General features: G+C 47.1%; 54 protein-coding genes (2 of these 54 cut by a window edge). 20 read left to right on the forward strand and 34 right to left on the reverse strand.

The window, feature by feature from the left end; genetic code table 11:
- Both GXP69_RS12800 and GXP69_RS12805 read left to right on the forward strand, forming a co-directional pair.
- Positions 1-77, forward strand: the 3' portion of a protein-coding gene (locus GXP69_RS12800) for a TonB family protein (RefSeq protein ID WP_163915464.1). Its footprint begins 1201 nt before the window's first position; 77 of the gene's 1278 nt are visible here — the last part of the coding sequence; its start codon lies off the left edge, out of view; the stop codon is at positions 75-77.
- A 29-nt stretch (positions 78-106) separates the two neighbouring features.
- Positions 107-583: a hypothetical protein gene (locus tag GXP69_RS12805; RefSeq protein WP_163915465.1), complete on the forward strand. Its 477-nt coding sequence runs from the start codon at positions 107-109 to the stop codon at positions 581-583.
- Positions 584-640: 57 nt separating this feature from the next.
- Here the strand turns inward: GXP69_RS12805 and surE are convergent, their stop codons facing one another.
- Positions 641-1414 (reverse strand): 5'/3'-nucleotidase SurE, encoded by a 774-nt coding sequence (gene surE / locus GXP69_RS12810; RefSeq protein WP_163915466.1) that lies wholly within the window; start codon positions 1412-1414, stop codon positions 641-643.
- Positions 1415-1539: 125 nt separating this feature from the next.
- Between surE and GXP69_RS12815 the strand changes: the two genes are divergently transcribed.
- The 6 genes from GXP69_RS12815 to GXP69_RS12840 all read left to right on the forward strand — a co-directional run bounded on the left by GXP69_RS12815 (position 1540) and on the right by GXP69_RS12840 (position 6583).
- Positions 1540-2157 carry a mechanosensitive ion channel protein MscS gene (locus GXP69_RS12815; protein ID WP_163915467.1) on the forward strand — a complete coding sequence of 206 codons (618 nt, stop codon included), beginning with the start codon at positions 1540-1542 and terminating at the stop codon, positions 2155-2157.
- A 39-nt stretch (positions 2158-2196) separates the two neighbouring features.
- Positions 2197-2637 carry a DoxX family protein gene (locus GXP69_RS12820; protein WP_163915468.1) on the forward strand — a complete coding sequence of 147 codons (441 nt, stop codon included), beginning with the start codon at positions 2197-2199 and terminating at the stop codon, positions 2635-2637.
- A 145-nt stretch (positions 2638-2782) separates the two neighbouring features.
- The gene (locus GXP69_RS12825; RefSeq protein ID WP_163915469.1) at positions 2783-4534 is read left to right on the forward strand and encodes a M14 family metallopeptidase; all 1752 of its coding nucleotides are present in this window, start codon (positions 2783-2785) and stop codon (positions 4532-4534) included.
- A 211-nt stretch (positions 4535-4745) separates the two neighbouring features.
- A complete protein-coding gene (locus GXP69_RS12830) occupies positions 4746-5378 on the forward strand; it encodes a nitroreductase family protein (RefSeq protein WP_204282019.1) in 633 nt (210 codons plus the stop codon).
- 236 nt (positions 5379-5614) lie between these two features.
- Positions 5615-6118, forward strand: a complete 504-nt coding sequence (locus GXP69_RS12835) for a hypothetical protein (protein WP_163915470.1) — start codon at positions 5615-5617, stop codon at positions 6116-6118.
- Between the two features lie 12 nt (positions 6119-6130).
- Entirely contained in the window at positions 6131-6583 is a 453-nt protein-coding gene (locus GXP69_RS12840; RefSeq protein ID WP_163915471.1) for a DUF421 domain-containing protein, read from the forward strand.
- A gap of 81 nt (positions 6584-6664) precedes the next feature.
- Here the strand turns inward: GXP69_RS12840 and GXP69_RS12845 are convergent, their stop codons facing one another.
- The 5 genes from GXP69_RS12845 to GXP69_RS12865 all read right to left on the reverse strand — a co-directional run bounded on the left by GXP69_RS12845 (position 6665) and on the right by GXP69_RS12865 (position 11920).
- Complete coding sequence (locus tag GXP69_RS12845) at positions 6665-7981, reverse strand: DUF885 domain-containing protein (RefSeq protein WP_163915472.1); 1317 nt, start codon at positions 7979-7981, stop codon at positions 6665-6667.
- A 216-nt stretch (positions 7982-8197) separates the two neighbouring features.
- Positions 8198-8986: a PhzF family phenazine biosynthesis protein gene (locus GXP69_RS12850; protein ID WP_163915473.1), complete on the reverse strand. Its 789-nt coding sequence runs from the start codon at positions 8984-8986 to the stop codon at positions 8198-8200.
- An 18-nt stretch (positions 8987-9004) separates the two neighbouring features.
- Complete coding sequence (locus GXP69_RS12855; protein ID WP_163915474.1) at positions 9005-9706, reverse strand: tetratricopeptide repeat protein; 702 nt, start codon at positions 9704-9706, stop codon at positions 9005-9007.
- A gap of 38 nt (positions 9707-9744) precedes the next feature.
- Positions 9745-11226, reverse strand: coding sequence for a S10 family peptidase (locus GXP69_RS12860; protein ID WP_163915475.1), 1482 nt, complete (start codon positions 11224-11226; stop codon positions 9745-9747).
- Positions 11227-11329: 103 nt separating this feature from the next.
- Positions 11330-11920: a DUF3267 domain-containing protein gene (locus tag GXP69_RS12865; RefSeq protein WP_163915476.1), complete on the reverse strand. Its 591-nt coding sequence runs from the start codon at positions 11918-11920 to the stop codon at positions 11330-11332.
- A gap of 159 nt (positions 11921-12079) precedes the next feature.
- Between GXP69_RS12865 and GXP69_RS12870 the strand changes: the two genes are divergently transcribed.
- A complete protein-coding gene (locus tag GXP69_RS12870; protein ID WP_163915477.1) occupies positions 12080-12970 on the forward strand; it encodes an ABC transporter ATP-binding protein in 891 nt (296 codons plus the stop codon).
- Between the two features lie 8 nt (positions 12971-12978).
- Positions 12979-13749, forward strand: a complete 771-nt coding sequence (locus GXP69_RS12875) for an ABC transporter permease (protein WP_163915478.1) — start codon at positions 12979-12981, stop codon at positions 13747-13749.
- Here the strand turns inward: GXP69_RS12875 and GXP69_RS12880 are convergent.
- From GXP69_RS12880 to GXP69_RS12900, 5 genes are all read right to left on the reverse strand, one after another.
- Entirely contained in the window at positions 13744-14424 is a 681-nt protein-coding gene (locus GXP69_RS12880) for a hypothetical protein (RefSeq protein WP_163915479.1), read from the reverse strand. The genes GXP69_RS12875 and GXP69_RS12880 overlap by 6 nt on opposite strands.
- A gap of 220 nt (positions 14425-14644) precedes the next feature.
- A complete protein-coding gene (locus GXP69_RS12885; RefSeq protein WP_163915480.1) occupies positions 14645-15889 on the reverse strand; it encodes a bifunctional 3,4-dihydroxy-2-butanone-4-phosphate synthase/GTP cyclohydrolase II in 1245 nt (414 codons plus the stop codon).
- 229 nt (positions 15890-16118) lie between these two features.
- Positions 16119-18029 (reverse strand): DNA primase, encoded by a 1911-nt coding sequence (gene dnaG / locus GXP69_RS12890; RefSeq protein ID WP_163915481.1) that lies wholly within the window; start codon positions 18027-18029, stop codon positions 16119-16121.
- A gap of 177 nt (positions 18030-18206) precedes the next feature.
- Positions 18207-18782 carry an O-acetyl-ADP-ribose deacetylase gene (locus tag GXP69_RS12895; protein WP_317164593.1) on the reverse strand — a complete coding sequence of 192 codons (576 nt, stop codon included), beginning with the start codon at positions 18780-18782 and terminating at the stop codon, positions 18207-18209.
- On the reverse strand, positions 18775-19272 hold the full coding sequence (locus GXP69_RS12900) for an META domain-containing protein (RefSeq protein WP_163915482.1): 498 nt from the start codon (positions 19270-19272) through the stop codon (positions 18775-18777). The genes GXP69_RS12895 and GXP69_RS12900 overlap by 8 nt, the downstream gene beginning before the upstream one ends.
- A gap of 199 nt (positions 19273-19471) precedes the next feature.
- Here GXP69_RS12900 and GXP69_RS12905 point away from each other — a divergent pair, with 199 nt between their 5' ends.
- The 4 genes from GXP69_RS12905 (at position 19472) to GXP69_RS12920 (ending at position 24226) form a co-directional block, all read left to right on the forward strand.
- Positions 19472-20575, forward strand: coding sequence for an Mrp/NBP35 family ATP-binding protein (locus tag GXP69_RS12905; RefSeq protein WP_163915483.1), 1104 nt, complete (start codon positions 19472-19474; stop codon positions 20573-20575).
- Between the two features lie 6 nt (positions 20576-20581).
- Positions 20582-20851, forward strand: a complete 270-nt coding sequence (locus GXP69_RS12910) for a NifU family protein (RefSeq protein ID WP_163915484.1) — start codon at positions 20582-20584, stop codon at positions 20849-20851.
- Between the two features lie 888 nt (positions 20852-21739).
- Positions 21740-23011: a fumarylacetoacetase gene (fahA, locus tag GXP69_RS12915; protein ID WP_204282020.1), complete on the forward strand. Its 1272-nt coding sequence runs from the start codon at positions 21740-21742 to the stop codon at positions 23009-23011.
- A 315-nt stretch (positions 23012-23326) separates the two neighbouring features.
- On the forward strand, positions 23327-24226 hold the full coding sequence (locus GXP69_RS12920; protein WP_163915608.1) for a flavin reductase family protein: 900 nt from the start codon (positions 23327-23329) through the stop codon (positions 24224-24226).
- A gap of 137 nt (positions 24227-24363) precedes the next feature.
- On the opposite strand, the gene GXP69_RS12925 is transcribed toward GXP69_RS12920, so the two are convergent.
- The 3 genes from GXP69_RS12925 to porX are packed head-to-tail and all read right to left on the reverse strand — an operon-like array spanning position 24364 to position 27596.
- A complete protein-coding gene (locus tag GXP69_RS12925) occupies positions 24364-25593 on the reverse strand; it encodes an alanine dehydrogenase (RefSeq protein ID WP_163915485.1) in 1230 nt (409 codons plus the stop codon).
- Position 25594: 1 nt separating this feature from the next.
- Positions 25595-26041, reverse strand: coding sequence for a tRNA (adenosine(37)-N6)-threonylcarbamoyltransferase complex ATPase subunit type 1 TsaE (gene tsaE, locus GXP69_RS12930; RefSeq protein ID WP_235925708.1), 447 nt, complete (start codon positions 26039-26041; stop codon positions 25595-25597).
- Positions 26034-27596, reverse strand: coding sequence for a T9SS response regulator signal transducer PorX (gene porX, locus GXP69_RS12935; RefSeq protein WP_163915486.1), 1563 nt, complete (start codon positions 27594-27596; stop codon positions 26034-26036). Before porX ends, tsaE begins: the two co-directional genes overlap by 8 nt.
- A 273-nt stretch (positions 27597-27869) precedes the next feature.
- Between porX and GXP69_RS12940 the strand changes: the two genes are divergently transcribed.
- On the forward strand, positions 27870-29099 hold the full coding sequence (locus GXP69_RS12940) for an HD domain-containing protein (protein ID WP_163915487.1): 1230 nt from the start codon (positions 27870-27872) through the stop codon (positions 29097-29099).
- A 759-nt stretch (positions 29100-29858) separates the two neighbouring features.
- Here the strand turns inward: GXP69_RS12940 and GXP69_RS12945 are convergent.
- The 4 genes from GXP69_RS12945 to GXP69_RS12960 form a co-directional block, all read right to left on the reverse strand.
- The gene (locus GXP69_RS12945) at positions 29859-30452 is read right to left on the reverse strand and encodes a hypothetical protein (RefSeq protein ID WP_163915488.1); all 594 of its coding nucleotides are present in this window, start codon (positions 30450-30452) and stop codon (positions 29859-29861) included.
- 48 nt (positions 30453-30500) lie between these two features.
- The gene (locus GXP69_RS12950) at positions 30501-31016 is read right to left on the reverse strand and encodes a hypothetical protein (RefSeq protein ID WP_163915489.1); all 516 of its coding nucleotides are present in this window, start codon (positions 31014-31016) and stop codon (positions 30501-30503) included.
- Between the two features lie 178 nt (positions 31017-31194).
- Positions 31195-32553, reverse strand: coding sequence for a dihydrolipoamide acetyltransferase family protein (locus GXP69_RS12955; protein WP_163915490.1), 1359 nt, complete (start codon positions 32551-32553; stop codon positions 31195-31197).
- 151 nt (positions 32554-32704) lie between these two features.
- Positions 32705-33964: a competence/damage-inducible protein A gene (locus GXP69_RS12960; RefSeq protein ID WP_163915491.1), complete on the reverse strand. Its 1260-nt coding sequence runs from the start codon at positions 33962-33964 to the stop codon at positions 32705-32707.
- A gap of 66 nt (positions 33965-34030) precedes the next feature.
- On the opposite strand from GXP69_RS12960, the gene GXP69_RS12965 reads away from it, so the two are divergent.
- Together GXP69_RS12965 and GXP69_RS12970 are read left to right on the forward strand one after the other, a co-directional pair.
- Entirely contained in the window at positions 34031-34765 is a 735-nt protein-coding gene (locus GXP69_RS12965) for a DUF4197 domain-containing protein (protein ID WP_163915492.1), read from the forward strand.
- Between the two features lie 142 nt (positions 34766-34907).
- Positions 34908-36191 carry an erythromycin esterase family protein gene (locus tag GXP69_RS12970; RefSeq protein ID WP_163915493.1) on the forward strand — a complete coding sequence of 428 codons (1284 nt, stop codon included), beginning with the start codon at positions 34908-34910 and terminating at the stop codon, positions 36189-36191.
- Positions 36192-36657: 466 nt separating this feature from the next.
- On the opposite strand, the gene GXP69_RS12975 is transcribed toward GXP69_RS12970, so the two are convergent.
- The 8 genes from GXP69_RS12975 to GXP69_RS13010 all read right to left on the reverse strand — a co-directional run bounded on the left by GXP69_RS12975 (position 36658) and on the right by GXP69_RS13010 (position 46500).
- The gene (locus GXP69_RS12975) at positions 36658-37365 is read right to left on the reverse strand and encodes a YebC/PmpR family DNA-binding transcriptional regulator (protein WP_163915494.1); all 708 of its coding nucleotides are present in this window, start codon (positions 37363-37365) and stop codon (positions 36658-36660) included.
- A gap of 75 nt (positions 37366-37440) precedes the next feature.
- The gene (locus tag GXP69_RS12980) at positions 37441-38082 is read right to left on the reverse strand and encodes an ABC transporter ATP-binding protein (RefSeq protein ID WP_163915495.1); all 642 of its coding nucleotides are present in this window, start codon (positions 38080-38082) and stop codon (positions 37441-37443) included.
- Complete coding sequence (gene lpxA / locus GXP69_RS12985; RefSeq protein WP_163915496.1) at positions 38072-38863, reverse strand: acyl-ACP--UDP-N-acetylglucosamine O-acyltransferase; 792 nt, start codon at positions 38861-38863, stop codon at positions 38072-38074. Before lpxA ends, GXP69_RS12980 begins: the two co-directional genes overlap by 11 nt.
- On the reverse strand, positions 38860-40254 hold the full coding sequence (locus GXP69_RS12990) for a bifunctional UDP-3-O-[3-hydroxymyristoyl] N-acetylglucosamine deacetylase/3-hydroxyacyl-ACP dehydratase (protein ID WP_163915497.1): 1395 nt from the start codon (positions 40252-40254) through the stop codon (positions 38860-38862). Before GXP69_RS12990 ends, lpxA begins: the two co-directional genes overlap by 4 nt.
- A 148-nt stretch (positions 40255-40402) precedes the next feature.
- Positions 40403-41425, reverse strand: coding sequence for a UDP-3-O-(3-hydroxymyristoyl)glucosamine N-acyltransferase (gene lpxD / locus GXP69_RS12995; protein ID WP_163915498.1), 1023 nt, complete (start codon positions 41423-41425; stop codon positions 40403-40405).
- 1126 nt (positions 41426-42551) lie between these two features.
- Entirely contained in the window at positions 42552-45182 is a 2631-nt protein-coding gene (locus GXP69_RS13000) for a valine--tRNA ligase (protein WP_163915499.1), read from the reverse strand.
- Between the two features lie 313 nt (positions 45183-45495).
- A complete protein-coding gene (locus GXP69_RS13005; protein WP_163915500.1) occupies positions 45496-46068 on the reverse strand; it encodes a pentapeptide repeat-containing protein in 573 nt (190 codons plus the stop codon).
- A gap of 81 nt (positions 46069-46149) precedes the next feature.
- A complete protein-coding gene (locus GXP69_RS13010) occupies positions 46150-46500 on the reverse strand; it encodes a 4Fe-4S dicluster domain-containing protein (RefSeq protein ID WP_163915501.1) in 351 nt (116 codons plus the stop codon).
- A gap of 113 nt (positions 46501-46613) precedes the next feature.
- Here GXP69_RS13010 and GXP69_RS13015 point away from each other — a divergent pair, with 113 nt between their 5' ends.
- Positions 46614-47624 (forward strand): acyl-CoA reductase, encoded by a 1011-nt coding sequence (locus GXP69_RS13015; RefSeq protein WP_163915502.1) that lies wholly within the window; start codon positions 46614-46616, stop codon positions 47622-47624.
- A 3-nt stretch (positions 47625-47627) separates the two neighbouring features.
- Positions 47628-48416 carry a polysaccharide deacetylase family protein gene (locus tag GXP69_RS13020; protein ID WP_163915503.1) on the forward strand — a complete coding sequence of 263 codons (789 nt, stop codon included), beginning with the start codon at positions 47628-47630 and terminating at the stop codon, positions 48414-48416.
- 796 nt (positions 48417-49212) lie between these two features.
- On the opposite strand, the gene GXP69_RS13025 is transcribed toward GXP69_RS13020, so the two are convergent.
- Positions 49213-50070 (reverse strand): nucleoside phosphorylase, encoded by an 858-nt coding sequence (locus GXP69_RS13025; protein WP_163915504.1) that lies wholly within the window; start codon positions 50068-50070, stop codon positions 49213-49215.
- A gap of 256 nt (positions 50071-50326) precedes the next feature.
- Between GXP69_RS13025 and GXP69_RS13030 the strand changes: the two genes are divergently transcribed.
- Positions 50327-51160: an aminotransferase class IV gene (locus GXP69_RS13030; RefSeq protein WP_163915505.1), complete on the forward strand. Its 834-nt coding sequence runs from the start codon at positions 50327-50329 to the stop codon at positions 51158-51160.
- Positions 51161-51236: 76 nt separating this feature from the next.
- Here GXP69_RS13030 and trhO read toward each other — a convergent pair whose 3' ends face one another.
- From trhO to GXP69_RS13065, 7 genes are all read right to left on the reverse strand, one after another.
- Positions 51237-52205 carry an oxygen-dependent tRNA uridine(34) hydroxylase TrhO gene (gene trhO / locus GXP69_RS13035; protein ID WP_163915506.1) on the reverse strand — a complete coding sequence of 323 codons (969 nt, stop codon included), beginning with the start codon at positions 52203-52205 and terminating at the stop codon, positions 51237-51239.
- 192 nt (positions 52206-52397) lie between these two features.
- Positions 52398-53033, reverse strand: coding sequence for an acetyltransferase (locus GXP69_RS13040; RefSeq protein WP_163915507.1), 636 nt, complete (start codon positions 53031-53033; stop codon positions 52398-52400).
- Between the two features lie 311 nt (positions 53034-53344).
- Entirely contained in the window at positions 53345-54625 is a 1281-nt protein-coding gene (locus GXP69_RS13045; protein WP_163915508.1) for a hypothetical protein, read from the reverse strand.
- On the reverse strand, positions 54625-55914 hold the full coding sequence (locus tag GXP69_RS13050) for a DUF2851 family protein (protein ID WP_163915509.1): 1290 nt from the start codon (positions 55912-55914) through the stop codon (positions 54625-54627). The genes GXP69_RS13045 and GXP69_RS13050 overlap by 1 nt, the downstream gene beginning before the upstream one ends.
- A gap of 56 nt (positions 55915-55970) precedes the next feature.
- On the reverse strand, positions 55971-56570 hold the full coding sequence (locus tag GXP69_RS13055; RefSeq protein WP_163915510.1) for a carboxypeptidase-like regulatory domain-containing protein: 600 nt from the start codon (positions 56568-56570) through the stop codon (positions 55971-55973).
- Positions 56571-56576: 6 nt separating this feature from the next.
- Positions 56577-57401 (reverse strand): carboxypeptidase-like regulatory domain-containing protein, encoded by an 825-nt coding sequence (locus tag GXP69_RS13060; RefSeq protein ID WP_163915511.1) that lies wholly within the window; start codon positions 57399-57401, stop codon positions 56577-56579.
- Positions 57402-57533: 132 nt separating this feature from the next.
- Positions 57534-57671, reverse strand: partial view of a DUF5996 family protein gene (locus GXP69_RS13065; RefSeq protein WP_163915512.1) — the end only. 765 nt of this gene lie beyond the right edge of the window; the window shows 138 of its 903 coding nt (coding positions 766-903); its start codon lies beyond the right edge, outside the window — the gene reads right to left on this strand; it ends in the stop codon at positions 57534-57536.

Below are 57671 nucleotides of genomic sequence, written 5' to 3' on the forward strand. Positions count from 1 at the left end.
TAACCGACAAGAGCAGCAAAAAAACTACAGATACTGCTGCAACAAAGCCGGATGTTATAGTTACCAGGTTTAAGTAAAACTATATATGCCTCTTAAAACTATAGGAATGAAGAAGCTATTGCTAACTATAACTTTTGCCGCTCTAACTATAGTTAGCGTACTTGGCCAGAGCAGGGCGCTTACCTTTCAGGAAGCTGAAAAACAGGGTATCCCCTTCCAGAAGCTGGACAGCCTGTATAAAAGTGCCATCCATTCTGATGCTACTTTAGCTGTGTTCAAAACACCGGACCAGCAAACTGAGCTGCAGCATGCCTACGTTAAACTTTTGCAGGACCTGGGCACTTACCTGAGAGATAACAATTTTAAATGGGAAACACAGGTCCGCGGTGCGAACAGAATCTACATGCAGCCGGATGGCCGGATAGATTACTTCCTGTTTCACTTTCCGGAAGGGCAGCTTACACCGGAAAAGGAGCAGCAATTCACACAACTGCTGAACCGTTTTATCCGCAACTATAGGTTTGCCATTACCGCCCCGGAAAAGTTTGCCCAATGCAGCGCCGTGCGCTATTCAGATAATTAAATAAAAAGCCCGCAGCTAAACTATAGTTGCGGGCTTTTTAAACTATAAAACTATAGTTTACATATCCCACTCATTCAGGCTCGACATGGCGTGGTAAGCCGTCATATCAAACTGGCAGGGCACTACCGAAATATAGTTGTTCACGATCGCCCATTCATCTGTATCTTCGCCTTTATCATGGTTTACAAAGCTGCCGGTCATCCAGAAATAACGGCGGTTACGTGGGTCCAGGCGCTCGTCAAACTCTTCCTGCCAGCGGGCGTGTGCCTGTCTGCAGATCTTTACTCCTTTTATAGGCTCTTCACTTTTCTTCGGGAAGTTCACGTTCAGGGCAGTATTCTCCGGAATGCGGTGTTTTAACGCCTGGCGAATAATTTGCTCCACATAAGGCGCTGTATGCGAGAAATCCGCTTCGTGGCCATAGTCGCAAAGTGAGAAGCCAATAGCAGGAAGTCCTTCAATAGCCGCCTCTATTGCCGCCGACATGGTGCCGGAATACAATACGCTGATGCTGGAGTTAGAGCCATGGTTTATGCCGCTTACTACCAGGTCAGGGTTGCGGTCTTTCAGCACATGGTGCTTCGCCAGTTTTACGCAGTCGGCTGGTGTGCCGGAGCATTCGTAGGCTTCTATCCCAAGATCATCAAATGCAATGGATTTATCGAGGCGTAGTGTGTTGCCTATCGTAATAGCATGTCCCATACCAGACTGTGGTCCGTCGGGCGCTACTACTACCACGTCTCCTACTTTCATGGCTACTTCAACAAGTGTTCGTATGCCCGGTGCAGTAATACCGTCGTCGTTCGAGATCAGGATCAGAGGTTTAGCCATTTCAATATTTTTAGTTGCTGTATAATAAAATAAACGAATTTCTTTTTCGTGCTAATATACAACAACCAGATGCTGTGCATCAAGGTTTAATAATTATTATATTTAGCTATAAGAACCTCACCTGAATGCTCAAAAATATATTTTACGCGATCCTGCTGGGAATAGGTATGGCAGCCTGCCTCTCTCAGAACGACACAAGCGGCGACGATGAAACCTCCAATGCCGCTATCGAAGAAACGATAGCCGACCAGCCCGAACAACCTGTAACGCCCTCAGCCGAGCAATTGCAGATTGCGCCCGGCCGTGTAGGATTTATATCAGTTGGTGAAGCCATAGAACCCATGCGCCAGAACATACCGGCTGCCTTTGGAATTACCGATACCACCCTGCAGCAGGAAGGCATGGAATCTACAGCCTATATCATCAGGCCAAACGGACAGAACAAAGGCTTTATAGTTGAGCAGGAATGCGCTCCCGATTGCAAAGTATGGCGCCTAAATGTACAGTCAGAAGCATTTACAACAGCTAAGGGCATACGGGTTGGGTCTAACTATAGCCAGTTGCAACAAACGCACCCGGTTAGCACGGTTACGCTTGCCGATGGTGGCCTGGTAGCCGTGGCTGCTGAGGGCGGTTTAAGCTTTGTACTGGATGCTACGCAGGTACCTGCAAATCAGCGTGCAAGGCTCACACCGGAGACCGTGCCGGCAAACACACTTGTCAAAGCCATTCTTGTATATTAGAGATTTGCAATATTTCGCTCTAATTTGTATTATTGCTCCATGGCTTTCATTAACTACCGCTACAATTACAAAGATTTTGGTCTGCTGCTCTTACGTCTCGGCATTGGCTTTATGTTCATACTGCACGGATGGCCCAAACTAACGGGTGGCCAGGAGAAATGGATACAGATCGGGCAAACTATGGAATTGCTGGGCATCAGCTTCGCGCCGGTGTTCTGGGGCTTTATGGCTGGCTTTGCTGAAGTAGTGGGCGGAGCGCTTATTATGCTGGGTTTGTTCTGGCGTATCTCGTGCCTGCTGTTGGTTGTTACCATGCTGGTTGCCACTCTCCGACACGTAACTGCCGGCGATGGCTTTGGTGGTTACTCTCACTCCCTGGAGGCTGGTATCCTGTTCTTTGCCCTGCTGTTTATCGGCCCTGGCAAGTATAGTTTCGATAAAGCCTTTTTCACAAGCAAAAGAGACCGCAGGTTATACTAAATCTGCAAGCTATAGCAACACCGCTCCTGCCACGCAAACTATAGCTTGGCAGGAGTTTTTGTTTACACCGCTTACCGCTTTTCAGGTAGATTTCTCACCTGAAAAAACTTAACTTACCACCTCAATTCTCAACTTAGATTTGCTTATGCTGACCACCCTACTTTTAGCTGCCCTGCTCACAACAGGCTCTCCCGATAAAACTGATCTGAAAACGCCCTACGAAAAAGGGAACGGCAACATAACCGCCACTTACGAAGAGGCCATTGAATGGTATAAAACCCTTGATAAGGCCTATGACGAAGTAAAGATGGTACCTTATGGGTATACTGATTCCGGCAGATTGCTGCACCTGGTTATAGTTTCTACTGACAAAGATTTTGATCCGGCCTCAGTTAAACAAAAGAACAAGCGCGTGCTGCTGATACAGAACGGCATACACCCTGGCGAACCCGAAGGAATTGACGCTACCATGATGCTGGTGCGCGACTACCTGCAGGACAAGAAAAAAAGAAAGCAGCTGGATAATGTAATACTGGCCATTATTCCGGTTTACAACATTGGGGGAGCGCTTAACCGCAACAGCCATACCCGTACCAACCAGGAAGGCCCTGAAGTGTATGGTTTCCGGGGCAATGCACGCAACCTGGATCTGAACCGCGACTACATTAAAACAGACTCGCGTAATGCAAAACTGTTCCACCTGATCTTCCGCGACTGGGATCCGGATGTGTTTATGGACAACCATACCTCGAACGGGGCAGATTACCAGCACGTGATGACGCTGATTGCCACGCAGCACAACAAACTGAACCCAACCTTGGCCGGCTACCTGAACAGTAAAATGCTGCCAACCCTGTATAGCGGCATGAAGCAGGATAAATTCCCGATGGTGCCTTACATGAATACCATCGACGAAACTCCTGACAAGGGAATTGTAGGCTTTATGGAGTCGCCACGCTATGCAACAGGTTATACTGCTCTTTACAACACCATTGGTTTTGTGCCGGAAACACACATGCTCAAGCCTTTTAACCAGCGTGTGCAGGCAACTTATAAACTGATGGAGAACATGATCGAAACCGTTCACCGCGATGCGGACGAGATTGGCAGGCTACGCGCTCAGGCTAAAAAGGAAACGCTGCAGCAGCAAAACTTTAATCTGAACTGGCAGCTCGACACAACCAAAGTGGAGCAGATTCCTTTCCTGGGTTATGCAGCTAAGTATAAAGCCAGCGAAGTAAGCGGACTGGAGCGCCTGTACTACGACCGTAAAGCGCCTTATAGTAGAAACATCAACTACTATAACACCTTTACCCCAACCACTACAGTACAGAAACCGGTTGCCTACATCATACCTTTTGCCTGGCACGAAGTAATTGACCGCCTGAAAACCAACAAGGTAGAAATGCAGCAACTTACCAAAGACACAACTATAGCTGTAGACACTTATTACATTACCGACTATAAAACAAGCCCGCGCGCGTACGAAGGCCACTACATCCACTCCGATGTAAAGGTTGAGAACCGCACCATGAAGCGCCAGTTCCTGAAAGGAGATTACGTGGTGTTCCTGAACCAGGAAGCCAACCGTTTTCTGGTAGAGACGCTGGAACCGCAAGGTCCGGATTCTTACTTTGCCTGGAACTTCTTCGATTCTATTCTGATGCAGAAAGAGTACTTCTCGAGTTATGTGTTTGAAGACCTGGCTGCTGAGTACCTGAAAAAGAACCCAAAATTGCGCGAGCAACTGGAGGCACGTAAAAAGCAGGACCCGGAGTTTGCCAAAAACGCCCGCGCTCAGCTGGATTTTGTGTATAAGAACTCCCCGCACTACGAGTTTACACACAACATGTACCCGGTAGGTCGCCTGATGCAGGATGTGAAATTACCGCTGTAAACTATAGCACTTTAACTATAAAAATAGCTGTCCCTTCAGGCAGCTATTTTTGTTTATAATATATAGCTGTAACATAACTATTTACGCCAAATTTTCTCTCTCCCAACACTTCCGTGCCACAACTAAAACAAACTTTTCCGGAACCAAAAACTTGATTTCCGGCGTTATCTCTATAAATTGCATGTACATACATTAAATATACTTACATATAATGACACTGATTAATCATTTGAACTGGCGTTATGCAACCAAGCGTATGACCGGGGAGCAGGTACCGCAGGAGAAGATAGACTATATACTGGAAGCAACCCGTTTGTCTGCCTCCTCAATGGGGTTACAGCCTTATACTGTGCTGGTTGTTGAAGACAAGGAGCTGCGCAGCAAAATACAGAAAGTAGCCTATAACCAGCCTCAGATTGCAGAAGCATCGCACCTGCTGATCTTCGCTGCCTGGGATAAAGTAACTGAAGCAGACATAGACGCTTATATGCAGAATATTGCCCAGGTGCGCCAGGTGCCTGTAGAATCACTCGCGGATTTTAAGGGTAGCCTGATGAACTCTGTTGTGAACCGCACGCAGGAACAGCAATATGAGTGGGCCGCCCGCCAGACCTATATTGCCTTAGGCACTGCCTTGGCTGCCGCAGCCGAGCAAGGTGTGGATGCAACGCCAATGGAAGGATTTACTCCGGATGCGCTGGATGAACTCCTAAATCTGAAAGAAAAGGGACTGCGTAGTGTAACGTTGATGCCAATCGGCTATCGCAACACAGAAGCCGATTTCCTGGCAACTGCAAAGAAAGTACGCCGTGACAAAGAGCAGCTTTTTGTAAAGCTGGCTTAAGTACCAACTACCGTTTTTTATAGTTTAGAAAGCCACCCATAAAGGTGGCTTTTTTTATTGCTCCACAAAACAAACAACTATAGTTTATGCCTTACAGTAGTCCATCTGCACACTCAATTAACCCAAATGGCAAAGCTTTGCGATAAGCTAAACTGTAGTTCTATAGACTCTAATATCAGGTATTAACTATAAGCTATTTCCTACGTTTAATGCCTCTATACCACTGTGTGATTTATATGAAAAAGCATAACAATGAGCTGGAGATAGATGAAGACATGCAGCTCGAGCATCGCACCTGGGTCATACAACGGATAAGCTGGGTAATTCTATTCCTGATACTGGTTGCGGCGTTGCTGGGCTTTACAGGCCGTGGGGGCGTGAAAGGTATAAACAAAATAACAAGAAGCACCCCTTCCCAGTCGATGGAAGTGGAATATGATCGCTTTTTACGGGATGAAGTGGAAGGAGAAATGAAAATCAGCCTGAAGAACCTGAAATCTACAAGCCCAACGATCTTCTTTAGCAAGCCATTTTACGACAAGATACGAGTAGAAGAAATTGTACCGGAACCGGAGCATATAGAAATTGACCAGGAAGGCATTACATACACTTTTCGTACAGCAAAACCCGAAAGCATTATCCTGTTTTATACAAAGCCCATGCATGTTGGCAACATACAGGTAATTACCAGAGGTCCTGATAATGAGACTATTTCGATGTCACATTTTGTGTACCCTTAATGAAGCTGAACAATGGATACTATAATAAAAGGCGCAATTATTTACATCTTTCTGCTACTTATCTTCAGGTTAAGCGGCAAGAGAACCATGTACGATGTCACCGTATTTGATTTTGTGTTGTTGCTGATCATTGCTGAAACTACGCAGCAGGCACTTCTCGGCGATGATTTCTCGCTGACCAATGGTTTACTGCTCATTACAACCCTGATCGTGCTCGACATTATTATATCGCTCCTGAAGCAGAAATACAGTCCCATAGAAAAACTGGTGGACGGGGGGCCGATGATAATTATGGACAAAGGCCAACTACTGAAGGACCGCATGCAAAAAGAACGCATTGATGAATCAGACATTCTGGAATCGGCAAGAGACCTGCATGGGTTGCAACGCCTGGACCAGATCAAATACGCAATATTGGAAAAGAACGGGAATATCACGATTATTCCGCAGGAGAAAACCAGCTGAACTATAGTTACCGTTCACAACCATCATATATAACAAAAAAGCCACCTAAAACGGTGGCTTTTATAGTTTGTAGTAATGCTATTACAGCATCGAAGCTGAGTAAGGATTAGAGAGCAGCTCCCCGAATAGCTCCCAGCGCTTGGCAGGGTTATCGTCGGTTCCGCCATGCTGCTCTATATAGTTGCGAACCAGTTGCTGGCCCAGGTTATAGTTTATTACATAGCTGCGGTACTTATCCATAAAGCGGGTGCGCTGCAGGGCTTTGTCTCTTGGGTACAGGTTATAGTTTACCAGTATATCGGCAGCTTCTTCTCGCGAAATATCGCCATTCAGGTAGGCCCGGGCAGCTTCGTTACCTGCAAAATCAAGCTGGCCTATTTTATCAAGTATGGCATAGTATCGGTCCGCCTCAGAAGCATCCAGGCCGGCTAAAGGGAACAGCACTTCTTTCTCAAACTCTATTCTGTCCTGCGCCGGAAAAGCTACATCAATGCCATAGTTGGCGCTACCTTCTGCTATAAGGCTTTGCGGCGAAAACAGCGGGTAAATGGAGTATTCTTTCCAGCCTTTTTCATCAACTAAATTTTGTTCCAGCAATACATTAAATACGTGGTGGCCCGGGTAGCCTTCGTGTGCAGCCAGGTCTATAGCACGCTCAATGTAGATCGGAAAATCAGTATTAATCTGGATTAAACTATAGCCTTTGCCTTTATAGTAATTATACCCCGACCAGGCTTTATCGGTCACAAACTCCAGGGTAAAGTTCTCGTTTTCGGGCAGTTTATAGTGTGCTTTGGTACGGGTACGGGCTTCTGCAATGGCTGCTCTGAACACAGTATCCAACTTGTCTTTTGGTATCTCGAACCTGGCACGGTAAGCATCCCAACGTTCTGCTATAGTTCCGGCGCCTGGCAGCTCACGGTCAATATCGGCCAGTATGGTTTTAAAATGCGAGAGCGGATAATGCGGAGGCTCAGCATCGTATAGCAGTTTGGCCTCCTCATCAAAGCGATAGTTTTTGCCCTGCATCATTTCCACTTTGGTAATGGCAGCAATTACCTGCTTCTTAAACATAGCCAGCCGGCGCTTTTCGTCTGCAGCCAGGTTTGCTGTGTCCTGCTCATGTAGCAAGGTCTGTATACCGCCGAACTCAGCTAAAAACTCGGTAGCAGGTAACGTATCAGCAGGCTCGCCGGTTGGTTTCCATTCTTCTGGTCCGTAGTAGGCATCCACAATATCGGAGTCGTACTGGCCCAACCTGAGCAGGGTCTTTACATAGCGCTCAGCCAATTGGTCCATGGTAGCTACATTGGCCGTTTCAGGCTCAGTTTTGGTAGAAGAGCAGGCCCAGCAGCAGGAAATCAGAACCAGCCACAATCCTTTTTTGAGTGTTTGCATCTACAGGTGCTTATAATTCAGGGTTGTAATTTATAGTTGCCCGACCAGTTATTAAAAACAAATGCCGGTAACTTATACGTAACCGGCATTTATATCTATGAGGCTGAAAAATTAATCTGCAGAAATAATAAATCCCCCGGCGTGTACTGATTACGTCGCTTACCTGCCTTTATTGTCATCACCCGGCAGAAAATCAGCTCACTATGGGGCTATAGTTTAAATTTCTATTTCGCCAGTCAGGTAAGTTACTGCTTTGCCTGTAATTTTTACACGGTCGCCGATGTACTGGCAACCCAGGCTGCCTTGTCTTTTAGAGAGTTGCTTTGCAGTCATTACCTGTTTGCCCAGTCGTTTACTCCAGTATGGAATGAGTGTAGTATGCGCCGAGCCGGTTACAGGGTCTTCCACGATGCCTACCTGCGGGCAGAAAAACCGCGACACAAAGTCCACTTGCCTGCCCGGTGCCGAAACTATAACGCCGCGCGCCGCTACAGAATTTACCAGGTTCGTGTCCGGGTTAAATCCGGCTACTTCCTCCTCCGAACTATAGATCAGCAGGTAATCGGTTTTGCCTTTGTAGGTTTCCTGTGGTGCCTTCCCGAAGGCTTGTACCAACGCTTCCGGAGTTTCAGCAGCTTCACACACATCCGTGGGGAAGTCCAGGGTTAAGGTATCGCCCCTGCGTTGTACCCGCAATAATCCACTGCGCGGAGAAATCAGGTTTATAGTTTCGGATTGGTGGTTATAGTAGTTAAACAGCACATAAGCCGCTGCCAGTGTTGCATGTCCGCACAGGTCTACTTCTACCGTAGGGGTAAACCAGCGAATTTCATATCCGTCGCCAGCTTTGACTACAAAAGCGGTTTCTGCCAGGTTATTCTCGGCTCCAATGTTCTGCATGGTAGCATCATCGAGCCAGGCATCCAGCACACACACCGCCGCCGGGTTGCCACCAAATACCTTATCCGTAAAAGCGTCTATCTGGTATAGTTTAATTTTTGCCACAAGTATAGTTGTTGGTTATTAATTAATAGGTGTTAGTAAGGCTTTTACCTGCTCGTAGTGTTTCGCTTCGGCTGTATTGCCAGTTTTCTGCAGCAAGGTTATCAACGTATCATAATAGCTTGGATGCAAGGGTTGCAGGTTTACAAGTTCCATCATTGGCCTGATTGCTTCAGTAAAAGCCTGTTTATTGTACAGCTCGTTTACCTGCGCTACAAGATCACTCTCATATTTTTCATACATGCCGGTAAAAGCACCTGGCCTTCCTGCTAAGGATACAACTATCGTTTCCTGGAGATAAGCAGGTTTGTTTGTCTCAATTAAGGTGTAGCCCGACTCGTGGTAACTGAACTGAACAGGAATAACGGCATAGAAATATTTGGAGGTATCGTTGGTTGGCTGCCACTTGCCATTTGTCTTTCTAATAACGTTTTTGAAAGCCTCTGTAAAGTTATCATCTACTTTGTGCAGCGTACCCACCTCCAGAATTTCTCCATTACGGTCTGTCTTCAAAACTCCTATAACTGTAACCAGTTTACCATCCATCACAGCCTTTTGTGGGAATTTGATGTTCTTCGCCAGTAGCTTAATCAACTCATCATAGCCACCTTTATACGTTGCAGCATTGTGTAAAGTGCTGATGTCTGAGCTACTGATCTGGGCAGAGCAGGTAAGGCTAAAAATTAAAAGGAAGGTTAGCAGAGATAAGTATAGTTTAGTCATAGGTAAGGTTGTTAAAGATGAGCTATAGTTACCACCTGCTAATACATAGCAGGCTGCCCTGGTTTAGCCAGCGACGCTTTTATAAACTCACGCAGGTCGTCGTTGCTTTTTACCAGATCCTCTTTTCGCAGGTACATCATGTGCCCGCTTCGGTAGGCTTTCCAGCTCAGGCGGTTCTTCAGTTTGCCGCTTGGGTCTAATTGCCACATGCTGTACTTGGCATTAAAATAGTCGGTAGCCCCATCGTAGTAACCAGCCTGGAACATAACGTGCAGGTACGGATTCTGTGCCATGGCCTGGCGCAGGTTTTCACCGGTGCGGTCGTTGCTGCGGTTCCAGGGGTGTACCGGCCCAAACATATTGTACTTCACGTCGGTTTTAAACTTCAGTTCATCGCGCAGGTACATGTTAATGGCTGGTGTAAAAGCATGAAGCCAGGCTGTAAGTTCCGAGTTAAAGTCCGGACGGTCGCCGGCATCCTGTCGGTCAATGCCTTTGTAACGTGAGTCGAGGCGGCCAACGGTGAATCCGTCGTTGCGAAGCAACTCTTTCCAGAAAAAGTTTGTAGGCACATTCAGGTTATGTTGCTGTATACTTTGCTCTGAGATGCCTGCATAACGTGCCATCTTAGCCACTATTTCCTTCTTTTTCGCATCTTCTATAAAGCCGCCCCGCACCAGTGCAGGTACAAGTTCGTTCGTGGTAAAGGCTTCTACTTCAGGCAAAAAAGCTTCCAGGTCCTTCTGCTGCAAGTCTTGTGGTAGACGTTTATGGTACCAGGCAGTGGCTGCAAAATAAGGCAGTCGAAGCGCCGCTTCTACAGGCCCGCTGCGCTCAATACCCAGGTTAGTAGGCGACACCAGAATTACCCCGTTCAGGTACATCCAGTGTGAGTTTTGCAGCTCCAGCGCCAAGCCAGAAACGCGTGTAGTGCCATAGCTCTCCCCGATCAGGTATTTCGGTGAAGCCCAACGGCCTTTGCGCGATACAAATGTATTGATCCACTCGGCAAGGTACTTTACGTCGGCATTTACGCCGAAAAACTTCTCTTTCAGTTTTTCTTTATCCACGCCTTCGGCCATGCGAGAGTAGCCTGTATTCACCGGGTTCACATACACTATATCCGCCACATCCAGAATCGATTCAGGGTTTTCGCGGTAGCCGTAGGGCTGCACCGGGTAGCCTTCGTCGTCGATATTCAGCAAACGTGGGCCTGTGTAAGCAATGTGCATCCAAACAGATGCAGAACCGGGGCCACCGTTAAACGAAATTACCAAAGGGCGTGTGGCGCGGTCTTTTATATCAGAGCGCTCATAGTAGGTGTAAAACAAGCCCGCTATCGTTTTTCCGTTCTCGTCCCAAACAGGTTGCATGCCGGTAGTGGCATTGTACGAAATGCGTTTCCCTTTAATTGTAACCTGTTGTTTAGTTGTAACCGCAGAATCCGGGTTAATCGGGCGCTGCGCAAGCACAGCAGGTGTAACTGCTATCAGCAGCAGGAAGAGTAAAAGTTTTTTCATAATAAGTTTAAAAGGATGAATGCAAAAAAGACTGCCTATGCAGGTTCAGCAAACAATATAGTAAAAACCTTATAAACTTACCTATCAGCGCAATAAAGACAAATTATGCTTTTTTGTAAACAATGCACCCAATCAGGTCAGGATGGTCCTGTACCAGATCCTGCTTTTTGGCTTTCCGGAGCATCCAGAGAATTAGCGCATCGCCACCGGCAGCTAAAATAAACAACAGACCAAATGCAAAGAAATAGAGGTTGCCCAGCATCAGTCCAACTATAGTTGGCAGTATTCCCATTACCAGGCCCGGCATCATACCGCCAAGCATGTAGGCTTTAAGCGGAAGTACTTCCTTGCAATGGCAGTACGGGGTAAGCATTTTCCAGTGCACGCCATATTTTATAGATTTAAGTCCGTTTTTGCAGAAAACAGCCCAGGTAAGGCCATGCAATAACTCATGCACTACAGCACCGGGAATAAAAAGAAGCAAAGGGTAGTAAAATATCTTTTCTTTATGAGCTGTAAAAAAACTTCTAATGGTATGTGCCTCAAACTGCTCCGGCCACATCCAAACGTAAATCGGCACACAAACAAGCAGCAACGGAACAATAAACCCAAGAGCAAGTACATTGGCTTTTTCGGCACTCATTGTAAGTTCCTGCTTTATATAATCCTGCATCTGTAGTTCCTGCTGCTCCATAGTTGTGTAAAATAGCTATAAAAACGAAGCCAGAAAAGCAGAATTTAACACGCCTACTTTGCTTAACTATAGTTTCCTGCAAAAACAGCACTTTAACTATAAAACAAAAAAACTATATTTGTTAAGCCTGCTTTTGGGCGTACCCTAACCAGTAAATTAGTGGCTATAGTTTTAAGTATAGATAATCTCTCAAAAAAATATGGCAGCCTGAAAGCTGTAGATAACCTGAGTTTACAGGTTGAGGAAGGCAGCATTTATGGTTTACTTGGCCCTAATGGTAGTGGCAAAACTACCACACTGGGCATGGTGCTGGATGTGATACGGCCCAGCAGCGGCAGCTTTTCGTGGTTTGGAGATGGCATCAGCAAGGCTACCAAACACCGTGTGGGGGCTATACTGGAAACGCCTAATTTTTACCCTTACCTTACTGCTAAGCGCAACCTGCAGGTAATAGCCGATAACAAGGGAGCCAACCACGACAACATAGATAAAATGCTGGACCTGGTGGGTCTGGGCACACGCAGCCATACTACCTATAAGGGGTACTCGCTGGGCATGAAACAACGCCTGGCTCTTGCCGCCGCTATGCTCAACGACCCTGAAGTGCTGGTTTTGGATGAGCCAACCAATGGCCTGGACCCACAGGGCATAGCCGAAGTGCGCGACCTTATTTTACGTATTGCCAGCCAGGGCAAAACCATTATACTGGCAAGCCACCTGTTGGACGAAGTGGAAAAAGTATGCACGCACGTAGCGGTATTGCGCAGTGGCAAACTAGTAACCAATGGCCCGGTTGGCAACATTGTAGCTGCAAAAGAACAACTGATCATCAGCGCGGAAGAACTTGCACCTGTGCTGCAGTTGCTGGAGCGCCTGCCTTACATCGCCCAGTTTGCACAGGAAAAAGACTACATCATTCTTACACTGCAGGAAGGTTATAGCAGCATCGACCTGAACCGCGACATGTTTGCCCAGGGCATTGTGCTGTCACAAATAGTTACCCGCCGCAAAAGTCTCGAAAAACAATTCCTTGAAATCATCAAACCCTAACTATACTGATGGATTTACTCCGAACAGAGTTCCGCAAAATATTGCCTTACCGCACTTTCTGGTTTATAATGGGCATTTATGTCCTGCTGATGGTGCTGATACTATATACCAGCACCAGTGTAGAGATAAACGGACAGGCCTTGGGCAACGAAACCTACCAGTTTCCGGAACTATGGATGCGCCTGACTTATGTAGCGCACTTTTTTAACCTATTGCTGGGGATTTTGGTAATTGTGTTGGTTACTGACGAATATAGTTACCGCACGTTGCGGCAACAGGTAATTGATGGGCTTTCGCGCACAGAGGTGGTACTCAGCAAGTTTTATGTCGTGCTTGGGCTCGCAACCTTCAGTACCCTTTTTCTGCTGGTTCTGGGGCTTTACCTGGGTTTGGTATACAGCAAAGACACCTCCGCTACAGCCATTTTCAGTCAGATAGACTACCTGCCCTACTACTTTGTGCAGGCAATAGCTTACATGACATTAGCCGTGCTTTTTGCATTCCTGATCCGGAAAAGTGGCCTTACCATCATTGCTTTTATAGCCTACACCAAAATAGTAGAACCCATCATCCACTATAACCTTCCAGACAACATCGATAAATATTTCCCGATGAAAGCGCTGGACAGCCTCACACCTATGCCGGGCCGCGATTTGTGGGGACAAGTAGCAGGGCCGTTTGAGCAGCTGTCGCCGGCTATGGCTACATTGCCCTCTGTTGTTTTTATAGGTTTGTTTCTGTTTTTAAGCTACCTGGTTTTGAAGCTGCGCGATTTATAAAAGTGTGTTATAATAGTTAACTATAGCTGTAAAATCCATTGGCTGTTCGAAACGGAGCTTTTGCTTGCGAACAAAACTCTTAATAGTGCCAGCTCTTTTGCCGCAATACTTCAGAAAATCTTTGCGCACATTCTGAAGTTGCACTACATCGCCATCCGGCTTAAGAACATAGTAAAGTGGCTTTATCTGATCAGCAAATATAGCATCTATAGGATAACCCATCGGATCGTGTACGTGGCCCTCCTTATAATCTCCAGTATATGTTTCAATGTTTCGCTTGTAATAGCTCTCGCGCATCAGAAGCGTAGTGTTGCCATCTGTCAGTTGCTCAAAAAAAGTGGGCTTCTTAAAGTCGGTAAATTCTTTTCCCTGGTTCCAGTAAATTGATTTGAAGGTGTGGCGGCGGCTGCCGTATTCATTTTCTACTTCAAACTGCTCCACATTTACCGGTGAAAGCGAGTATAATTTTCCATTCTCATCCAACACCGATATTATTTCCTGAGCACGGTAATAGGTTACTGCGCCCTCCAGTATTTCACCGGTGCTTAAGGTAACGGTTCCGGTGGGCCATTCTTGTACATCTATCTCCTGTCTTACCTGGGCGTGGGTAGCAAATGCGGCAGAAAAGATTACTACTACAGAAAATAAGATTTTAAGGTATAAAGCGTGGTTCATAGGCTTACATTTAAAAATTGCATCAATACTTACATCACAGCCTGCTTTAGTTTAGAGAAAAAAAGTATAGTTACGCACATAGCTATACTTAATAAACTAGTATACAAGCCTTTAGTGTATGCATTTAGCAACAATTGTAGCCCGAATTTTAGGGAACACACTAAATAGAAAAGCCAGTGTAATACTACACTGGCTTAATTTAAATAGTCTATATTCGTTATTAGCGGTTAACCGCGGCAGTTTTTAGAATGTCATGGCCCAGCTTATCGCGTTTTGTGGTCAGGTACTTGGTATTGTGCGGGTTTGGTGCTACTTCAATCGGCACACGCTCCACTACTTCCAGGCCGTATCCCATCAGGCCGGTACGCTTGCGCGGGTTGTTAGAGATTAGGCGCATTTTGGTTACACCCAGGTCGCGCAGTATCTGCGCTCCAACGCCATAATCGCGCTCATCCATGCCAAAACCCAGTTCAAGGTTCGCCTCTACTGTATCGCGGCCCTGCTCCTGTAATTTGTAAGCTTTCAGTTTGTTCAGTAAGCCAATACCGCGGCCTTCCTGGTTCATGTAAACTACAACGCCTTTGCCTTCGCGCTCTATCATGCGCATCGCTTCGTGTAATTGTGGCCCGCAGTCGCAGCGGCAAGAGCCAAAAATATCGCCGGTTACGCACGAGGAGTGCACACGTACCAGTACCGGTTCATCTTCTTCCCAGGTACCTTTTACCAGGGCCAGGTGCTTGGCACCGTTGCTTCGCTGTGTAAAGGCATACAGGTCAAAGTCTCCGTAGTCGGTTGGCAGCTGCACTGCTATTTCGCGGTCAATCAGGCTTTCCTTCTTCAGACGGTAGGCAATCAGGTCTTTTATAGAAATCAGTTTCAGGTTGAAGCGCTCGGCAACTTTTACCAGGTCCGGCAGGCGGGCCATAGTACCGTCTTCGTTCATGATTTCTACCAGCACACCAGCAGGCGCAAGTCCAGCTAAGCGGGCAAGGTCTACGGCAGCCTCCGTATGGCCGGCACGACGCAACACGCCTTCTTTCTTCGCTTTAAGCGGAAAAATATGTCCTGGTTTACCCAGCGAGTGCGGATCGGTGTTAGGATCTACCAGCGCCATAATGGTTTTGGACCTATCAGAAGCTGAGATACCGGTAGTGCAACCATGTCCGATCAGGTCTACCGAAACAGTAAACGGTGTAGCGTGAAGTGCCGTGTTTCGGCCTACCATCAGTTCCAGTCCAAGTTCTTCGCAGCGCTCTTCGGTAAGCGGCGTACAGATAAGACCGCGACCGTGGGTAGCCATAAAGTTGACGATCTCCGGGGTGATCATTTCGGCGGCGCAAACAAAATCGCCTTCGTTTTCACGATCATCATCATCCACCACAATAATTATTTTACCCTGGCGGATATCTTCAATCGCATCCTCGATCGAGTCGAGCTTTATAGCAGCTGTGTTCGTATTCTCCATAATTTGACGAGCGTTTTAAGCTCATTTTATACTTTGTGCCTGATCTTATTTAACCAAAGCTTCTACTTACCATAACTATAAATTGCACATCAATGTTCAAAACCAACTATAGCGCCAGGTATGCAGTAATCCTTAAAATTGCACAAAGGTAGAAAGTTAAAGCCCTACTCTAAAGGAAAGGTGTTAATTTTTGTATAACAGAGGAGAAGAATGCAGGATCTATAGTAGCTTACCTGCTGATTACAATACCCAGCAGGTCGCCCATCTGCTTGTGTAGCATTTTGAGGTTGATGATGTTGCGCAACTGGTGATCCTGCTCCTGCGGGTCTGTTACCAGCCTCAGTTTCTGGGTTTCCTCGTCGATCAGTTTCTCCAGATACCGATATTTCAGGCGCAGCACAGCACGCTCAGAGCCATATGGCAACAGGTCTGATTCGTGGGGTACGAAAATAGAGTGCGTGGCCCAGCCCGGGCTAAGTTCATGCGGGTCAGACAGCAGATCTATAGTTGCGGTTCGTATTTCCTGATCCGGGTAATTGATGTATTCGTCGGTAGTTGGTATTCTGCCGCCGGCAAGTCCTTCTTTAATCAGCTCTATGAAACGGGCGTAAAGTGGCGTTTGTATCTCTACATCTTCCAGCTCCTCGAGCATGTATTGCACTGTTGTTAGGCCTTCGTCCAGTAGCTTATCAGGGTAGTTTAGCAGCATGCGCACAATCTCGCGCTCGTACCGCTTCAGTATATCCGCTACCGACTCTTCTTTTTCAGGCTCTGGTGCAACTGGCGGAGCAACAAGAAAGTCCTGGGCAGGGCTACCAGACTTTTGCTGTTGGCGCTCCTGCAAGTGCATTTTGTTATACTCCGAGATCAGCACCTGCTCATCTATATCAAAGATAAGGCTGGTGCTCTGGAAGAAAACAGTACGCTTAATGGAGTCCGGAATTTTGGCTATAGTTGTTACGATCTCGCGTATAGCCTCAGCTTTCTTTACCGGGTTGCCTTTTGCCTCTTCCGCATACAGGCTCGATTTGTAGGAGATGAAATCCTGGGCATGTGCATTTACATAGGCTTTAAAGGCCGTGTCGCCAACTTTTTGAATATAAGAGTCCGGGTCTTCGCCTTCCGGGAAAGTTACAACCTGCACGTTCAGCCCCTGTTCTAAGATCAGGTCGATACCGCGCAACGATGCCTTTATACCAGCCGCATCGCCATCGTACAATACCGTAATGTTATGCGTATAGCGCGCAATCAGCTTTATCTGCCCTTCCGTAAGCGAGGTACCTGATGAAGATACCACGTTCTCGATACCGCCCTGGTGCAGCGAAATCACATCGAGGTAGCCTTCCACCAGGTAGCACATATCCTGCATGCGCATGGCCTGCCTTGCCTGGTACAAACCGTAGAGCACATGGCTCTTATGGTAGATCTCAGACTCCGGCGAGTTCAGGTATTTCGGGCTTTTCTTGTCGTTGGATTTAAGCGTGCGGGCACCAAAACCCACTACCCTTCCCGACACGTTGTGGATCGGGAACATGACGCGAGCCCGGAACCTGTCGTAGCGTTTGTCTTCCTTAACTATAGTTAAACCTGTTGCCTCTAAATAATGCTGTTTGTAGCCTTCTTTCAGGGCAGCATCGGTCAGGTCGCTCCATGCATCTATACTATAGCCCAGTTCAAACTTTTTTATAGTTGCTGCACTAATGCCACGCTGCTTCAGGTAAGACTGGCCTATATTACCCTCTTCGTGACTATACAGGTTGTGCTGGTAGTGCTTGCTGGCAAAATCCGAAACTATAAACAGGCTGTCGCGTGCGCTTTGCTCCTGGGTATATTCTACCGTCTGCTCTTCTGGAATCTCGATACCATATTTTTTTGCCAGGTATTTCAGGGCCTCCGGAAAGCTGGAGCCTTCCACATCCATAATAAACTGCACCGAGTTACCTGCCTTGCCGCAACCAAAGCATTTGTAAATGCCTTTAGCCGGCGAAACCGAGAATGAAGGGGATTTTTCGTGGTGAAACGGGCAGCAGGCCCACATGTTCTGCCCCTTCTTCTTCAAAGAAACGAAATCACCTACAACCTCTACAATATCGGCCTGGGCAATGATCTGGTCAACGGTTTCTTTTGGGATTAAAGACATGGCAAAACTATAAGCGGATAGCAAAGATAGCAGTTAGTCTCAACATTGAGTATTCGATTAGAAGATTTGGAGATTTGAAGATTGTTAGTGCAATGAATTTATTAAACGCACTGAATGGGTAGTAACTGACTTAGCGATGAAAGCACCATAAAATCTCCAAACTTCCTAATTTTTATTTCACCTACTCACCAGCGTCTGGTATAGTTTGTAGTTCTCTTCGTCGAAGCATACAAAAAGTACCTGTTCTATAGTTGAGTTGGTATTTTCTTCGAAATATAGTTTAACAGCCTGCACGGCTATAGTTGCCGCTTTTGATTTTGGGTAGCCATACACGCCAGTACTGATATTCGGGAAAGCTATAGTTGAGAGTTTGTGCTCATCGGCAAGGCGTAGGCTGTTTTTGTAGCAATTGGCCAGTAGTTCAGGTTCGCCGTTATTACCACCATGCCAAACAGGACCAACCGTGTGGATTACGTATTTTGCAGGCAGATTTCCGGCTGTAGTTATCACAGCTTCGCCGGTAGGGCACTCGCCTTTTGTGGCCCGTATGGCTTTGCAGGCTTCCAGAATGGTCGGGCCGCCGGCTCTGTGAATGGCGCCATCAACCCCACCGCCACCTAGCAGGCTGCTGTTGGCCGCGTTAACTATAGCATCAGACTTAACTTTTGTGATATCACCGAGAATAACTTCCAGTCGCAGGTTGTCCATGTTGTTTTTAGCAAATGTACGCAGCGGCGGTTTAAAGTTATTCACCTACCCAGGCATACACCAGGTTCGCCTTGTCGCGGGAAGTAATGATGAGTTTGTCTTTTTCTATGCAATAAGAGCTGGCACGGGCAAGTTGCTGCAGGTAATAATCGTCGAAGTTCTTGTATCGCTCCAGCAGAATGTTTTCGGTCACGTGCAGTTCTTCCACATCCAGATTGCCTTGTTTTAACTTGCTGTTCATCTCTACAGTGCCTGTAAAATCACCTGAAAGTATGTTTCCGGTTAATACTTTATCGGCATCGTTTTGCTGAAATGTGAAATTCCCGTCCGCAAACTGAAGCTCGATCTGCACCACACTGGTAGGCGGAACCACCACCTTCATAGAATCTTCCAGATGAATAAGGCGCCATTTTCCAGTTAATACTCCTTCCGAATGCGCTTCATCGGTCCCCGATCTAAAGCAGAAAAGTGCTAGTACCACACAAAGCAGCATGCCCAGTAACTGTAAAAAAAGCAGTGTATGACTCTGTTTCATAAGCAATCAGCTCATTTACTTACACTTAGAGAGGTATAATTTAAAGAAATGGTTGCAAAACGTCAAAAAAATTATTGTCAGGCAGCAAAAACCTATCCCAGGTTTGATTGTTTAAACAAACGAGCAGGGCGCCTGCATCTCACAGATTTTGTTCGTATCTTTGCAGCAGCAATAAAGCGCAAGCTTTTCCTTAAATATTATGGCTATCACAAAAGAAGATATATTAAAAGCCCTCAGTTATGTAGAGGAGCCGGACCTGGGCAAAGACCTGGTAACGCTTAACATGATTGAGGACGTGCAGGTAGATGGCAAAAACGTGAGTTTCACAGTTATTCTTACCACTCCGGCCTGTCCCCTGAAAGATATGATCCGTAACGCCTGTATTCGTGCCATCCACATGATGGTGGATAAAGAGGCGGAAGTTACAGTGAACATGACCTCGCGCGTAACGACAGCCCGCACTGATAATGCAGCTGTAGTTGGTGGCGTAAAAAATATTATTGCAGTGGCCTCTGGTAAAGGTGGCGTAGGTAAATCTACGGTTACATCTAACCTGGCTATTGCCCTTGCTGAATCTGGTGCACGCGTTGGTCTGATAGATGCCGATATTTTTGGCCCGTCTATGCCAACCATGTTTGGTGTTGAGGACGAGCGTCCGCGCATGATACAGGGCGACCACGGCAAGAACTACATTGTGCCGGTTGAGAAGTACGGCGTTAAAATGATGTCTATCGGCTTCCTGACTCCGGCTGACGGTGCTGTTATCTGGCGTGGCCCAATGGCGAGCTCTGCCCTGAAGCAGTTTATTTCGGATGTGGACTGGGGCGACCTGGATTATCTTCTGATCGACCTGCCACCGGGAACCTCAGACATTCACTTAACAATGGTACAGGCGTTGCCGGTAACCGGTGCTGTTATTGTTACTACACCACAAAAGGTAGCCCTTGCCGATGCTATGAAAGGTCTACAGATGTTCCGTCAGCCACAGATAAATGTACCATTATTAGGTGTGGTAGAGAACATGGCATACTTTACACCAGCTGAGCTTCCTGAAAATAAATATTATATCTTTGGAGAAGGTGGCGGACAAGCCCTGGCAGATAAGTACGAACTACCGCTTCTGGGCCAGATTCCGATCGTACAGAGCATTCGTGAGTGTGGAGATAGCGGGGCTCCGGCCGTGCTACAGAACGATTCTCCGATTTCAGGTGTTTTCAAAGAGTTAGCCCAGGCTGTCGCGCAGCAGATCTCTGTTCGCAACGCCACCATGGCTAAAACACAACCCGTAGAAATTAAAAGCTAAGGACATATGGCAGTTAGTAACATAGATCAAGAGTTTCTGAACAGAATTGAAGGTGCCTTAGACCAGATCAGGCCGTACCTGGAAGCTGATGGTGGCAACGTAAAAGTGCTGGAAGTTACCGAAGACATGGTGCTTCGCCTGGAATTGCTGGGTGCCTGCGGCTCCTGCCCTATGTCTAGCATGACGCTTAAAGCGGGTGTAGAGCAATCGGTACTGAAGGCTATACCTGAAATTAAAGCCGTTGAGGCAATAAACCTGACTCCAATAAACGGATAAAAAATATTTACCCCTTTCTCAACAGCCCTGGCTTTACTATTAAGTCAGGGCTGTTTTTTGTGTGATAAGTGATTGTCTGGACCGAAGATAGATGGGGATTGAATGGATTTTTGGGACTGGGTTCTTGCTATAGTTACTGCTATAGTTTTATAGTTTGCATTTTAACCCACCCCTGCCCCTCCCAAGAGGGAAATTTATACCTCACCCCAACCCTCTCCTAAAAACAGGAGAGGGAGTTTTTCCGGTTTTGCTACAGTTGGGGTTATAGTTCTATAGTTGGAGGTTAATCATCCCCCTACCCCCTTAAAAGGGGGACTTTCTGCTACTGCTATAGTTTCAACTATTGTTCTATAGTTGCAGACCATGAACAGGCAGGCGCAGCCTGGCCCAAGGAACTATAGCCACGGAAAGGCGATGCAATGACAGCTTATCACCAAACTATAGTTGTGCTATCGAAATGGTATCAGTCTTTGGGTGGAGCGCCTTTGACTTGTTGCGGTGCCGTCAGCCAACACGAGCGCAGCGAGGGTAGCAAGAAGGCAGCAGCGCGATGCCCGAAGACGGGGCCCCGCGGCCGTGAGCGCACCAAAGCATCTATAATACTGTAGGCCAGTAAAGCTCCCAGGATCGACAGTAGCTATGAAAGATACTGCTTGTGGCAATCCAGCAACTATAGTTTGCTAAAGGACGCATAAGATCCTTCGACTAACGCTCAGGATCACAAAGGAGAAACTGTAGTTTGAGATAGATTTCTCGTTACACTCGAAATGACAAGATAAGACTATGCGACTTCGCTTAGAATGACAAAACAACCAACAATTAACAATCATCTTTCCCTTCCGTATCAAAATAACTATATTTGCCTATATACTTTTACAATACAGCATCATGTTAAAAGCAAACGACCCAGCCCTGCACTCATGGATTGAGATCTCTCCTGACAGCGATTTTCCGATTCAGAACCTGCCTTTTGGTATTTTTGAAACTGACGACCGGGACCCGCGAGTAGGCGTTGCCATCGGCGAATATGTGCTGGACCTGTGCGCTGTGGCACGTCTTAACTTTTTTGAGCTGATCGATATTGACCCGAACGTTTTCCATAGGCCTTACCTGAACGACTTTATTGCCCTTGGCAAACCAACCTGGCGTGCTGTGCGTAACCGCGTATCGGCTTTGCTGCGCAACGACAACGACGAGATAAGCGGCAGCAGCGACATGATTGACAAATGCCTTGTAAAGCAGAGCGATGTGCGCATGCTGATGCCGGTAAAAGTAGGCAACTACACAGATTTTTATTCCAGCATTGAACATGCTACCAACGTTGGCACTATGTTCCGCGATCCAAAGAATGCGCTACTGCCAAACTGGAAACACATCCCAATTGGCTATCATGGACGTGCCTCATCTATAGTTGTATCCGGTACCGATATCCGCAGACCAAACGGGCAAACAAAAGCACCGGATGCCGATGCGCCAACTTTTGGTCCTTCACGTCTTCTGGACTTTGAACTGGAAGTAGCTTTTATAACCGGCAAAGAAACCAAACTGGGTGAAAGCATTACGCCTAACGAAGCGGATAACTATATCTTTGGTCTGGTGCTGTTCAACGACTGGTCGGCAAGGGATATGCAGACATGGGAGTATGTGCCATTGGGGCCATTCCTGGCAAAAAGCTTTGCTTCGTCTATTTCGCCGTGGGTAGTAACCCTTGATGCGCTGGAACCATTCAAAGTAAAAGGCCCTGCGCAGGACCCGAAACCACTGCCTTACCTGGAGTTCTCTGGTAACCATAACTATGACATCAAGCTGGAAGTGCTTATTCAGCCGGAAGGTGCTGCAGAAAACAGCATCTGCCATTCCAACTTTAAGTACATGTACTGGAACATGAACCAGCAACTGGCGCACCAGAGCAGCAACGGATGTAACATTCAGGTGGGCGACATGTATGCGTCCGGAACTATAAGCGGCTCCGATAAAGGCTCTTACGGTTCTATGTTGGAACTAACCTGGCGCGGCACACAACCTATAAAACTATCAGATGGCACCGAACGCAAATTCATAAACGATTACGACACCGTGATCATGCGCGGCTACGGTGAGCGCAACGGCATCCGTATCGGTTTTGGCGAAGTAAAAGGCAAAGTGCTCCCAGCCCTTTAATTGCTGGTTGTTAATTGTTGATTGTTAAATTGTTGATAGCTGGCGAGAGCTTGTAGCTCGTGCCCAAATATAAAGTTGAATCGGTATTGCAAACTATAGTTCGGCACGAGCTACAAGCTCGCGCCAGCAGAAGAATCATCTCGTGTAGCAAACTATAGATATCAAATTATAGCATCAACTATAAACTATAAAACCACTGCTAACCCGGTGGTTTTATAGTTTAAGAGCAACCATTGCCGGCTTACCTCAGAAGCCGTATATTTGAAAGCAGCCAGTTATACTGTATCACAAACTATAGTTATACTTTACAAATTCATGGCCTATAAAACCATTGATCCACAAGACGTTAAAACCGCTGAAGTACATGCGCTTTTATTAGGCGCCATTGCCCCGCGCCCGATTGCCTTTGCCAGCACCACCGACCTGGAAGGAAATGTAAACCTGAGCCCGTTCAGCTTTTTTAACGTGTTCAGTGCCAAGCCTCCAATTTTGGTCTTTTCACCTGCCCGCCGCGTGCGTGACAATACCAGCAAACATACCCTGGAAAATGTACTGGCTACCAAAGAGGTGGTGATCAACATTGCCAACTATGATATTGTAGAGCAGATGTCGCTGGCCAGCACAGAGTACGACCGTGGGATTAACGAATTTGTGAAGTCCGGATTAACACCGGAAGCTTCGGTTCTGGTGGCTCCGCCTCGCGTGCAGGAAGCGCCGGTTTCGTTTGAGTGCAAGGTAAATGAGGTGATTAGTTTAGGTCCGGAAGGCGGCGCAGGCAACCTGGTAATTTGCGAGGTGCTGCTGATGCACATAAACGAAGATATCCTGGACGAGAACGGTAAAATTAACCCGTACAAACTGGACGGCGTTGCCCGTATGGGTGGTGATTATTACCTGCGTGCAAACGGCGATTGCATCTTCGAGCTTCCTAAACCAGTTAAAAACAAGGGTATCGGTATAGATCAACTTCCTGCGCACATCCGCAACAGCACGATACTTACAGGCAATAACCTGGCCCGCTTAGGCAACTCTGAAACCATACCTACAATAGAGGAAGTGGAATCCTACAAGGACGAACCTATAGTTGCCTATACTATAAACAAGTTTAAAGATAACCCTGCCGCATTACGACAAGAGTTGGAACAATTGGGTAAAAAACTATTGGAAAACAATCAGGTGCAGGAAGCGTGGAAAGTTTTACTCATTAACCAGTGATTAAAGGGATTTACCTGATTAATAAGGCCTTATAACTATAGTTACTTCTGATAAATAAATTCAGTAATTCAATAAGAAAGAGACGTATTAACTGCGTCTCTTTTTTATTGAATCATATTTCAGTAAAAATCTTAGTCTTAGTTACGTACCGCAATCATCAGCCCCAGTTCCTTATAACGCATTCCGAAACGCTTGGCGATCTGGGCGTTGGTCAGGCTGCCTTTGTAGATGTATACGCCGCTGCGGTAGTGCTCGTTGGTAAACAGTGCTTCGCTTACGCCGCCATACTTGGATATTTCTGTAAAGATTGGGGTAAAGATATTGCTGAGTGCTGTAGTGGCCGTGCGTGGCACCCGCGACGGAATGTTGGGCACGCAGTAATGGATGATATCGTATTTGCGATAAATCGGGCGGCTATGTGTTGTTAGCTCAGACGTTTCGAAGCAGCCACCGTGGTCGATGCACACATCAATGATAACAGAGCCTGGCTTCATCTGCGACACCACGCTTTCCTCTACCATACACGGCATACGGCCATCTTCGGCAACAAGCGCCCCGATCACCACATCCGCCTCTTTTATCTCGTGGTTCAGTACGGCTTTATCTAACGTAGAAGTAAATAGCTGCGTGCCCACGTTATGCTTCAGGCGGCGCAGTTTGTAAATATGGTTGTCAAAGACTTTTACCTCAGCACCAAGGCCCAATGCAGCGCGCGCCGCATATTCAGCTACGGTACCAGCACCAAGTATCACCACTTTGCTTGGGGGCACACCGGTTATACCACCCAATATAATACCACGCCCGTCGTTGCTGATGCTCAGGTATTCTGCCGCAATCAGCATAACCGTGCTACCCGCAATCTCGCTCATAGCCCTTACCACAGGCTTGGATTCCGATTTATCGCGGAGCAGCTCGAACGAAATGGCATTTATTTTTTTGCGTTGCAGCGCATTGATGTACTCTGATGTTAAACTGCCGAATTGCAAAGCAGAAATGAGCGTTTGCCCCGGTCGCAGATACTCTATTTCATCGTAAGTGGGCGGTGCCACTTTCAGGATGATGTTGGCGTCGTAAACCTCTTTGGTAGAGTACACTATTTTTGCGCCTGCTTCCGAAAATTCGTGATCAGAGTATTTGGACGGGCTTCCGGCACCAGCTTCTATCAGGATGCGGTGGCCATAGTCGGTCAGCTGTTTTACGGCATCGGGCGTAAGGCCAATGCGGTTTTCCTGGAACGAAGATTCTTTCGGAATTCCTATAAACAAGCTGCGCCTGCGTTCCTCAACAGCCAGCATCGACTCCTTCGGGAAAAGGGCCTCGGCAGTGGCAATCTTTCCAAATTCTACAGCAAATCGCTCCGTCGTCATACTATACCTTGTTAATCGTCATGGTACGCACCTCGCTGTTTGCGTCGGGTTGCAGCGTTACAAGCAGATAATGTTCCGGCAATAACCCCGGTATCAGTGAAGGCCATTCTATCAGGCAGATATTACCCGAATCGAAGTACTCCAGTGCCCCGATGTTAAGCGCCTCACGCTCATTGCTTATTCTATAAAAATCGAAATGGTAAATTAGTTTCCCGTTTTCGGATTCATACTCGTTTACAAGGGCAAATGTTGGGCTGCTTACGTTCTCACGCACACCAAACTGGCGACATAACTCCTTAATAAGGGTAGTTTTGCCGGCCCCCATCGGTCCTTCAAATAAAATTACCGGCTCTTCGCTGGTTGCATCCAGTAACAGGGCAGCTGCTTCAGGCAGATCATCAAGGGTGGCCATTACAAAGCGGGCCTGCTCAACTCCGGTATTATACATTTTTAGGTGTAAGCGTTACAAAAGGTATGATGCATTCTTCCAACGATACTCCTCCGTGCTGGAACGTGTCCTTGTAATAATTCACGTAGTAGTTATAGTTGTTTGGATACGCGAAAAAGTAATCTTCTATCGCGAACACAAACGTAGTGGAAACGTTGGCCTTTGGCAAGAAAAATCGCTCTGGTTTGCGCACAGTAAACACATCTTTATCGGTGTAGCCCAGGTTTTTACCATGCTTGTAGCGCAGGTTGGTGTTGGTCTGGCGGTCGCCGATGATCTTGAATGGGCGCTTTACTCTTATAGTTCCGTGGTCGGTGGTGATGATCAGGCGGCCTTTTTTCTCGGCAATCAGTTTCAGGGTATCGAACAGCGGCGAGTGCAGGAACCACGAACGGGTAATAGAACGGTAGGCCGATTCGTCGGGGGCCAGTTCGCGCACCATGTTGCTGTCTGTTCGGGCATGCGAGAGCATATCCACGAAGTTGTAAACTATAACATTCAGTTTGTTATTGTCCAGGTTACTGAACTTGCTGAGCAGATCTTTTCCGGCCGAAACGTTAGTTATTTTATGGTAACTATGCTTTTCGGTGATGCGGTTCTGCTGTAGTTGTATTTCCAGGAACTCCGGTTCGTTCAGGTTTTTGCCTTCTTCCTCATCATCGCTCACCCACAGGTTAGGGTATTTTTTAGCGATTTCGGTTGGCAGCATACCTGAGAAAATGGCGTTACGGGCATAGGCTGTTGTGGTCGGAAGTATTGAATAGTACATCTCCTCCGAATCCACTGTAAAATAATCGTTAATAATAGGCTCCAGCACTTTCCACTGGTCATAGCGCAGGTTATCGATCAGCACAAAATACACCGGCCTCTCCGACTCCTTCATCATCGGGAAAACACGCTCCTTAAACACTTGGTGCGACATCAGCGGCGCATCGTCGCTTTCCTTGTTAATCCAGTCCTCATAGTTATCCATGATAAACTTGGCGAAATTCGAGTTGGCCTCGTCTTTCTGCATGTTTATCACATCGGCCATGCTTTTGTTTTCGGTTTCGTCTATTTCCAGCTCCCAGTAAGTCAGCTTTTTATAGATGTCTGCCCACTCGCTTGGGCTCAGGCGCTCGCCGAAGGCCATGCCCAACTGGCGGAAATCGCGCTGGTAACTCTGGTTGGTTCTCTCGGTTACAAGGCGTGATTTCTCAAGCGCTTTTTTAACCGAAAGCAGGATCTGGTTTGGATTTAGCGGTTTTATGAGGTAATCGGTAATCTTCGCGCCGATGGCTTCTTCCATAATGTGCTCTTCCTCGCTCTTTGTGATCATGATCACGGGCATGGCCGGGCGTATGGTCTTTATTTCGTTCAGGGCTTCGAGGCCGCTGATGCCGGGCATGTTCTCATCCAGGAAAACAACATCGTAAGGCTGTTCCTGCACTTTATCTATGGCATCGGCACCGCTGTTTACAGGGGTAATGTCGTAGCCTTTGTCTTCCAGGAACAGAATATGGGGTTTGAGCAGGTCGATCTCGTCATCGGCCCATAAAATCGTATATCTTTGCATAGTTTTATTTAGATAAATTGCTAAACTGTTTAATTGCTAAATGGTTGTTTGTATGTGGCAACCTACTTTACCGCTCACTTGCTTCAAAATCTGCAACTGGCACTAAAAACGGCTGCTATAGTTCAAGGTTCACTGCCCGCAACCCGGCCAAACTATACTTACGGATTATAGCTGCGTAAGAGTAGATTGCCTGCTTTTTAAGGCGATAGTATACAGGTTAGCAGCACAGTAATTTAACCATTCAACCCTTTAACAATTAAACCTTTGGTTTTTGTGAACAAGAAAAAAATCTTCAACGACCCGGTTTACGGCTTTATAACAGTTCCGTCTGAGCTCTTGTTCGACATCATCGACCATCCTTACTTTCAGCGCCTGCGCCGCATTAAACAGCTTGGCCTTACCGAGATGGTTTATCCCGGAGCGCTACACACCCGTTTCCATCATGCGCTGGGTGCCATGCACCTGATGAACACAGCCTTACAAACTCTGAAAAGTAAAAATAACGAAATTTCTGATAGCGAGTTTGAAGCATCGTTAATTGCCATTCTGCTCCACGACATCGGTCATGGTCCATTCTCGCACGCCCTTGAAACCGCTATTTTTAAGGAAGTGCATCACGAGCATCTGTCGCTGCACATCATGCACATGCTTAACGAAGAGTTTAACGGAAGATTGAGCCTGGCCATTGATATTTTTACCGATAACTACGAGCGCAGGTTTTTTCACCAACTGGTGTCGAGCCAGCTGGACGTTGACCGCCTCGATTACCTGAACCGCGACAGCTTTTATACCGGCGTGTACGAGGGTAAAATTGGCGCAGACCGCATCATCAAAATGCTGGATGTGGCCAATGATAAACTGGTAGTTGAAGAAAAGGCGATCTATAGTATCGAAAACTTTCTGGTGAGCCGCCGCCTGATGTACTGGCAGGTATACCTGCATAAAACCGTAATCAGTGCTGAAAACATGGTGCTTCGTGCTGTGCAGCGCGCCCGCGAATTATTACAGCAAGGCATAGATGTACCGGCCAGCCCCTGCCTCAAGTTCTTCCTGTCCAGTGACCTGACCATGCAGGATTTTGTGCAGGACCCAACTATACTGGAGCGTTTTGTAAGCCTGGATGACCACGACATCTGGAGCGGCATCAAACAATGGGCTTCTCACCCGGACAGCGTTCTGGCTTATCTCTCAAAGTGCATCCTCAACCGCAAGCTTTTCAAAGTCATCATCTCCAGCAAACCTATAGATGAGGAAATGATGCTGGGCATTAGCGAACTGGTACAGGAGCGCTTTAAAATTTCTGAAGAAGACGTAAAGTACCTGATGATTGCCGGTAAAATCAGCAACAATGCCTACCAAGTAGAAGGCCAGTCGATTGATGTGCTTACCAAATCCGGTTACGTCATAAACGCTGCAGATGCTTCTGATTTGCCTAATATTCAGGCGTTGAGTAATAAAGTGGAGAAGTATTTTGTTTGTTATCCTAGGGAAGTAGCGCAGTAGGGATTTTGATCGGGGTAAATTCTAGTTCTATAGTTTAATAATCTGTCATGTTGAGCGTTAGCCGAGACATCTTATATGTTTTATAGTTAACTATAGTTGCTCCTCGACACAAGTAGTCTCTTCTATAGCCACCACTTATCTTGGGAGCTCTACTGACCTATCGTTATCATAGATGCTTTGGTGCGCTCCCGGCCGCGTGGCCTCGTCTTCGGGCATCGCGCTGCTGCCTTCTTGCTATCCTCCTGCGTCGGATTGCCTGGCGGCACCGCAACAAGTCAAAGGCGCTCAACCCAAAGACTGATATCTTTCGATAGCTATAACCATAGTTACTTGTGTGGCTATAGTTGCATCGCCTTTCCGAGGTGGTAACTCCGTGGGGCAGGCTGCGCCTGCCTGTTCATGGTCTGCAACTATAGAACAATAGTTGAGACTATAGCAGTAACAGAAAGTCCCCCTTTGAAGGGGGTAGGGGGATGATTAACCGCCAACTATAGTACTATAATATAGAATATAGTAACAGTAGAATTCCCCTCTTGAGAGGGGCAGGGGTGGGTTAATAGCCAACTATGGTACTATAGCCGCAACTTTACAATAGCTAAGAAGCTCCCCGCCTTAGACTACCGAGAAGCGATTTCGAAGGTAGCGAGCGTAGCTCTGAGGGGATAAAGGGGTGGTTGAATCACAGCAACTATAAAACTATAGCTCCAACTATATCAAACAGCTTCAATCCATTTAAATCCTTTTCGGTTCTGACTGAAATCACTCCTCCATTACAGAACTCAAAACCTTACTCACCTGCTCCGTAAGTTTTGGCAACACATCACTCAGGCCTTCTTTTTTTGCTGAATAGTTGAGCTGCACTTGCCTTACGCCAATCCGATATTCCAGCAAACCCTGCTCAGCTTCGGTAAAATAGTATAAGTGCACGGGGTCGTCTGTGGTTGAGACGGCATAAGCACGAAAAGTAAAATTATTCCGGATGAGGTGTTGAGTGGGTGCACGGTTCTCGAGGTAGCGTTGGGTTACTACCGTGTCTAACGCTATAGTTGTTTCGAGCTGGTAAATAGCTTTAATGTTGCCTTCGGGGAACTGCCACTGCTGTATTTTATAATTGCCTTTTGTGCTCTGGCTGTACTTGCTGCTGCTTACGTCTATAGTTGCTACCACGCCAAATAGCTGTAGATCATGAACTATAGTTTGTACCGATGGGCTGGCCGACGTATTGTCGCTGATAAAAACAGAAGTGGTACTGAGCTGCTTCAGGTCTTTTTCCAGATCCTGTCTAAAGCTATAGTTGCCAGCTATAGTTTGTAGCAATAACATGAAGGGAAGTATAGTTTGTACGAGTAACATAAACATCGATTTAGAACTTATACTTCCTTCTCCAAATTTCGTGCTGAACTATAGTTTCGAATTGTCTACCACGGTCCAGTTGATGGTGCCGTTGTTAACCGTATACTTCAGCAGCATGTAACCGCCGTTATGGCCATCTTCATAGTATGCCATTGCGTAGCGGTCGTTCAGGATGCGGCTGTCGCGGATGGTCATGGTGCCGCCCATCGTTCCCTTTTCTGGTATCAGTTGGTTTTGCTTGCGGTTCAGGTCGTTCATCAGGTCTGTTTCAGGGTTTTTAAGGCCTTTACGCTGTAGTTTCTGAACGTCGCTCTGGCTCAGAGTGCCCAGTTCATCTACAAAGGCTGCTCCGCCCGGTGGTACCAGTTCCATGGTATCAGGTGGCATCACCATTCCTTCCAGCGAGTCAGCAGTAGCCTGCTCCTGTTCAAGTTGCTTGTCAATTTTCTCTACCTGATTATCGGCAATAGCTAAGCGGCTTTCAGCTTCGTTCTTTTGCCAGTAAAAGTAAATAGCAGCAAACAGGAAAACAGCCGCTAAAATCCAGGGTAAAATGCTTCTCATAGTTTTATAGTTTATTTTGCTGTCATCTAAACAGCAGCCTTAGTTTATACTTTTAATATTAGTAAAAAGATATGTATTAAGTAAAACTATAGTTAAAAAGAAAGCCTGCCACATTGCTGCAGCAGGCCCCTTATGGTTTAAGTCTTTTGTCTTATGTCAGAAGATCCTTTGTCACAATTTAGATCGTCGTGTTCACGTCGAAGTTTTCCAGGTAATCTGCAACTCTGCGAACGAACATGCCACCCAGCGAGCCATCTACAACGCGGTGGTCGTAAGAGTGCGACAGGTACATAAAGTGACGGATACCGATCAGATCACCTTCAGGAGTCTCAATAACTGCTGGCTTCTTTTTGATAGCACCAACGGCCATAATAGCCACCTGTGGCTGCATGATGATTGGTGTACCCATTACGTTACCAAAAGAACCTACGTTAGAAACCGTGTAGGTACCACCAGCCAGGTCATCCGGAGTCAGTTTGTTCATACGGCCGCGGTTTGCCAGGTCGTTCACCTTTTTGGTCAGGCCATTCAGGTTCAGCTGGTCAGCATTCTTGATGTTCGGAACGATCAGGTTACCGCTTGGCAAAGCTACCGCCATGCCAATGTTGATGTCTTTGTGACGGATAATGGTGCTACCATCTACTGACACGTTGATCATCGGGAAATCTTTGATCGCTTTCGCAATCGCATCTATGAAAATCGGAGTGAATGTCAGGTTCTCACCTTCGCGCTTCTTATACACGTCTTTCCACTTGTTTCTCCAGTTCACGATGTTGGTTACATCGGCTTCCACAAAAGAAGTAACGTGCGGAGAAATGCGCTTACTGTCCACCATACGGTCAGCAATCATCTTACGCATGCGGTCCATCTCGATCATTTCCACATTGCCACCATACGATGCAGCCGGTTTAACCTGAGCCGGAGCAGCAGCCTGTGGTTGCGCAGCAGGAGCTGGCGCAGCGGCAGGGGCTTGTGGCTGTGCCTGAGGCGCAGGAGTAGCAGCCTGAACCGGAGCACTTTTACGACCTTCCAGGTAAGCCAGGATATCTTTTTTAGTGACGCGACCTTCGCTGCCGGTGCCTGGTACATATTCCAGTTCCTGCATCGAAATGCCTTCCTCGCGGGCAATGTTAAGCACCAGCGGCGAGTAGAAACGGCCCGAAGCAGGCTGATCTAATTTGGCAACAGCAGCACCGTTTGTGGCAGCAGCTGGTTGTGCAGGAGCAGCCTGAGGCGCAGCGGCGGCAGCAGGAGCTTCGGCCACAGCCGGAGCGGCAGGTGCAGCAGACTCTTCGCCGTCTGTAGAAATGATGGCAATAGGAGCACCAACGGCTACTACATCACCTTCTTTCACTAGTATTTCTTTCAGTACACCACCCTGAATAGCAGGTACTTCTGTATCTACTTTATCAGTAGCAACTTCAAGTACCGACTCGTCCTGCTCTATGGTATCACCCACATTTTTAAGCCATTTCAGAACGGTACCTTCCATGATACTCTCGCCCATTTTGGGCATAACCATTTCTACAAGTGCCATATTTTATAGTTGATTTCTAAGATATTAGATATTAGACGTTAGATTTTGAATAGAAATTTATGAGATAGTTTACACTCCTTTATTAAAAAGTCTATAATCTAACATCTATATACTATAAGTCGAATTTTGTAACAAAGTTAAGGAATTTAGCCTATTCATCAACCGTTGCAGGTAAACTTTGCCGGATCAGGTTTAACGCTACCAAAGCGGTAAATTCTATGTTTAGCAGGCGGGTTTTGTTATAGTTCAGCTGTTTGGCTATTGTTTTTTCGCCATCGGCATAGGCAATCCAGATTGTTCCAACCGGCTTTTCTTCGGTTCCGCCATCCGGTCCGGCAATACCGCTGGTAGCTACGCCTATCGTTGTATTTAGTTTCCGGCGCACATTTTCGGCCATCTCCCGCACAGTGGCTTCGCTTACGGCTCCATGTTGTTGCAGGGTTTCGGGTTTGACGCCAAGCAGCTGCATTTTCACTTCGTTACTATAGGCAACTATACTTCCCATAAAGTAAGCTGAGCTTCCGGCTATACTCGTGAGCTTATGTGCCAAGTACCCACCCGTGCAGCTTTCGGCAGTAGCTATAGTTAGGCCACGCTCCTTCAGCATATCGCCCACAGCTTCTTCCAGGCTCACCTCTCCGTAAGCAAAAATATAGTTCGGAATCAGTTGCGAGAGCTTTTCTACTTCGGTTTGTAGTTCCTGTTCCAGTATCGTTGCATTGTCTCCGCTGCCCGTAAGGCGCAGACGCACGCCGGTTAAGTGTGGCAGATACGCCAGTTTTATGTGCGGCGGCAGGGCAAGCTCCCAGTCTTCCAGCCTATCGGCCAATATGGATTCGGCAATGCCGGTGGTCTGGATAACTTTATGGATGATTTCCGGCGTTTTGAAATGGGCTTTCAGGTTCGGCAGCACAATGTCTGTCATCATGCGCTTCATCTCAAAGGGCACACCCGGCATCGAAACATACACCTTCCCGTTCTGCTCAAACCACATGCCTGGTGCGGTACCCAACACATTCCGGACAGGCGTGCAGCTTTCAGGCAAAAAGGCCTGCTGCCGGTTCAGCTCTGTCAGTTCAATGCCACGCTTCTCAAAAATTGCCGCAATATCAGCTAAAGATGGTTCGTGTAGCTTAAGCATATTATGGAAGTAATCCGTCAGTACATCTTTTGTCAGGTCGTCTTTGGTCGGGCCCAAACCACCGGTCATCAGAATAATGTCGGCACGTTTACCAGCCTCATCCAACGCAGCAACTATGTGTTCGGCGCTATCCGAAATAGAGGTAATCTGCTTCACTTTTATACCTATCTTAGCCAGTTCCGTACCCATCCACGCAGAGTTAGTATCCACGATCTGGCCGTATAAGATTTCATCGCCTATAGTTATGATTTCTGCGTTTACCGCTAGCATAGTATTTTTGGTCTGATTTGTGCGTTGGCTTGTTAAACTCATCCAAGTTAAAGATGTTATAACGATATGAAAAAATTACTTTACACTTCTTTGGTAGCGATGGCTCTGGGTGCCAGTGCCTGTACAGCGGCGCAGGTGCAGCAAACCGTTGATGGTGTTCTGGCCGGAACCGCGACAGGTGCACCAGTTACCCAATCGGAGGTAGCGGCTGGTCTAAAACAGGCCCTTGAGATCGGCATTAAAAACGGTGCAAACCAGGCTTCGCAAACAGATGGCTACTATAAAAATTCACTTATCCGGATCCCTTTTCCGCAGGATGTGCAGCGCGTTGAAAATACCCTGCGCAAGATTGGCCTGGGCAGCGAGATAGATAAATTTGTGATGACCCTGAACCGTGGTGCCGAGGATGCCGCCAAAAGTGCCGTTCCTATTTTTGTGAGCGCCATAAAGCAAATGACCATACAGGATGCCTGGGGTATCTTAAAAGGCGATAAAGATGCTGCAACACAGTACCTGAAGCGCACGACAACTACCCAGCTTACAAACGCTTTTAAGCCTGTTATCCGACAGTCGCTAGACAAGACAAACGCCACGAAATACTATGCTGACCTGGTGAACCAGTACAACCAGATCCCTTTAGTGCAAAAAGTGAACCCAAACCTGGACGAATATGCCACCCAGAAAGCGATTGACGGCCTGTTTACGCTGGTGGCACAGGAAGAACAAAAGATACGCGAAAACCCGATTGCCCGTACTACGGAGCTGCTACGCCGCGTTTTTTCAAAAGAAAATCAGTCGTGACACAACTATAAGGTTATAGCCATTCCGGAGCCCGCCCTGCCTGTAGGTAGCGGCGGGCTTATTTTTTAAAACATAAACCCCTTTTAGTTAGTACAATACACAAATCTGAAAGTGCCTTAATTCGTCAAACGCTCACCTTACCATGGAACTAACAAATATCCGCTATACGCCACTCAACAAAGACAAGGACCTGGACAGACTAATTGACGAGGTTGGGGATGCCCGTATAGTTATGCTTGGCGAAGCCTCCCATGGCACATCAGAGTATTATACCTGGCGAACGGCCATTTCTAAAAAGCTGATTGAAGAGAAGGGTTTCCAGTTTATAGCTGTAGAAGGCGATTGGCCGGAATGTTACGCGGTAAACCGTTTCGTGAAAGGCTACCAGAACTCGGGGAGCAAAATTGCCGATGTGTTGCAGGTGTTCCGACGCTGGCCTACCTGGATGTGGGCCAACTGGGAAGTGGCTGCCCTGATGGAATGGATACGTGATTATAACCACCTGCGCTCTACAAGTGATAAGATTGGTTTCTTTGGGCTGGATGTCTATAGTTTGTGGGAATCGCTGGAGCAGGTGCTGAAGTACCTGGAGCAACATGATGGGCAGGCAATTGAAGCAGCCCGCGCAGCCATCAGCTGCTTTGAGCCCTACCAACGCGACCCGCAGGTATATGCCCAGGCAACAGCTTTCGTAAACTCCGATTGCGAGGCGGAGGTTATTGGTATGTTGCAACGCATCATCAAATCGCCGGTGTTTACAGGCGATATGGAGCATGACTTTAATTCTCAGCAGAATGCGCTGGTAGCAGTTAATGCCGAAAAATACTATAGAACTATGATAAAAGGCGGCGCAGCATCCTGGAACGTACGCGACTCGCATATGATGGAAACTTTGGACAGGCTGCTTGATTTGCACGGCCCAAACTCAAAAGCTATTGTTTGGGAGCATAATACCCACATTGGCGATGCCCGCGCAACCGACATGGCTGACGATGGCATGTACAACATTGGCCAGCTGGCCCGCGAAAAATATGGTTACGACCAGGTAAAACTGGTTGGTTTCGGTAGCTACCAGGGCGAGGTAATTGCAAGCAGGTCGTGGGGTGCACCGATGCAGAAAATGGAAGTGCCGCCGGCACAAAAGGGCAGTTGGGAAGACATTCTGCACAGCATCAGCGAAGAAGATAAGCTGATCCTGAGTAAAGACCTGAAAAATGTGGACGGGCTTGCAAACCGCCGTATCGGGCACCGGGCCATTGGCGTAGTTTACGATCCGAAGCGCGAAGCATTTGGCAATTATGTGCCCACCGTTATACCCGAGCGCTACGATGCCTTCCTGTACTTCAACGAAACCGACGCCGTGCACCCACTCCACATGAAACCGCGCGGCGCAGCAGAACCCGAACTATACCCGTGGAACTATTAAAAGTTAGAAAGTTGGGAAGTTTATAAGTTAGAAAATTGTTCATACCGCAAGTTTGAGTGCAGTAGCAACTTGTGACTGGGTATGGCAGCAAGTTTGTAACTGGCTTTGCTTTGCAAAGGCCTGAACCAACTATAGTCGTAACTTTAGAACTATAGTTTTCTGCTGATTACAAATTTTAACTATGCTGGCGCGGATCTGTGATCCGTGACTTGCTTATAATGTTGAATTTGCAATCCAAGTGGGCCAGAGGCCCAGGCTATAGTTCGACACGAGCGAAGACGCTCGCGCCATGTTTATTATCACAACTATAACTCTTGCTAACTATAGTTTCATAGCGGAGACGCAAAATATTGCGTCTCTACATTAGCTCTTGCAATCCTGATTCACGCAAACCTGGGTCTTCGGATATAAACAACAAAAGCTGCCTTTGGGGCAGCTTTTGTTGTTTAGCTATAGTTAGATGTGCTTAGGCCATGTTGTGGTAAACTGCCTGCACGTCATCGTCTTCTTCAATCTTCTCGATCAGGTTTTCTATTTCTTCAGCCTGCTCGTCGCTTAGTTCGGTGCGAGTGTTTGGGATGCGCTGCAACTCGGCACTGATCACGTTTATACCTTTCTCTTCCAACGCTTTCTGCATCTGCCCGAAATCGGTGAAGGCGGTCTCTACAATGATCTCTCCCTCGTGCTCGTAAATATCCTCAGCACCAAAATCAATCAGTTCTAGTTCCAGTTCTTCTATGTTCAGGCCTTCCGGGTTAATTTTGAAGATACCCTTGCGTGTAAAAATAAAGTCTAGTGAACCTGTTTTGCCAACGGCTCCACCTGCACGCGAGAAATATACACGCATGTTGGCAACCGTACGGTTAATGTTGTCTGTAGCAGTCTCTACAAGTATGGCAATGCCATGCGGGCCGTAGCCTTCGTATACAACTTCCTCGTAATCTTTCTCTTCTTTAGATGAGGCACGCTTAATGGCAGCTTCTACCCTATCCTTAGGCATGTTTACGCCTTTGGCGTTCTGGATAGCGGTGCGTAGGCGGGAGTTAGATTCAGGGTTAGGGCCACCTTCTTTAACGGCCATCACAATCTCTTTGCCCAGACGCGTAAACGCCTTCGACATCTTATCCCAGCGCTTAAATTTGCGCGCTTTTCTAAACTCAAATGCTCTTCCCATAGTATCTGCTTGTTATTCCTGCAAATTTAGAAAGCTTACCTTAAAATCAATAATTAAGCAGGCAATTTTGCCACATTACCTGCCACGACTAAGGTTGGCTACATGATAATCTGATATGCGGAGTTGCTGCTCACAGAAGCTGTACTCATGCTGTATATTAGAACCAACTATAATCAGCCGGTTTTGTTTATTCTGGGTTACATGTTCCTGATACCACGCTACGCCTTCCTGGTCCAGGTTGGTGGTAGGTTCATCCAGCAGCAGCAGCTCTGATTCAGAGTAAATGGCCAGTCCCAGTTTCAGGCGCTGCTTCATGCCCGAAGAAAAATCCTTTACAAACTTGTTCTTAGATTTTTGCAGGCCCATGCGGTCTATCAGATCCTGTGTGCTCAGGTTGTGGCGCAGCGGCTTAAACCGGATATGAAAATCGATCATCTCCTGCAGGCTAAACTCTTCTACCAGTTCCAGATAAGGGGCAGTAAGCGAAAGTGAACTATAGATTTTTTCAACAGGGATGTCTTTGCCGCTAACCTTATAGTTTATCTCGCCCTCGGAATGCAGGTTATGACCTGATATAACAGTAAGAAGAGTGGATTTACCGGACCCGTTATGCCCCAAGATGGCATAAGCAGTACCTGACTCAAAAGTATAGTTCAGGTTCCGGAAAATCCACTCGTAATTGTATCGTTTACCTAAGTTGCTTAGGTTAATTTGCATCTTTGCCTAGGTAGCTCTTAATAATGCCACGTCCGGAGTTACGCACAAAATTCAGGATCTCGTCGCGTTCTTTGCTCGGTGCCATTTCCAGCTCAATTCTGTCAAGCGCTTCGGTGTTGTTGTTACCGCTCATGAACAGGATGCGGTACAGCTGCTGAATCTCATTAATCTGCTCACTTGTGAAGCCACGACGACGCAACCCAATAGAGTTGATGCCGGCATAGGTAAGCGGCTCACGGGCAGCTTTTACATAAGGAGGCACATCTTTACGCACCAGCGATCCGCCGGAGATCATGGCATGCGCCCCGATCTTAACGAACTGGTGCACCGCGCTCGATCCGCCAATGATAGCGTAATCACCCATTTCTACGTGGCCTGCCATCTGTACCGCATTAACTACGATACAGTTGTTACCAACTATACAATCGTGGGCAATGTGCGCGTACGACATGATAAGGCAATTGCTGCCTACTACGGTGCGCATCTTATCTATAGTTCCGCGGCTAACGGTAACACACTCCCGGATAACCGTATTGTCGCCGATAACAGCTATCGTTTCTTCGCCGGCAAATTTCAGGTCCTGAGGCACTGACGAAATAACCGCACCTGGAAAAATCTTACAGTTTTTACCAATGCGGGCGCCTTCCATGATGGTTACATTCGGGCCGATCCAGGTTCCTTCACCGATCTCTACGTTTTTGTAGATCGTAGAAAAAGGCTCGATCACGACGTTATGCGCAATCTTGGCTTCGGGGTGTATGTATGCTAATGGCTGGTTCATGCGTTTTTCTTAACTATACTTGCCGACATTTCTGCTTCCATTACCAATTGGCCACCCACAAAAGCCTGACCAGACATTTTGGCGATGCCGCGCTTAATTGGAGCCAGCAATTCACATTTAAAGATGATTGTATCTCCCGGAATTACTTTGCGTTTAAAGCGGCATTTGTCTACAGCCAGGAAATATGTCCAGTAATCTTCAGGATTCTCTACAGTATTTAAAACCAGGATACCACCGGTCTGCGCCATCGCCTCGATCTGGATCACACCCGGCAGGATTGGATTACCCGGGAAATGGCCCTGGAAGAACGGCTCGTTCATGGTAACATTTTTCACACCGGTTACTGTTGTTTCATCCAGATGAATGATCTTATCGATCAGCAGGAATGGGTAACGGTGCGGCAAAGTAGCCGTGATCTGGTTTATATCCATTACAGGCGGCTTTTTCTCATCGTACACTGGTACGTTTTGGATTGATGCTTCCTGTATGGCTCTCTTAACCCGCTTTGCAAACGCAACGTTAGCTGCGTGGCCTGGGCGGGCTGCTAAAATCTGTCCTTTTATTGGTCTACCGATCAGGGCAAGGTCGCCCATCAGGTCGAGCAGTTTGTGGCGAGCAGGCTCGTTTTTGAAGCGCAGTTCGGTATTGTTCAGCGTACCTGTTTCCTTTACTTCCACCTTTGGCTTGTTCAGCATAGTGGCCAGTTGGGTCAGCTCATCGTCGTTCACCACACGGTCAACTATAACTATAGCGTTATCCAGGTTACCGCCTTTAATCAAATTTTGCTTGTGCAGGGCTTCCAGTTCGTGCAGGAAACAGAACGTGCGGCAAGGCGCGATCTCTTTCTCAAACTGGTTCATGTTGGTGATGGAGGCATGCTGGCTACCAAGCACCGGCGAGTTATAGTCTACCATTGCCGTCAGGCGGTAGTCGTTCAGCGGCAAGCCAACAATTTCCACACCACGCGCTTCATCTTTGTAGGTAAGGCCTTCTGTAATCTCGAAGTAGTTACGCAGGGCGTTTTGCTCCTGCACACCTACGCTCAACAGCGCCTTTACAAATTCAATGGAAGAACCATCCATAATCGGAGGCTCCGGGCCATCCAACTGGATCAGTACGTTATCGATCTCCAGGCCAACCAGGGCGGCAAGGGTATGTTCTACCGTATGTACTCTGGCACCATTCTGTTCTATAGTTGTTCCACGCGACAGGTCCACCACATTATCTACATCGGCTGCAACTATAGGCTGCTCGGGTAAATCTATGCGCTGAAACTTGTAGCCATGGTTTGCCGGCGCCGGGTTAAATGTCATGTTCGACACAACTCCGGTATGCAATCCAATACCGGTAACTGTAACCGGCGCTTTAATGGTATGCTGTTTATGATTCATTACCAATTTGATCTATTCTAGGCCCTGGCGCTTTTACAGCACAAAAACATACCTGTGCAGGGTGAATTTTCCTGCAAACTTAAGGTTTTATAACTGCCTTGCCAATAATATTTTTTTAACCTGTGCCTGCGGCTGAAATTTAAGCTTTTTACTTTTCTTCGCGGAGTGCTTCCAGTTCGCGTTGCAGTTCCGGAAGCTTTCTGAACACTGCCAGTGCACGCAGGTTTTGCTTGTAGTCGAAGGCTGGGGAGCCCTGAATGATAGTTCCCGATTTTTTAATGGTTTTGCCTACCCCGGACTGGGCACCTATGGTAGTTTTATCGGCAATAGTGATATGACCAACTATACCAACTTGTCCGGCTATAACACACTGGTTGCCAATTTTGGCTGAACCTGAAATACCGGTTTGTGCGGCGATAACCGTGTGCTGGCCAATTTCTACGTTATGGGCAATCTGTACCAGGTTATCTATTTTGGTACCTTTTCGGATGATGGTAGAACCCATGGTAGCACAGTCAATGGTGGTATTGGCCCCGATCGATACATCGTCTTCCAGCACCACATTACCAATTTGAGGTACCATTTTATAAGAGCCGTCGGGTTGTGGGGCAAAACCGAAACCGTCGCTGCCCAATACAACGCCTGCATGAATTGTACAATTACTGCCAACTACAGTGTTTGGGTAAAGTTTTGCTCCTGCAAAAATGGTAGTATTATCCCCTATTGTTACGTTGTCGCCAAGGTAAACCTGTGGAAAAAGGCGTACGTTCTCTCCAATCTTACAGTTATTGCCGATATAGGAGAAAGCGCCCCTGTAGTGGTTTTCGCCGATGGTACTGTTGCTGCCTATAAAAGCGGGTTCTTCGACTCCGGTTTTGGAGGCAAGCAAAGCGGCCTGGTAGTGGTGCAATAGCGTTGAGAAGCTGCTATAAGGATCACTAACACGGATAAGGGCAGCTGATACTGGCTTTTTAAGTTCCAGACTTTCCGAAACAATTACGGCACTTGCACCGGTGCTGTATAAATATGGTTCATACTTTGGGTTAGCCAAAAAAGAAAGTGCACCAGATTGAGCCTCTTCAATTTTAGCTAAAGTACTGACTTTTGCTAAGTTATCTCCTTCCACACGCCCCTGCAACAGGTCAGCTATTTGTTGAACAGTAAATTCCATGATGTAAAATTATAGCAAATTCTTAAAAACGCTAATGGTTAGGGGGCGCAAACTTAATAAAAAGTTAGCGTTAGCGTGCTGTTTTATCAGAATACTACGGGCTATTATCCTTCTTAAATGCTATAACCGACACGATTTCAGGGGTCTCCAAACTTAAATTTTGCTTTATCTGGAAGTAAGTTTCCCAGTTCTGCGGAGTATGTTGTCTGAACCGCAGATTAAGGGAGCTTTGATGGTTTTATGGAATTGGCTTTTGCTATAGTATGGATTATAGTTCTATAGTTAGTTTAGCTCCTAGTGCGGGTTTGCAATTCTAATAGCCCAGTAGGGATAGAACTGGTAGTAGCTGTAGAGTTCTATAGTTAGCTTTTGTCCACCCTCCTAGCCCCTCAGAGCTACGCTCGCTACCTTCGAACTCTCGTTCTTTGTAGTCCAAGGAGGGGAACTCTGACATTGCTATAGTTTGAGCTATAGTTCTATAGTTGGCCATTAACCCACCCCTGCCCCTCCCAAGAGGGGAATTCTGCTTTTACATTTCAACAGTTATAGTTCTATAGTTACAGTCCACGAACAGGACAGGTTTACCTGTCCCCTTGGAACTACCACCACGAAAAGCCAAGCAACTATAGCTATAGAATCAAACTATAGTGGTAGCTATCGAAAGATCACAGTCTTTGGTTGAGCGCCTTTGACTTGTTGCGGTGCTGTCAGGCAACCCGAGTGCAGCGAGGGTAGCAAGAAGGCAGCAGCGCGATGCCCTTATCGAGGGCCCCTACCCCCAAGACGAGGCCTCGCGGCCGGGAGCGCACCAAAGCTGGCTTGAAACGATAGGTAAGTAAAGCTCCCAAGACAAAAAGGTCACTATGGAAGAGACTGCCTGTGTCGAGTAGCGATTATAGCCAACTATAAGCTGAGATAGATTTCTCGCTATACTCGAAATGACAATATAGTGGAGGACATATAAGATGTCTCGACAAACCCTCGAAATGACTATAGAAAGCTATAAAGCAAATAAGCGCCATGACTGGTGCAGAAAACAAGCTTTCGCATGAGTTTACCTAATACAACAAATCAAAAGGGGCTGTTCTTAAAGATCAGCCCCTTTTCTAAATTTATAAACTATAGTTTACAGCGTTGCTAAACTCTGCTCAATGGCATTAATCTTGGCTTCGGCATCCGCCTGCTTCTTACGCTCATTGGCAATCACCGCTTCCGGGGCACCGCTTACAAAACGCTCGTTGCTCAGCTTCTTCTTAACCGACTCTAGGAAGCCTTTGGTGTACTCCAGTTCCTTCTGAAGACGCTCGCGTTCTGCTTCCACATCAATGTTACCTTCCATCGGAATAAAGAACTCATCGCCGGCTTCTACAAAGCTGATGGCACCTTCCACGTTCTCCTGCACAAAGTTGATCTCGTTGATGTTAGCCAGTTTGCGAATGATGCTCAGGAATTGCTCATAACCATCCTGGTTCATCACCTTAATCGACAGATCAAGTGCTTTGGTCTGGGCAATGTTCTTTGAGTTACGGATGTTACGGATGGCAGCCACTACTTTTAGTACGCTCTCCATTCGTGCATTCAGGTCCTTATCAAACGTGTCTTTCTTCGGCCATGCAGAAACGATGAGGTATTCCTTCTCTTTACGTTCTTTCAGGTCGTGCCAGATCTCCTCGGTAATAAACGGCATAAACGGATGTAGTACCTTCAGCACGCGCTCCAGGTTGGCTATAGTTGCATCCAGGGTCTGCTTGTCAATTGGCTGCTGATAAGCCGGTTTGATCATCTCCAGGTAGTTCGAGCAGAAATCATCCCACACCAGTTTGTACACCGAAAGCAGAGCATCCGAAATACGGAATTTCTCAAAGTGGTCCTCGATCTGAACAAAAGCCTCGTTAAAGCGCGACTCAAACCACTTGATAGACGTCTCGTTCGGGCAAGGCAGGTTCTCGTCTACTTCCCAACCTTTAATCAGACGGAAGGCGTTCCAGATCTTGTTGCTGAAGTTACGGCCCTGCTCTACCAGTTTCTCATCAAACAGCAGGTCGTTACCGGCTGGTGAGCTAAACAACATACCGGCACGCACGCCATCGGCACCATACTGGTCTATTAAATCCAGCGGATCTGGTGAGTTGCCCAGCGATTTCGACATTTTACGGCCCTGCGCATCACGCACGATACCCGTCAGGTACACGTTGCGGAACGGCATTTCGTTTCTGAACTCGTAGCCAGCCATGATCATACGTGCTACCCAGAAGAACAGGATCTCAGGGGCTGTAACCAGATCGTTGGTTGGGTAGTAGTACAGTACGTCTTTGTTGTCCGGGTCTTTAAAGCCGTCGAACACAGAGATAGGCCATAACCACGACGAGAACCAAGTATCCAGCACGTCTTCGTCCTGGCGCAGGTCTGTTAGTTGCAATTCAGCGTTACCGCTCTGCTTGCGAGCAAGTTCCAGGGCCTCTTCTTTGGTTGTAGCTACCACAAATGTACCATCTGGCAGGTAGTAAGCCGGAATCTGCTGGCCCCACCACAGCTGGCGAGAAATACACCAGTCACGGATATTCTCCATCCAGGAACGGTACATGTTCTTGAACTTAGGCGGGTGCAGGCGAATCTGGTCTTCCATCACGGCTTCCAGCGCAGGCTTACCCATTTTATCCATTTTGCACCACCACTGCATCGAGAGGCGTGGCTCAATTACGGCGCCCGTACGCTCCGATGTCTGCAGCACGCTTGGGTACTCTACTATTTTCTCCAGAAGCCCGGCTTCCTGAAGGTCTTTTACAATATTACGTCGCGCAGCAAAACGATCCTGCCCTACATACAGCTGCGCCTTCTCGTTCAGGGTACCGTCGTCGTTCAGGATATCGATAATCGGAAGGTTGTGCTTCTGGCCCAGTTCGTAGTCGTTCAGGTCGTGAGCCGGGGTAACTTTAAGCGCACCTGTACCAAACTCTATCGTTACATATTCATCCAGAATTACCGGAATTTCTTTTCCCAGCAACGGAATACGTACCGACTTACCGTGCAAGTGGGTGTAACGCTCATCATTCGGGTTAACGGCTATGGCTACGTCGGCCATAATGGTCTCAGGGCGCGATGTAGCAACCGTAATGTATGTTTTTTCGGCTCCGTCTGCTACCACTTCATAGTTCAGGTGGTAGAGTTTCGCCATTGTCTCTTTCGGAATTACTTCTTCATCTGAAAGGGCGGTTTTGCCTTGCGGGTCCCAGTTAACCATGCGCACGCCACGGTAGATCTGGCCTTTGCGATAAAGGTCCACGAACACTTCGATAACGGCAGCGCTCAGGTCTTCTTCCATGGTAAATCGGGTACGATCCCAGTCGCAGGAAGCACCTAGTTTCTTCAGCTGCTCCAGGATAATGCCGCCGTATTTTTCTTTCCACTCCCAGGCATATTTCAGGAACTCGTCGCGGGTCAGGTCTTTTTTCTCGATGCCGCGCTCTTTCAGCATCGCTACAACTTTCGCTTCGGTAGCAATAGAAGCATGGTCGGTACCCGGCACCCAGCAAGCCTCCTTGCCTTGCATACGCGCACGACGAATCAGTACATCCTGGATGGTATTATTTAGCATGTGCCCCATATGCAGCACGCCTGTTACGTTTGGCGGCGGAATTACAATGGTGTAAGGCTCTTTGTTAGGGTTTGGCTTAGAGCGGAAAAAACCACGCTCCATCCAGCTGCTGTACCACTTTTCTTCTACTTCTCTGGGATTATATTTCTTTGCTATCGACATCTTATAGTTGATTTTGCTGCTTGTTAGCGCTAAAAAGCAAAAATAGGGATTTTTGCTGATTGTTGATTGCTAATTGATGATTGTTGTTTGTCTGAATCTCTAAGTAGGGCCCCTACCCTAAGGATTTACAGGATTTTAGGATGGACAGGATTCAAACTCTTCCTTAACCCGAGAGCGATTATATCATACTGTCATCCTGAAAGGATTTTGTGAGACTATAGCAACGGCTTAACCTCCCTTCTACCAAGTTTCTTGCAGAATGACAAGAAATTTTTAAAATCCTGGAAATCCTAAAATCCTGATTTAGACAAGTTCAGACGACCTGCAGGTTATACTTTGTAAGCAGCCCCTGTAAGCCATATTGCGAGAACTTAGCCTTTTTGATGGTGTTGATCTCTGGATCAATGTCAAAATTAAAGGCAGTTGAAAGATCGGCACCGGTAAGGCTGCTATAGTTGAACACCGCCCGTTCCAAGTCGGTGTTATCAAACAAGGCACTTGTAAGATTGGTATTGGAGAAATCTACACCTTTCAGGGAACACTTTACAAACCTGGTTTTGGCCATCTTCCTTTTCGCAAACGACGCATAATCGAGCAGGCAATTCTCGAAATACACGGTAAACAGGAAATCTTCGCACTCGCTATAGTTGATGCCAGTAAGCTTACATTCCTTAAACTCCACATTGTTTATAGTTGCGTGGCTGAGCTTGAGCATGGCTAGGTTGCAGCCAATAAAGGTGCAGTCGGTGAAGCGGCTACCGAAGAAGTTGCTGCCTGAAAAGTCGCAATTCTTAAACGTGCAGTTCTCGAACTCGCGGTTTTTTACTTCCTTATTAGGGTAAACAATCTTCTCGAATACCTTATTTTCGTGTAGCTGGCCTTCCATTTTGCTCTCGTTAACAATCAAAAATAAACAAAAAAACCTGCTCTTGTGAGGCAGGTTTTTTTGGTAAACTATAGTTTATGCTTACGCTTCCTGGTGTAACCAGGCTTTTTTGGCAAGCAGTTCTTCTTCTGTTTCACGGTAATCCGGGTCGTCCACGCAGCAGTCTACCGGGCAAACGGCAGCGCATTGCGGCTCTTCATGGAAGCCCATGCACTCGGTGCATTTATCAGAAACGATGTAGTAAAACTCATCTGAAATCGGTGTTTGCGGCGCATCGCCCGGCACAACTTCTCCGCCGTCAATTTCCACTTCTTTCAGTGCAGTACCTCCGCCCCAGGTCCACTCAGCACCACCTTCGTAAATGGCAGTGTTCGGGCACTCCGGCTCGCAGGCTCCGCAGTTTATACACTCATCGGTTATCATTATAGCCATAGTCGTATCTCCTGTATATTTTTTATACTTTTGTATATCGTGTTTCTAAACCGCAAAATTAGGAACATTAACCGTCCCTATCAAATAAAATTTATACGCGTACCATACATACCATGACATTAGAGAACAGGATTGAAGCATTTGTGGAGCTGGGCAAGCAATTAAAAAACCTTAGCCCCGACGAACGACAGGTTTGGGCGCGCATGGCGCAGTCGCGTAACCCGTGGTTCGATGAAGAGAATGTATCCTGTGCCCTGCATGGCATCACGCAGATGCTGGAAGAGCAATACCTGCGCGAATGGCTTTACCCGTACCACCTCAAACAGGTTACACCCAAAAAGGTTGGCGTTGTGATGGCCGGAAATATTCCGATGGTCGGTTTCCACGACTTTTTATCGGTGCTGATAAGCGGTCACTATCTGCTGGCCAAGTTAAGCACAGACGATACACCACTGATGCGCCGCCTGGCGGATATGCTGGTAGGTATAGAACCGGCTTTTGCCAACCAGTTCGAGTTTGTAGAGATTCTGAAAGATGCCGACGCTATTATAGCCACCGGCTCCGACAATACGGCCCGTTATTTTGAGTATTATTTTGCCAAGCACCCGCACATTATCCGTAAAAACCGCACCAGCATTGGCATACTAACCGGCCACGAAGAAGCTGATGACCTGAATGCTTTGGGAGATGACTTTTTCCGCTACTATGGTTTAGGCTGCCGTAACGTATCGAAAGTGTTTGTGCCGGAAGGCTATAAATTCGATAAGTTCTTTGAAGCCAACCAGCACCGCCAAAGCATTTTGGAACACCACAAATACCATAATAACTACGACTACAACAAGTCCATCCTGCTGGTAAACAAGGTACCGCACTTCGACAATGGCTTTATGCTGGTGCAGCAAAGCGAAAACATGGTCTCTCCTATCTCGGTATTGTTTTACGATACGTTTAGCTCTTTAACAGACCTACGCGAGAAATTGAATGCAGTAAAAGATAAAACACAGGTTGTAGTTTCGGCACACGGCTGGCTGGAAGGCAGCATCCCGTTCGGCGAAGCCCAATGCCCGATGGTGTGGGATTACGCCGATGGTGTAGATACCTTGGCATTTTTGCAGAAGCTATAGTTTGTGAAGGCAAAGTATCTGCTGCTTTTCTTATTGACTGTAGTTGTTTTGGCAGCTGCCTGGGTTGGCTATACCAAATACTTCAACTCAGCTTATAAATACGCTAAACCTGCCCAGGCTGCCTTTGTAATCAGTTTTGATGACCAATATGTAGCCGAGTGGTATGCCCAGCGTGCCTTATTTGCAAAATATAATGTGGAAGCCACGTTCTTTATCACCAACCCTGACTCCCTTACAAGTGATGAAGTTGAAATGCTTAAAGCACTGGAACGCGACGGGCATGAAATTGCCAGCCATGGAGCAAAGCATGTAAACGCCTTAAACTATACAGAAGAGCATGGGCTGGAAGCATACATCCAAAACGAAATTATTCCATCTGTAAAATCACTTCAGAAGCTTGGTTTTACGCCTGTAACATTCGCCTATCCTTACGGGGCAAATTCCAGAACGATAGATCATGAATTGCTGAAGTACTTTTACCTGCTCAGAGGGGATTCGTGGAAAGTAAAAGGAAAAACTGTAGATGAGCTGGATAAGATATTTTATAGGTACGACGGAAGACGCGTTATTAATGGCTTGGGTATAGACCACGGCAGTGGCGTTACCCTCGAAGATATCGAACAAGCTTTTAAAAGAGCTGCTGAGCACAAGCAAGCCATAAAGCTCTACGCTCACGCCATAAACAACTCCAAAGCCACCTACTCCATCTCGCCCGAGATGCTGGAGAAAATTTTCAAAGCCGCTCAGAAGTATCAACTCACTTCTGTTACCTTCAAAGGCTTGATACTTTAAGTCAAGGTCTCCAACAAATAGTCTTCTGTCTGAACCGGGATTAAGGGGGACTGGATGGATCTTTGGGATTGAGCTGATTGCTATAGTTGGAGCTATAGTTTCACCCCTTCCCAACCTTCCCCTTTTGTCGAGACCCTACCCCCAAAACAGGGGAAGTAGCTTAGGTATCGTTCTATAGTTAGCTAAATCCAACCACCCCAGCCCCTCCTTGTCTAAGGAGGGCAGCTTTTCAGTCCCTGTAAAGATTGTGCTATAGTTTTATAGTTGGCGTTAGTCATCCCCCTACCCCCTTCGAAGGGGGACAATTTCTGCTACTACTATACTTGCGCTGTAGTTCTATAGTTGCGAGATAACCCACCCCTAACCCCTCCCGAGAGGGGAATTTCGATTATGGCTATAGTTTAGGCTTCCGTACCTATGAGTAGGCAGGCGCAGCCTGCCCCTCAGAACTACCACCACGGAAAGGCTACAGAACTATAGCTTATCAAAGTAAACTATAGTTGTAGCTATCGAGTGATCACAGTCTTTGGGTTGAGCGCCTTTGACTTGTTGCGGTGCCGTCAGGCAACACGAGCGCAGCGAGGGTAGCAAGAAGGCAGCAGCGCGATGCCCGAAGACGGGGCCCCGCGGCCGTGAGCGCACCAAAGCATCTATAACACTGTAGGCTGGTAAAGCTCCCAGGATAAGTGGCAACTATAGCACAAACTGCTTATTCCCAGTTGCAACTATAGTTAGCTAGAGGACATAGTAAGATGTCTCAACCATCGCTCGACATGCCAGTCTGAAACTACAATCCCTATATCCTTTCCAATGTTTTCAAGATCAAGCTATCAATCACCTCTTCAGCATTCGGCGCAAACTCCTGGGTTATACGGTTGGCAACTATAGCATTCAGCGACAGCATCTCGTGGCCCAGCAGTCGGCCCATAGCATAGTAACCGGCTGTTTCCATTTCAAAGTTTGTCAGCTGAAAATCGCATACTCTGAAGTTTTGGTAACTCTGTAGCAGGTTCTGGTTACGAAGCCCGGCACGAAGCACGCGGCCTTGCGGCGCATAAAAGCCAGGACAGGTAAGCGTATTGCCTGGCACCATATCAAACGCGATCTTATCAATCAGTTCTTTAGAACCATTCACACAATAAGGAGTAAAACCTACACCTAATTCTTCTTTCAGCGCACGCGTTATACTTACCTCGTCCTCGGTTTGCTCCAGCGGGTAAAACTCCATTAACGAGTCCAGGCCAACGCCATAATGCGACGCCAGGTGGCTGCCCAGCGGAATAGATTCCTGCAACGAACCGGAAGTACCCACGCGCACGATTTTCAGGGAGATCCGTTCTTCGTTTGGCTCACGTGTCCGGAAATCAATGTTTACCAGCGCGTCCAGCTCGTTCATCAGGATGTCGATGTTATCCGTACCCATGCCGGTCGAGATCACCGTCAGGCGTTTGCCTTTGTAGTAACCAGTGTGGGTAATAAACTCCCGTTTGGTAACCTCTACTTCTATTTCATCAAAATACTTGCTCACCATCGGAACACGCTCCGGGTCGCCGACCGTAATAATGGTATCCGAGATATGTTCTGGCAAGAGGTTTAAATGGTAAACAGTACCGTTCTTATTAATGATCAGTTCTGATTCGGGAATGGCAGCCATGATAATCTGAATTTAAATGTTTGGCGGATTGTTGTATCCTGGTATATACTTGGCAGCTATAGTTAAGTTAACCTTCTGCTACCTGTCCAAATGTATAAAGCATCAGGCATAAAAGCATTGTTTTGTTGCTTTGTTTTTGTTTCTTCTGCACAACTCCCTGAGCTATAGTTTCAGAAATAAATTGCAGATTTGCCTACATTTTGCACGTATTGCTAATTACCCGAAACTATAGCTGAAGCCCATTCCAGAACCAAACATGCAAACACTTCAGGCATACATCCATGACTGTCTGCAGCCTTACAACCAGGCAACCTTGCACATCAGCGATCTTTCCATTCAGCGTGGTTACGGCATTTTCGACTTCTTTAAAGTACAGCAAGGCCAGCCGATGTTCCTGGATGATTACCTGAAGCGATTCTATGAGTCGGCAAGGCAGATGGAGTTACCGGTACCGCTGGATACAACTGAGCTGAAAGAGGTAATACGGCAACTGATACAGGCGAACCAACTGCCACTTTCCGGCATCAAAATGATTTTGACAGGCGGTTATTCAGAAAGTGGCTACGATATAGGTAAACCTAACCTGATCATAACAGAACAACCGCTCACGTTGCCTGACCAAACTATAGTTACCAATGGTTTAAAAGTTATTACCCACTCCCACGTGCGCGAATTGCCGGAAGTGAAAACGATAAACTATACAATGGGCATCCGGCTGCTCAGCAACATTAAAGCTGCCGGCGCTGCCGATATGCTGTATCAGCAGAACGGAATAGTCTCCGAATTTCCGAGGTGCAACTTTTTTATAGTTACCCGAGATGATGTGGTGGTTACGCCTGACAAAAATGTATTATCCGGGATAACCCGCAAAAACGTGCTGCAACTGGCCCGCCAGAAGTATAAAACCGAAGAAAGAGCAGTAACTATAGCTGACATCGCCCAGGCCAAAGAAGCTTTCCTGACCAGCACCACCAAGCGCATTCTGCCTATAGTTCAGGTAGATGATCTGGTAATTGGAAACGGCAAGCCGGGTGAGATAACGAACGAACTTTTGGCTGACCTGATCGCGCTGGAGCAAACGCAACTATAGTTATAATACCGGCTCGTATAAAAGAAGAAAAGCGTGCCCGGTTACGAACACGCTTTTCTTTGCTTTAGAGAATACATTAGACTTGTACGTCGTTTTTCTTTCTTCGGTTGAACCCTTTTAGCGGATTATAGCCATTCATCTCTTTCTGGTAATAGCCGGTTCCGTCGTAAGGGCGCTTCTCCGGGTGCTCTTTGCACTCAGTTGAGCAAGCACCTTCCAGTTCCCAACCGCACTTCTCGCAGATGGCCACGTGCAGGTTACAAACCGGGTTAGCGCAGTTCACCATGCGGTCGTCTTCGGTGCCACACACGTAGCAAGTCGAAATCACTTTCGGGTTAACAGAGTTCACATCCACCGCCACACGGTTATCGAACACGTAGCATTTGCCCTCAAAGTCTTCGCCGCCGGCTTCTTTGCCGTACTTTATGATACCGCCATGCAGCTGGTATACATCTTCAAAGCCCTGCTCTAATAAAAACGCGCTGGCTTTTTCGCACTTAATACCGCCGGTGCAGTAGGTTAATATCTTCTTGCCTTTATACTTCTCCTTCAGCTCATCTACCTTCTCCGGAAACTCACGGAAGTTCTCGATATCCAGCGTTACAGCATTCTTGAAACGGCCTACATTGTATTCGTAATCAGAGCGCACATCCAGAATCACCACATCGTCGCGGTCTTTCATCTCCTTAAACTCCTTCGGAGCCAGGTGCTTGCCAGTACGGGCATTCGGATCGATGTGCAGCAGGCCGGAGTGTACAATCTCGGCTTTGGTACGCACATGCAGCTTCGTAAAGGCATGTGCATCCGACTCATCAACTTTAAAATCGATCTTGGCGAAGCGCGGGTCGGCGTGCATGATCTCCATGTACCTGTCGCAGTCTTCTTTCAGACCAGAAACGGTACCATTCAGGCCTTCTTTAGAAACGATGATGCGGCCAAGCAGATTCAGCTCAAGGCAAAGCAGGTGGTGTTCTTCGCGGAATGCTTCCGGATCTGCTATAGGAGTGTAGCAGTAGTACAGTAAAATGCTGTATGGTTTGTTCATAACGGCTAAGATTCAGCTTAGTGTTAATTTTTAATAGTTGGTTGTTTATTGTTGATTGTTAATCTGGTGAAAGTCAAAAAACAATCGACAATCATCAATTAGCAATCAATTTGCAAAGCTATAGTTTCGTTTTCAGCTCCGAAATGACTTTCATCATTTCAGCAAGTTAACAGCAACTATAACTATAAAAGTTTACTTTATGGCGGCAGCCGGGTTACCGAAAACAGTAGCTTTGGCTGGCACATCGGCTACTACAACCGAGCCTGCACCTACGCGTGCATTCTTGCCTATCTTCACGCCGCTCACAATCACCGCACCCGAACCAATAAAAGCACCTTCTTCAACTTTCACTTCGGAGTTGATAATAGCACCAGCACCAATCTGAACAAAGTCCCCGATCTCGGCCTGGGTATCAACTATAGCTCTGGACTGGATGATGCAGTTATTACCGATTTTAGCATTGTTGTTCACGATAGCACCAGCGGCTACCATGTTGCCGTGGCCCAGCCAAGCGTATTCCGACACAGAACTGAACTTGTGAATGGCATTAACAGGCACTACTTTGTACTCGTCTTTCAGCATGTTGATCAGGCCTTTGCGGGCAGCTGAATCTTCTACAGCCACGAACACATCGCATTTCTTACCGATCAGCTTCAGAAATTCGCCATCTTCCGTGCTGCTCATCACCGACACATTGTTCACTTCCTCCTGCTGCAGCTCTTTTTTGTCGTCGAGGAAGCAGTACACCACCACGCTGTTGCTGTTGAAAATATCTAAAGCGGCGGTACCCAGTTGCTGGGCACCTAATATGATTACAGGATTCTGCATAGCTTATCTAAAATAAGGCGCAAAGATACGAAAAAGTGTGGGAGATTATAAGTGTGGTTTATTTGCCCGTTTCTGTCATTTCGAGCCTCAGCGAGAAATCTATGTCGAGTTTCAGATAGATCTCTCCTTTCGTCGAGATGACAAACAACTATAGCATTTCTATCTTGCTGGCGCGGGTTTGCAACCCGAAACTATAGCTAATGCTCCGCTGGTGCGAGCTTGCAGCTCGTACCTTCTGAACACTTATTTTGTTGTGGTTAAAAGGTACGAGCTGCAAGCTCGCACCAGCGATTATAATTCGTTCATGCCATTTAAAGTCGAGCCAACCACCGCTGTGCAATTCTGTTTTGCAAGAGTAGGTACACCAAAAATGGCAGAAAGATGATACGATAGCGGCTGAGTGTACCAAAATTAGGTGTGCTGATTCCGATAACTATAGCAGACGCAACTATAAACAGCAGCAGGATAACATGCCATAGTTCGATCTTCTGTAGCCACTCTTTTTTAAATACAGCAACTATAGCTACAGCCGTGAGCAACAGCAACAGCAGGTTTTCGAGCCCAAGCAACAAATACAACGGCTCCAACGACTCACCAATTAAAGGCTGGTAAATGGCACTGAAAAAGGCTTTAGGAGAATTGGCAACTATAGACGAAATAGTCGTCTCCAGCGAACTATAGCTCAGATGTGGACCGTGCAACGACAAAGCCAGCAAGCCATCATAGGTTTTAACCAAGTGGTGCAGGATAAACTCAACACTGAAAATGCCGCTAACATGCCAGACTGCAACTATAGCTGCGACTATAAAACCAGCCAACGTAAGCAGCTGTATTTTTATATTTTGCAAAGATTTAATAGTTCTGGATAAGTACTGAATCATCAGGTAACAGGTCAGCATACCCAGCAGCAGGGCCGCAAAAAACACTTTGATCTTAACGAACAGGTAAAGCTGTAAAGGCACCAAAAGCCAGGTAACTATAGTTAGTTTCTGCCGGTGCGCCAACTGCAACACAAAGGCCATTACCCAGCACATGCTCCCCATTAGCACAGCATCTTTCAGCAAGCCCGAACTCCAGAAAACCACCGACGGAAAGAATAGCAGCGCAACTATAGCCGCCTTCCTCGTCTCCGGAAAAACAGTAGAGAGCGTCGCCGTCAGCTTTGCCATTCCCCAGAAACTGAACAGCGAAAAGTATAGCCCCACAAGGTAATAACTGCTGCCCGTGAGCAGGTTAAAAAGGCTGATGATCTTCAGCAGGAAGAAGGAATTAGAAAAGTCGGCGAACGCTGTGAATGGCACTGTGGCACGGAAAGCTTCGCTAGGAAATTCATTAAACAGCAGTAAACGCCAGTAAGCTCCTGCATCGTTATTGGCCAGTTGGGTGAGCTTCTGCGATGATTCAAAATACGTGATCGTGTCGCCTGCGCCATAGTAGTGATAGTATAACAAGCCCAGCAACACGCCACACAATAGCTTTAAGCCCAACGCCGGCAAAAGGTACGGTTTCAGGTTCTGAGCCCAGTCTTGTTTGTATAGCCACCAGCTCAGCCCGGTTAGCAGCAGCAAATTCAGGAAATAGACTAGCAGCATCACGAGCGGGAAAGGATGTTTTGTTTGAGGATCTTATTCCCGATGGCGCATTGCAGGCAGTTTACCGGCTGGCAGTAATTTCTGAAAAGTGATAATGCAGCCTGGTTGTCTGCCGCTGATCTGGCTTTCCAGCCCATTGCCTCGTACAGGCGCGTATATTTGTTTGATGCTTCCTTCACCTGCTCAAGCAATTCGGTTGCTTTCTCCAGGTGCACCCGATCGCCGGTAAACTGACTAAAAGCAGCCAGTAACGGAACCGCTACATTAATGATCAAGTTGTGTGCGCTACCCCTGCCCATAGTTTGAGTCGCCTTTGTTGGCTCCGGAGAGAAAGTAAAATGCTCCTGCCAGAACTCCGTAACAGGCACCATAAACAAGGCTTCGTACTGTTTTATAGTTTGGGCTTCAACTATAGCTGCAAAAAAACTTTGCCGGTTAGACAGCACAGCCGCCAGTTGCGCTAAGCGTATAGTCGGGAAATTAGCAGGGCGCATCCGCATAAAATTCCAATGGTGCCGTTGCATGGCTCTGTCCTGCAGACCAAACTTATGGCTCAGGAAACGATACTCTTTTGCCAGCTGCTGTGCATAATCCGTATCGGCATCTTCTAAAAAGCCGGCCTGCCCAAACAGCAGCGCTTCCAGCTGAAAAACGCTTTGTACTTTCCGGATTATAGTTGCAGTAAGTGCCGCCGCAAGCCGCTCCATGGGCTGCTGGTTTATCTTAAACCCAAAACCTTTGAAAAGCACATGATAGGCGGTGGCTTCCCAGTCGTGGTTATAGTTGGAATGTAGTTGCAAAATATCCAGTCCTTTCTGCTCCAGTCGCTCGGTTAAAGCACGGCCCAGCATCATGGTTTTGGTAATTTCGGCCACTGCGGGCCACACGTTGGCGCAGGGTATGGTGGTGCTGGCTTCCTGTAACTGTTTGTAACTATAGAGCAGCGAAGTATCTACCCTACCTTTCAGCTCCAGCACTGGAATGGCAGTACCATCCGTTCGGGCTATCGTTTCATCAGCTTCCCAAACCACATGCAGTATTACCTGGTCGTATTTTTTGTCCGTCTGGTGGTTGTGGCGGCGCCAGTCAGATGCCCGCAAATGAATCTCCACACTCCCCGACCACTCTACTTCTCCTATCCGAACAATAGCTTCACTGAAATCTGGGCCGGCATCGGTGTTATAGTAGCCTGTGCGCAGTATCTGCAGCGGCTCGCCTTCCATAGTGGCCAGGTCGGTTTTACGGTAGTACTGGTGTTGCCAGATGTAATGCAGGAAATCTTCTTTCATGGTAAAACCGGCACATAGCAGCGCAGACTTCTAAGATAAGCGCAATTCAGCAGAAATTAAAAAATCCGGATCTGGGTGGGCAGTATAAAGCGCCCTTGCTGCTGGTTAAGGTGGTGTTTGAGCCCCTGCCTGCTATTGTCTCTTGCATCCATGGGCGGGGTGGCAAAAATAGATTTCGGGTAAAGCGACCCAAGGTCTGGTTTTACAGATGGTTCTTCCGGCAGCGCCAGATCCCGGACGGCTACTTTAAAATCCTGCTGCGTGGCCCAGGGCATTACCTGCACTTCGGGCAATTGCCTGGCTACCTGCTTTAGTTTAACTTTTGAAAAGTATTTGTCGGTATCATCGTGCAGGGGCAGAATGATGTACTGCTTTTCGAAACCAAGCGCCTGAAAAACAACGCTGTCGCCGGGCAGTACAGCAAAAGTAAAAAAGCCGTCTGCTTTGGTTATCGTTCCCCGGTTTGTACCCGGCACATAAACCGCAATGCAGGCAAGTCCTTCGGTGCTATCCGCCGATACCACTACTCCCGACAGCTGCAGCGCCTGCCTCTTTTGCTGGGCTTTTGCAGGCATCAACCCAACTATAAACAAGGCTATAGTTAGCAAACCGTATAGAGCAGGCTTTTTCAGGGTGCTATAGTTTGATAAGCTCAAAAATGCTTACTGCCTGACCGTTACATAAGCCGCCTGCCGGGCACCGATTCCTTTTTTCCATTCCCCTAGGCTAACTTTGCGCATAAAGTGACTCCCGCCGAAAGCGCCGCCAAATGTAAAAAGGTACTTCTCTTGATGGCTTGGGTCGGGCAGGTACTCATAGCCAATATAAAAGTCCTCATCTATGGCAATGTTGTAAGGTTCCAGGTCAATGGTTACCCAGCCTTTGTCCAGGGGCAGGCGTTTTATAATGCTCTTTTCAACAATACGCTCGCCTGGCAAACCATCTACATTTTTGTAAAAGTTGATGCGCATATTGGCCGAGTCTATTTTGATGCTGCGCAGGTACAGGCTGGTAGAAAGTACATAAACCGGTTTACCATCTATAGTTATAAACTTAGCCAGCTCCGAAATGTCGTTTGAATTCTCGGTTTGGGAGGTTCCGTTCACCAGTGGATTACGTGCTATTGTACCCAGCTTTTTGACCTTCGCGGCTTTACTCTTTACTGCCACCTCGCGCAATTGCGTGGTTTTCTCGGTTAAAGCAAACTCGGTTAGCTTACGCTCAACTATAGTTTTAACCGGCACCGACAGCTCATTAAAACCGACAGCCGAAAAGGTAAGCGTATCGGTCAGGGAAGTTTGTTGCAGCGTTAGGGTAAAAGTGCCTTCCATACTTGCTGCCGTGCCGATGCCTTTCTTTTTTATGCCGATGTTCACAAAGGGAATTGGCTCTTTTCTATGCAGCACGTTGCCATTAATAACTATAGCCTGACTGTAGGCCGAAATGGATAGAAACAGAAAAACAGCAGCAAGAATCAGTTTGTTCATAGGTAAGCACGGTGGATTTTGAAAGTAACGCAACCCGCCTAACCTATAGTATAGCGATTCCCGAATATTTAAGGATTCCCCTGAAAACTATAGTTTCTTCCAAAATCTGGTCAAGCTGCTTTGCCTGTAGCCTCAGACCTCCAGTGCTTCCCGGTCCCATTTTGCCAGCTTGGCAGCCGCGTCGTAGGTACTGTGAAAGAAATCTAACAGCGTTTTATCCGGGTCTTCGGCAGTTCTGACGGCCTCATAAGGGAGAATAAACTCGCCCAG

Source organism: Pontibacter burrus (genome assembly GCF_010686685.1).
In the GTDB taxonomy this organism is placed as follows: Bacteria; Bacteroidota; Bacteroidia; order Cytophagales; family Hymenobacteraceae; genus Pontibacter; species Pontibacter burrus.

Coding starts and splice junctions, on each gene's coding strand:
- GXP69_RS12805 (WP_163915465.1), top strand. CDS start 107: ATGAAGAAGCTATTGCTAACTATAACTTTTGCCGCTCTAACTATAGTT.
- surE (WP_163915466.1), bottom strand. CDS start 1,414: ATGGCTAAACCTCTGATCCTGATCTCGAACGACGACGGTATTACTGCA.
- GXP69_RS12815 (WP_163915467.1), top strand. CDS start 1,540: ATGCTCAAAAATATATTTTACGCGATCCTGCTGGGAATAGGTATGGCA.
- GXP69_RS12820 (WP_163915468.1), top strand. CDS start 2,197: ATGGCTTTCATTAACTACCGCTACAATTACAAAGATTTTGGTCTGCTG.
- GXP69_RS12825 (WP_163915469.1), top strand. CDS start 2,783: ATGCTGACCACCCTACTTTTAGCTGCCCTGCTCACAACAGGCTCTCCC.
- GXP69_RS12830 (WP_204282019.1), top strand. CDS start 4,746: ATGACACTGATTAATCATTTGAACTGGCGTTATGCAACCAAGCGTATG.
- GXP69_RS12835 (WP_163915470.1), top strand. CDS start 5,615: ATGAAAAAGCATAACAATGAGCTGGAGATAGATGAAGACATGCAGCTC.
- GXP69_RS12840 (WP_163915471.1), top strand. CDS start 6,131: ATGGATACTATAATAAAAGGCGCAATTATTTACATCTTTCTGCTACTT.
- GXP69_RS12845 (WP_163915472.1), bottom strand. CDS start 7,981: ATGCAAACACTCAAAAAAGGATTGTGGCTGGTTCTGATTTCCTGCTGC.
- GXP69_RS12855 (WP_163915474.1), bottom strand. CDS start 9,706: ATGACTAAACTATACTTATCTCTGCTAACCTTCCTTTTAATTTTTAGC.
- GXP69_RS12860 (WP_163915475.1), bottom strand. CDS start 11,226: ATGAAAAAACTTTTACTCTTCCTGCTGCTGATAGCAGTTACACCTGCT.
- GXP69_RS12865 (WP_163915476.1), bottom strand. CDS start 11,920: ATGGAGCAGCAGGAACTACAGATGCAGGATTATATAAAGCAGGAACTT.
- GXP69_RS12875 (WP_163915478.1), top strand. CDS start 12,979: ATGGATTTACTCCGAACAGAGTTCCGCAAAATATTGCCTTACCGCACT.
- GXP69_RS12880 (WP_163915479.1), bottom strand. CDS start 14,424: ATGAACCACGCTTTATACCTTAAAATCTTATTTTCTGTAGTAGTAATC.
- GXP69_RS12885 (WP_163915480.1), bottom strand. CDS start 15,889: ATGGAGAATACGAACACAGCTGCTATAAAGCTCGACTCGATCGAGGAT.
- dnaG (WP_163915481.1), bottom strand. CDS start 18,029: ATGTCTTTAATCCCAAAAGAAACCGTTGACCAGATCATTGCCCAGGCC.
- GXP69_RS12900 (WP_163915482.1), bottom strand. CDS start 19,272: ATGAAACAGAGTCATACACTGCTTTTTTTACAGTTACTGGGCATGCTG.
- GXP69_RS12905 (WP_163915483.1), top strand. CDS start 19,472: ATGGCTATCACAAAAGAAGATATATTAAAAGCCCTCAGTTATGTAGAG.
- GXP69_RS12910 (WP_163915484.1), top strand. CDS start 20,582: ATGGCAGTTAGTAACATAGATCAAGAGTTTCTGAACAGAATTGAAGGT.
- fahA (WP_204282020.1), top strand. CDS start 21,740: ATGTTAAAAGCAAACGACCCAGCCCTGCACTCATGGATTGAGATCTCT.
- GXP69_RS12920 (WP_163915608.1), top strand. CDS start 23,327: ATGGCCTATAAAACCATTGATCCACAAGACGTTAAAACCGCTGAAGTA.
- GXP69_RS12925 (WP_163915485.1), bottom strand. CDS start 25,593: ATGACGACGGAGCGATTTGCTGTAGAATTTGGAAAGATTGCCACTGCC.
- tsaE (WP_235925708.1), bottom strand. CDS start 26,041: ATGTATAATACCGGAGTTGAGCAGGCCCGCTTTGTAATGGCCACCCTT.
- porX (WP_163915486.1), bottom strand. CDS start 27,596: ATGCAAAGATATACGATTTTATGGGCCGATGACGAGATCGACCTGCTC.
- GXP69_RS12945 (WP_163915488.1), bottom strand. CDS start 30,452: ATGTTACTCGTACAAACTATACTTCCCTTCATGTTATTGCTACAAACT.
- GXP69_RS12950 (WP_163915489.1), bottom strand. CDS start 31,016: ATGAGAAGCATTTTACCCTGGATTTTAGCGGCTGTTTTCCTGTTTGCT.
- GXP69_RS12955 (WP_163915490.1), bottom strand. CDS start 32,553: ATGGCACTTGTAGAAATGGTTATGCCCAAAATGGGCGAGAGTATCATG.
- GXP69_RS12960 (WP_163915491.1), bottom strand. CDS start 33,964: ATGCTAGCGGTAAACGCAGAAATCATAACTATAGGCGATGAAATCTTA.
- GXP69_RS12965 (WP_163915492.1), top strand. CDS start 34,031: ATGAAAAAATTACTTTACACTTCTTTGGTAGCGATGGCTCTGGGTGCC.
- GXP69_RS12970 (WP_163915493.1), top strand. CDS start 34,908: ATGGAACTAACAAATATCCGCTATACGCCACTCAACAAAGACAAGGAC.
- GXP69_RS12975 (WP_163915494.1), bottom strand. CDS start 37,365: ATGGGAAGAGCATTTGAGTTTAGAAAAGCGCGCAAATTTAAGCGCTGG.
- GXP69_RS12980 (WP_163915495.1), bottom strand. CDS start 38,082: ATGCAAATTAACCTAAGCAACTTAGGTAAACGATACAATTACGAGTGG.
- lpxA (WP_163915496.1), bottom strand. CDS start 38,863: ATGAACCAGCCATTAGCATACATACACCCCGAAGCCAAGATTGCGCAT.
- GXP69_RS12990 (WP_163915497.1), bottom strand. CDS start 40,254: ATGAATCATAAACAGCATACCATTAAAGCGCCGGTTACAGTTACCGGT.
- lpxD (WP_163915498.1), bottom strand. CDS start 41,425: ATGGAATTTACTGTTCAACAAATAGCTGACCTGTTGCAGGGGCGTGTG.
- GXP69_RS13000 (WP_163915499.1), bottom strand. CDS start 45,182: ATGTCGATAGCAAAGAAATATAATCCCAGAGAAGTAGAAGAAAAGTGG.
- GXP69_RS13005 (WP_163915500.1), bottom strand. CDS start 46,068: ATGGAAGGCCAGCTACACGAAAATAAGGTATTCGAGAAGATTGTTTAC.
- GXP69_RS13010 (WP_163915501.1), bottom strand. CDS start 46,500: ATGGCTATAATGATAACCGATGAGTGTATAAACTGCGGAGCCTGCGAG.
- GXP69_RS13015 (WP_163915502.1), top strand. CDS start 46,614: ATGACATTAGAGAACAGGATTGAAGCATTTGTGGAGCTGGGCAAGCAA.
- GXP69_RS13025 (WP_163915504.1), bottom strand. CDS start 50,070: ATGGCTGCCATTCCCGAATCAGAACTGATCATTAATAAGAACGGTACT.
- GXP69_RS13030 (WP_163915505.1), top strand. CDS start 50,327: ATGCAAACACTTCAGGCATACATCCATGACTGTCTGCAGCCTTACAAC.
- trhO (WP_163915506.1), bottom strand. CDS start 52,205: ATGAACAAACCATACAGCATTTTACTGTACTACTGCTACACTCCTATA.
- GXP69_RS13040 (WP_163915507.1), bottom strand. CDS start 53,033: ATGCAGAATCCTGTAATCATATTAGGTGCCCAGCAACTGGGTACCGCC.
- GXP69_RS13045 (WP_163915508.1), bottom strand. CDS start 54,625: ATGCTGCTAGTCTATTTCCTGAATTTGCTGCTGCTAACCGGGCTGAGC.
- GXP69_RS13050 (WP_163915509.1), bottom strand. CDS start 55,914: ATGAAAGAAGATTTCCTGCATTACATCTGGCAACACCAGTACTACCGT.
- GXP69_RS13060 (WP_163915511.1), bottom strand. CDS start 57,401: ATGAACAAACTGATTCTTGCTGCTGTTTTTCTGTTTCTATCCATTTCG.